At 50.0% G+C, this 47,935-nt stretch carries 38 protein-coding genes and 1 pseudogene (1 of these 39 running past the window's edge); 24 read left to right on the top strand and 15 right to left on the bottom strand.

Annotation, left to right across the window (positions count from 1 at the left end; translation table 11 throughout):
* A pseudogene (locus tag BUB37_RS19260) lies at window positions 1-226 on the bottom strand (IS3 family transposase); the annotation flags it as partial.
* Window positions 227-249: 23 nt separating this feature from the next.
* Complete coding sequence (locus BUB37_RS19255) at window positions 250-525, bottom strand: transposase (protein ID WP_072995465.1); 276 nt, start codon at window positions 523-525, stop codon at window positions 250-252.
* A gap of 409 nt (window positions 526-934) precedes the next feature.
* On the opposite strand from BUB37_RS19255, the gene BUB37_RS19250 reads away from it, so the two are divergent.
* Window positions 935-1,342: a thiol-disulfide oxidoreductase DCC family protein gene (locus tag BUB37_RS19250; protein ID WP_072995464.1), complete on the top strand. Its 408-nt coding sequence runs from the start codon at window positions 935-937 to the stop codon at window positions 1,340-1,342.
* Between the two features lie 35 nt (window positions 1,343-1,377).
* Here BUB37_RS19250 and BUB37_RS19245 read toward each other — a convergent pair whose 3' ends face one another.
* Complete coding sequence (locus BUB37_RS19245; RefSeq protein WP_072995463.1) at window positions 1,378-2,703, bottom strand: dicarboxylate/amino acid:cation symporter; 1,326 nt, start codon at window positions 2,701-2,703, stop codon at window positions 1,378-1,380.
* Window positions 2,704-2,802: 99 nt separating this feature from the next.
* Window positions 2,803-3,873 (bottom strand): chorismate synthase, encoded by a 1,071-nt coding sequence (gene aroC, locus BUB37_RS19240; protein ID WP_072995462.1) that lies wholly within the window; start codon window positions 3,871-3,873, stop codon window positions 2,803-2,805.
* A 242-nt stretch (window positions 3,874-4,115) separates the two neighbouring features.
* Here aroC and BUB37_RS19235 point away from each other — a divergent pair, with 242 nt between their 5' ends.
* Complete coding sequence (locus tag BUB37_RS19235) at window positions 4,116-4,982, top strand: UDP-2,3-diacylglucosamine diphosphatase (protein ID WP_072995461.1); 867 nt, start codon at window positions 4,116-4,118, stop codon at window positions 4,980-4,982.
* Between the two features lie 3 nt (window positions 4,983-4,985).
* On the opposite strand, the gene BUB37_RS19230 is transcribed toward BUB37_RS19235, so the two are convergent.
* Window positions 4,986-7,898, bottom strand: a complete 2,913-nt coding sequence (locus BUB37_RS19230; protein ID WP_072995460.1) for an FAD-binding and (Fe-S)-binding domain-containing protein — start codon at window positions 7,896-7,898, stop codon at window positions 4,986-4,988.
* An 87-nt stretch (window positions 7,899-7,985) separates the two neighbouring features.
* Between BUB37_RS19230 and BUB37_RS19225 the strand changes: the two genes are divergently transcribed.
* Complete coding sequence (locus tag BUB37_RS19225) at window positions 7,986-8,498, top strand: hypothetical protein (protein WP_072995473.1); 513 nt, start codon at window positions 7,986-7,988, stop codon at window positions 8,496-8,498.
* Between the two features lie 101 nt (window positions 8,499-8,599).
* Complete coding sequence (locus BUB37_RS19220) at window positions 8,600-9,730, top strand: TlpA disulfide reductase family protein (protein ID WP_072995459.1); 1,131 nt, start codon at window positions 8,600-8,602, stop codon at window positions 9,728-9,730.
* A 72-nt stretch (window positions 9,731-9,802) separates the two neighbouring features.
* On the opposite strand, the gene BUB37_RS19215 is transcribed toward BUB37_RS19220, so the two are convergent.
* Window positions 9,803-11,440 carry an LVIVD repeat-containing protein gene (locus BUB37_RS19215; RefSeq protein WP_072995458.1) on the bottom strand — a complete coding sequence of 546 codons (1,638 nt, stop codon included), beginning with the start codon at window positions 11,438-11,440 and terminating at the stop codon, window positions 9,803-9,805.
* Window positions 11,441-11,604: 164 nt separating this feature from the next.
* Complete coding sequence (locus tag BUB37_RS19210; protein ID WP_072995457.1) at window positions 11,605-12,255, bottom strand: rhomboid family intramembrane serine protease; 651 nt, start codon at window positions 12,253-12,255, stop codon at window positions 11,605-11,607.
* 57 nt (window positions 12,256-12,312) lie between these two features.
* Between BUB37_RS19210 and BUB37_RS19205 the strand changes: the two genes are divergently transcribed.
* Together BUB37_RS19205 and BUB37_RS19200 are read left to right on the top strand one after the other, a co-directional pair.
* Entirely contained in the window at window positions 12,313-13,212 is a 900-nt protein-coding gene (locus BUB37_RS19205; RefSeq protein ID WP_072995456.1) for a lysophospholipid acyltransferase family protein, read from the top strand.
* A 67-nt stretch (window positions 13,213-13,279) separates the two neighbouring features.
* Complete coding sequence (locus BUB37_RS19200; protein ID WP_072995455.1) at window positions 13,280-14,281, top strand: sterol desaturase family protein; 1,002 nt, start codon at window positions 13,280-13,282, stop codon at window positions 14,279-14,281.
* Here the strand turns inward: BUB37_RS19200 and BUB37_RS19195 are convergent.
* Together BUB37_RS19195 and glmM are read right to left on the bottom strand one after the other, a co-directional pair.
* Window positions 14,271-15,044, bottom strand: a complete 774-nt coding sequence (locus BUB37_RS19195) for an endonuclease/exonuclease/phosphatase family protein (RefSeq protein WP_072995454.1) — start codon at window positions 15,042-15,044, stop codon at window positions 14,271-14,273. The two genes, BUB37_RS19200 and BUB37_RS19195, sit on opposite strands and share 11 nt — an antisense overlap.
* Window positions 15,045-15,061: 17 nt before the next feature.
* Window positions 15,062-16,450: a phosphoglucosamine mutase gene (gene glmM / locus BUB37_RS19190; RefSeq protein ID WP_072995472.1), complete on the bottom strand. Its 1,389-nt coding sequence runs from the start codon at window positions 16,448-16,450 to the stop codon at window positions 15,062-15,064.
* Between the two features lie 73 nt (window positions 16,451-16,523).
* Here glmM and BUB37_RS19185 point away from each other — a divergent pair, with 73 nt between their 5' ends.
* The 3 genes from BUB37_RS19185 to BUB37_RS19175 all read left to right on the top strand — a co-directional run bounded on the left by BUB37_RS19185 (window position 16,524) and on the right by BUB37_RS19175 (window position 19,351).
* Window positions 16,524-17,123: an acyl carrier protein phosphodiesterase gene (locus BUB37_RS19185; RefSeq protein ID WP_072995453.1), complete on the top strand. Its 600-nt coding sequence runs from the start codon at window positions 16,524-16,526 to the stop codon at window positions 17,121-17,123.
* 11 nt (window positions 17,124-17,134) lie between these two features.
* Window positions 17,135-18,835 (top strand): gamma-glutamyltransferase, encoded by a 1,701-nt coding sequence (gene ggt / locus BUB37_RS19180; RefSeq protein WP_072995452.1) that lies wholly within the window; start codon window positions 17,135-17,137, stop codon window positions 18,833-18,835.
* Between the two features lie 84 nt (window positions 18,836-18,919).
* Window positions 18,920-19,351, top strand: coding sequence for a GNAT family N-acetyltransferase (locus BUB37_RS19175; protein WP_094766801.1), 432 nt, complete (start codon window positions 18,920-18,922; stop codon window positions 19,349-19,351).
* Between the two features lie 7 nt (window positions 19,352-19,358).
* Here the strand turns inward: BUB37_RS19175 and BUB37_RS19170 are convergent, their stop codons facing one another.
* Window positions 19,359-20,123, bottom strand: coding sequence for an XRE family transcriptional regulator (locus BUB37_RS19170; RefSeq protein ID WP_072995451.1), 765 nt, complete (start codon window positions 20,121-20,123; stop codon window positions 19,359-19,361).
* 150 nt (window positions 20,124-20,273) lie between these two features.
* On the opposite strand from BUB37_RS19170, the gene BUB37_RS19165 reads away from it, so the two are divergent.
* From BUB37_RS19165 to BUB37_RS19130, 7 genes are all read left to right on the top strand, one after another.
* Window positions 20,274-21,533, top strand: coding sequence for a putative DNA modification/repair radical SAM protein (locus BUB37_RS19165; RefSeq protein ID WP_072995450.1), 1,260 nt, complete (start codon window positions 20,274-20,276; stop codon window positions 21,531-21,533).
* A 32-nt stretch (window positions 21,534-21,565) separates the two neighbouring features.
* Window positions 21,566-22,348 (top strand): TIGR03915 family putative DNA repair protein, encoded by a 783-nt coding sequence (locus tag BUB37_RS19160; protein WP_072995449.1) that lies wholly within the window; start codon window positions 21,566-21,568, stop codon window positions 22,346-22,348.
* A gap of 106 nt (window positions 22,349-22,454) precedes the next feature.
* A complete protein-coding gene (gene uvrA / locus BUB37_RS19155; protein ID WP_072995448.1) occupies window positions 22,455-25,286 on the top strand; it encodes an excinuclease ABC subunit UvrA in 2,832 nt (943 codons plus the stop codon).
* An 87-nt stretch (window positions 25,287-25,373) separates the two neighbouring features.
* Entirely contained in the window at window positions 25,374-26,060 is a 687-nt protein-coding gene (locus BUB37_RS19150) for an LOG family protein (protein WP_072995447.1), read from the top strand.
* A 51-nt stretch (window positions 26,061-26,111) separates the two neighbouring features.
* Window positions 26,112-28,922 (top strand): metalloprotease, encoded by a 2,811-nt coding sequence (locus BUB37_RS19145; RefSeq protein ID WP_072995470.1) that lies wholly within the window; start codon window positions 26,112-26,114, stop codon window positions 28,920-28,922.
* A gap of 163 nt (window positions 28,923-29,085) precedes the next feature.
* Complete coding sequence (locus BUB37_RS19140; RefSeq protein WP_072995446.1) at window positions 29,086-31,497, top strand: alpha-ketoacid dehydrogenase subunit alpha/beta; 2,412 nt, start codon at window positions 29,086-29,088, stop codon at window positions 31,495-31,497.
* Window positions 31,498-31,820: 323 nt separating this feature from the next.
* Window positions 31,821-32,195 carry a DoxX family protein gene (locus BUB37_RS19130; RefSeq protein ID WP_072995444.1) on the top strand — a complete coding sequence of 125 codons (375 nt, stop codon included), beginning with the start codon at window positions 31,821-31,823 and terminating at the stop codon, window positions 32,193-32,195.
* On the opposite strand, the gene holA is transcribed toward BUB37_RS19130, so the two are convergent.
* Window positions 32,196-33,197: a DNA polymerase III subunit delta gene (gene holA, locus BUB37_RS19125; protein WP_072995443.1), complete on the bottom strand. Its 1,002-nt coding sequence runs from the start codon at window positions 33,195-33,197 to the stop codon at window positions 32,196-32,198.
* A 92-nt stretch (window positions 33,198-33,289) separates the two neighbouring features.
* Between holA and BUB37_RS19120 the strand changes: the two genes are divergently transcribed.
* From BUB37_RS19120 to BUB37_RS19110, 3 genes are all read left to right on the top strand, one after another.
* Complete coding sequence (locus tag BUB37_RS19120; protein ID WP_072995442.1) at window positions 33,290-33,736, top strand: type I restriction enzyme HsdR N-terminal domain-containing protein; 447 nt, start codon at window positions 33,290-33,292, stop codon at window positions 33,734-33,736.
* Window positions 33,737-33,748: 12 nt separating this feature from the next.
* The gene (locus tag BUB37_RS19115) at window positions 33,749-34,750 is read left to right on the top strand and encodes a glycosyltransferase family 2 protein (protein WP_072995441.1); all 1,002 of its coding nucleotides are present in this window, start codon (window positions 33,749-33,751) and stop codon (window positions 34,748-34,750) included.
* Window positions 34,751-34,856: 106 nt separating this feature from the next.
* Entirely contained in the window at window positions 34,857-35,708 is an 852-nt protein-coding gene (locus tag BUB37_RS19110; RefSeq protein WP_072995440.1) for an OmpA/MotB family protein, read from the top strand.
* A 165-nt stretch (window positions 35,709-35,873) separates the two neighbouring features.
* On the opposite strand, the gene BUB37_RS19105 is transcribed toward BUB37_RS19110, so the two are convergent.
* Window positions 35,874-36,497, bottom strand: coding sequence for an L-threonylcarbamoyladenylate synthase (locus BUB37_RS19105; RefSeq protein WP_072995439.1), 624 nt, complete (start codon window positions 36,495-36,497; stop codon window positions 35,874-35,876).
* Window positions 36,498-36,603: 106 nt separating this feature from the next.
* Complete coding sequence (locus BUB37_RS19100; protein ID WP_072995438.1) at window positions 36,604-38,934, bottom strand: ATP-dependent helicase; 2,331 nt, start codon at window positions 38,932-38,934, stop codon at window positions 36,604-36,606.
* Between the two features lie 153 nt (window positions 38,935-39,087).
* On the opposite strand from BUB37_RS19100, the gene BUB37_RS19095 reads away from it, so the two are divergent.
* From BUB37_RS19095 to BUB37_RS19080, 3 genes are all read left to right on the top strand, one after another.
* Window positions 39,088-40,362 (top strand): amidohydrolase, encoded by a 1,275-nt coding sequence (locus BUB37_RS19095; protein WP_072995437.1) that lies wholly within the window; start codon window positions 39,088-39,090, stop codon window positions 40,360-40,362.
* Between the two features lie 120 nt (window positions 40,363-40,482).
* Window positions 40,483-41,250, top strand: a complete 768-nt coding sequence (locus tag BUB37_RS19090) for an OmpA family protein (RefSeq protein WP_072995436.1) — start codon at window positions 40,483-40,485, stop codon at window positions 41,248-41,250.
* 401 nt (window positions 41,251-41,651) lie between these two features.
* On the top strand, window positions 41,652-42,170 hold the full coding sequence (locus BUB37_RS19080; RefSeq protein ID WP_072995434.1) for a DUF7935 family protein: 519 nt from the start codon (window positions 41,652-41,654) through the stop codon (window positions 42,168-42,170).
* A 43-nt stretch (window positions 42,171-42,213) separates the two neighbouring features.
* Here the strand turns inward: BUB37_RS19080 and BUB37_RS19075 are convergent, their stop codons facing one another.
* Together BUB37_RS19075 and BUB37_RS19070 are read right to left on the bottom strand one after the other, a co-directional pair.
* A complete protein-coding gene (locus BUB37_RS19075; RefSeq protein ID WP_072995433.1) occupies window positions 42,214-43,134 on the bottom strand; it encodes a patatin-like phospholipase family protein in 921 nt (306 codons plus the stop codon).
* Window positions 43,134-45,197, bottom strand: coding sequence for a M1 family metallopeptidase (locus BUB37_RS19070; RefSeq protein WP_072995432.1), 2,064 nt, complete (start codon window positions 45,195-45,197; stop codon window positions 43,134-43,136). Before BUB37_RS19070 ends, BUB37_RS19075 begins: the two co-directional genes overlap by 1 nt.
* A gap of 78 nt (window positions 45,198-45,275) precedes the next feature.
* On the opposite strand from BUB37_RS19070, the gene recG reads away from it, so the two are divergent.
* On the top strand, window positions 45,276-47,381 hold the full coding sequence (gene recG, locus BUB37_RS19065) for an ATP-dependent DNA helicase RecG (RefSeq protein WP_072995431.1): 2,106 nt from the start codon (window positions 45,276-45,278) through the stop codon (window positions 47,379-47,381).
* 189 nt (window positions 47,382-47,570) lie between these two features.
* Window positions 47,571-47,935, top strand: the 5' end (the start) of a protein-coding gene (gene leuC / locus BUB37_RS19060; protein WP_072995430.1) for a 3-isopropylmalate dehydratase large subunit. 1,054 nt of this gene lie beyond the right edge of the window; only the first 365 of its 1,419 coding nucleotides appear in the window; its start codon is at window positions 47,571-47,573; its stop codon lies off the right edge, out of view.

The raw sequence follows: 47,935 nt of genomic DNA, 5'->3' as shown, positions 1-47,935 counted from the left end.
CGATACGGTTCCTGCTTACCTTGTACCCTTTGTCACGGGTAAGCCAAACGTGCATGCGCTTGGCGCCCTTCTCGGGGTGGTACAGGTAATGCTCGTCCATAAGCCGCATCAGTTCCAGGTTCAGTTCCGTTTCCCCTCTCGGTCTGTAATAAAGTCCTGATCGGTGGATTCCTAGACTACGGCACTGTGCCGATATGCTCAGTTTGGAATGGCCCTTGCGTACCATTTTTCTTCTTTCGGCCAAAGGCCTTAGCGCAAGGCGTCCTTTAAAAAATCGTTCTCGACCTTTAACTCCCCGATGGTCTTGAGCAATTGATCGTTCTTTTTCTCGGCCTCACTACGTTTATCGGTCTTCCCTTTTTCGAAAACCTGTTCGGCTCCCGAAAGAAAATCCCGCTTCCAACTACTGATCTGGGTGGGATGTATCCCGTGTTTCTGGGCCAGTTCGGCAAGGCTATGCCGCTCTTTCAAGGCTTCCAATACTACCTTGGTCTTGAATTTCGATGTGAATTTTCTTCGTGTCATATTCAGTAAATTTAATAATTAAACTTACTGTCCTAAAATTTGGGGTATCTACACACAATTTGACAGAAAGTTTCCGATAACTATCGATTGCAGTAGAAACGTTGGAGAAATTCTAAAATACTTAGGAGAAGACCAAAAACCACAAATAAAATATAGTTTTTATATGTAAAAAACTATTGCCAATAATGGTTCCTATGAAAATATCTAGCCCAGCTCCCTATAGTTAATTAATTAGCACTATCTCATAAAGTGCATAAATAAAAAATAGCGGGGCTAGCTCTCGCAATTTTTTCAACTTTAAATACTAACGTCATATAGAAAATGGAGGAATTGTTCAACGACGATTTTAATAAGAAGCCCCCCTCCCCTAGCCCTAGGCCATCATGCTTAATCGTCCTATCTTTGTACCGTGGAAAATTCAAAACAGATCATCTTGTTCGACGGGGTCTGCAACCTCTGTAACGGGGCCGTGCAGTTTGTTATCAAGCGCGACACCAAGGATAGCTTTCGCTATGCGGCCTTGCAAAGCGAGGTGGGCCAGCGGCTGTGCTCCGAGCGGGGCATCGATACCTCCCAGGTCGATTCCATCATCCTTATCGAACCGGGCGTGGCCTACTACGTCAAGTCCGACGCCGCCCTCGAAATCGGCAAGCAATTGAAGGGCTACAAGACCCTATCCTCCATTTTACAGTGGATTCCCCGGGCTTTGCGCGATATCGTATACGATTTTGTGGCCCGCAACCGTTATAAATGGTACGGCAAAAAGGAGGCCTGTATGGTGCCTACGCCCGAACTGAAGTCCAAATTCCTCGATTAGATTCCTTCTTAATTGAAAGGGTTTCGCCAAGATCCTTATTTCACCTCGTTATAGTGGTCGTCCCAATTCTTTACCTTGGGCTTGCCCAGTTTCCCGACCGACTTGGCCACCATCATGGCCACACAGGCGTCGCCGGTAACGTTTACCACGGTGCGCAGCATGTCCAAGGGCCGGTCTACGGCAAAGATCAGGGCGAGTCCGATCGCCAATTTATCTTCCGGAAAACCGATGGCCTCGAGCACGATTACCAACATGACCATGCCCGCTCCCGGTACGGCGGCCGAACCTATCGATGCGAGCAGGGCGGTCAGTACAATGGTCAACTGGGCGGTAAAGGGCAGGTCAAAGCTTAAGGCCTGGGCGATGAAGACGGCGGCCACTCCTTGATAAAGGCTGGTCCCGTCCATATTGATCGTGGCCCCCACGGGAAGCACAAAGCTCGACACCTCCTTATCTACTCCAATATGCTCCTCTACCCTTTCCATGGTTACCGGCAAGGTAGCGGCACTCGAACTGGTGGAAAAGGCCAAGAGCTGGGCCGGACTTATTTTCTGTAAGAAGGTCCACGGATTGTACCGGGTAAAGGTGCCCACGACGATGCTGTAAAAGACGATCATCAGCAGCAGTCCCAAAACCACGACCCCGGCATACTTCAAGAGGGCGAACAAGAGGTCGGAATCGCCCGAGGATACCACCACATTGGCCAACAGGGCAAAAACGGCCACGGGGGCGGTAAGCATGATCAGGTCGACCATCTTCAGCACCACGTCGTTCATCGAATCGAAGAAGTTCTTAAGGGGCTGGGCCCTTTCCTCGCCGATCAGCAGCATGGAGATGCCCATAAATATGGTAAAGAAAATGACCTGAAGCATCAAGCTGTTGTTGCCGAGGGCCTTAAAGGCATTATCGGGCACCATGTCCTCCAAAAACTGTAGGGGTCCGCTATCCTTTTGTTTCGAGGCCTCCTCGAGCTTGGAGGTAACCCCGCTGTCGTTCGAATAGGCTTCGGTAAGCTGGGTGATCGTATCTTCCGATATGCCCTCCCCGGGCTTGAGGATATTCACCAGCACAAGGCCTATGGTAATGGCAATGACCGTGGTACCGATGTAGATCGCTATGGTACGGAGCCCTATGTTGCGGAATTTGGATATGTCCTTTAGATCGGAAATCCCTTTGATCAGCGAGGCGAGGATCAAGGGAATGGCGATGAGTTTCAACAGTTTTACAAAGATACTCCCGAAGGGTTTGATCCAATCTTGTACAAAATCCGGGCCCCATTCAAAAATCGTCATTAAAAAGCCGAAGAGAATGCCCAAGACCATTCCGATCAGGATCTTCCAGTGTAATTCCAGTTTTCGCATGTAAATTATCGTTTAGGAAAGTAATATACTGTTTTTGCCTCGAAAGTCGAAAAACATCATACCGCTATGTCCCGGAAATGTCAATTTCCCAAAAACACCCTATATTTTTCGCCTTATCGTACGATCCAACAAAGTGTAATCGGCCAAGACCAAGGCGGTCATGGCCTCGACTATGGGCACCGCCCTTGGCACCACACAGGGATCGTGGCGGCCCTTGCCCTTGGTCTGCACCTTGTTGCCCTCCCTGTCTATGGTCTCGTAGGCTTGGATGATGGTCGCCACCGGCTTAAAGGCCACGTTGAAGTAAATGTCCATTCCGTTGCTGATGCCGCCCTGAATGCCCCCGCTGTTATTGGTCTTGGTGCTTCCGTCGGTATTGAAGGCGTCGTTGTGCTCGCTGCCCTTCATGGCCACACCTTCAAAACCGCTACCGTATTCAAAGCCCTTAACGGCATTGATCGACAGCATGGCCTTGCCCAGTTCGGCATGGAGCTTGTCGAACACGGGTTCGCCCAGCCCCACGGGTACGTTTTGTACCACACAGGTAACCACCCCGCCCACGGTATCGCCTTCCTTGCGGATATCCTTGATGTAGGCTTCCATTTGGGCGGCCATTTCGGGATCCGGGCAACGGACGGGATTCGATTCGATCTGTGAAAAATCGAGCTCTTGGTAGGCTTTGTCCAATTTCAGGGTCCCTACCTGCGAAACAAAGGCATTGATCTTCACCCCGGAAAGGAACTGCTTGGCTATGGCCCCGGCCACTACCCTACTGGCCGTTTCGCGGGCCGAGCTACGGCCGCCGCCGCGGTAATCGCGAAAGCCGTATTTTTTGTCGTAGACGTAATCGGCGTGCGAAGGCCGGTACGAATCCTTGATATGGGAATAGTCGTGCGACTTTTGATTGGTATTGCGAATGGCAAAGCCGATGGGCGTACCCGTGGTCTTCCCTTCAAAGATCCCCGAAAAAAACTCAACCGTATCGGGTTCCTTTCTTTGGGTGACGATGGCAGATTGGCCGGGCTTTCTTCGATCGAGCTCGTGTTGAACGGCATCGAGGTCCAAGCTTATTCCCGAAGGACATCCGTCCAAAACGCCCCCGATGGCCGCCCCGTGCGATTCGCCAAAGGTGGTCAGTTTAAAAATGTTTCCAAAAGTATTGCCTGCCATAAAAGTGGGTTAAATCGGTTGTATAAATCAGGTGCAAACATAAAGAAAGACCGCTTTTGGTCGCATCGGCCTTTGGATCGAATCGTATTTCACCTATTTTTGTTTCGCCCAAAGTTAAATCTTAATTAACAGTCTTGCAAAGTTATCGTCGAAGGGCCGGTGCATAATACATAATACTTTTTTCATATATCCTTTACGTTCAGTTTAAACGGGTTTCGTTCTTTCATACAAATTTCCAAGCCTTGAAAAAGCGAAAATTAGAAGTATCCGTCATTTCCGACGTGCACCTGGGCACCCTCGAAAGCCATGCCGACGAGCTTATCACCTACCTGAACAGCATACAGCCCAAAAAATTAATACTGAACGGCGATATTCTCGAGGTGGGCCAATTGCACAAAAAGTACTTTCCCCCGGCCCACATGAAGGTCATTCGAAAAATTTTGGCCATGGCCTCCAAGGGCACCCTGGTCTACTATGTTACCGGCAACCACGACGATGTCTTGCGAAAACTGAGCGGTACCTCCATGGGCAACCTGTTCGTCGTCGACAAGCTGGTACTCGAATTGGACGGCAAAAAGGCGTGGTTCTTTCACGGCGACGTCTTCGATACCTCGCTGCAAAACACGAAGTGGTTGGCCAGGCTCGGTGGATCCGGATATCAACTTTTACTTAAGATAAACAAAACTACCGATTTTGTTTTGAGAAAGTTAAACATCAACAGGTATTCGATATCCGAAAAGGTAAAACTGAACGGAAAGGCGTCGAAGTACGTAAAGAACTTTGAAAAGGCGGGCGTAGACATGGCCATTGACAAGGGGTACGATTACGTGATCTGCGGCCACCTGCATTTGCCCAAAAAGGAAATGCACGTCACCAAAAAGGGAAGCTGCACCTACCTCAATTCGGGCGACTGGGTCGAACACCTCACCGCCTTGGAATACTCCCTAAAGCGATGGAAGATCTACCGCTACGACCACGATAAGCTCTCCCCCTTCTTTATGGACCAGGAACTCAAGGAGATGGACATGCAGGAGCTCGTCGAGACCATAGCCGCACAAAAGGAGGCCAAGGCCAAAAAGGGGCACAAAAGGAACAAGTTCCGAAAATAGCCCCTAATCCACGAGGGCCTTCCTTAAGATCGTTACCGGATGCAGGGCCTTTCTCTTGGTGCCGTCGTAAATCTGGTGCCTACAGCTCGTACCATTGGCCGAAATGATCGTGTCTTCGCTGCTTTTCCGCACCGCGGGAAACAATTTGAGCTCGCCCACCTTCATACTGGTCTCGTAATGTTCCTTTTCATAACCGAAAGACCCCGCCATACCGCAGCACCCCGAACTGATGATCGTCACCGAATAGTTCTCGGGAAGGTTGAGCACATCAAAGGTCACCTTTTGGTTGCTCAAGGCCTTTTGGTGGCAGTGGCTGTGGATCTTTACCGTTTTCGCCTCCTTGGTAAACGGCTCGGAGGTCAAGTCGCCATTCCGGATCTCCTGCGCCAAAAACTCCTCCAAAAGATAGGCGTTCGACGCTATGGCATCGGCAGTGGCCGGGTTGTCGCCAAAGCGCTTGTATTCGTCACGGAAGGTCAGTACGGCCGAAGGCTCGATACCGACCACCGGCAATCCGGCTTCGGCAAACTCCTTGAGCTTGCCCATGTTCTCCAAGGCCAATTTCCTGGCCTGCCTTAAAAAACCCTTTGAAAGGTAGGTACGGCCGCTCTCGGCGTAGAACAATTGCACGTCGTAGCCCAAGCGGGTGAGCAGCTCTATGGCGTCCTTTCCCAGTTCCACATCGAGATACCGACTGAACTCGTCAATATAAAGGACTATCCTTTTCTTTGTTGCTTTGTGCTGTTTTTTAAATAGTTGCAGGTGTTTATCGAAATTAAAGCTATACACCTTGGGCAGGCTTCTTTCCGGGGCCACGTCGACCGTTTTTTTCAGCATCCCGCCCAATAGGCCGGAATCGTATATGGCATTGGTCAAACCGGCCACCTTGCTTCCCAAACGGTTCAATTGGGTGTTGTAGGCAAACAGTTTACTGCGCAGCGAATAGCCGTTGGCCTCTTGGTATTGGTACAGGAATTCGGCCTTTAGGGTAGCCACGTCCACATTGCTGGGGCATTCGCTGGCACAGGCCTTACAGCTCAGGCAAAGGTCGAAGACCTCTTTCAGTTCCTTTTGGTCGAACCGGTTCTTTTTGTCGGAGACCGTCAAATACTCGCGCAGGGCATTGGCCCTGCCCCTAGTGGTATGTTTTTCGTCCCTGGTCGCGTGATAACTGGGGCACATGGCCCCGGCGGCCTGCTCCGTCTTTCGGCAATCGCCGCCCCCATTGCACTTTTCGGCGGCCCTTAAGATGCCCTGGCTGTCGGAAAAGTCGAGCAGGGTCTCGATTTCGGGTTCCTTTCGGTCAATTTCGTACCTCAGGGACTCGTCCATGGGGTAGGCGTCTACGATCTTACCAGGGTTGAAAATACCCTTGGGATCGAAATACGACTTCACCCTTCTTAGCAGTTCGTAATTCTCCTGGCCCACCATTAGGGGGATGAACTCGGCCCGGACGATGCCGTCCCCGTGCTCCCCGCTAAAGGAGCCCCTGTACTTCTTCGTCAGTTTGGCCACATCGGTGGTAATGTTTCGGAACATGACCACATCGTCGCCCTTTTTCAGGTTCAGGATCGGGCGCAGGTGCAATTCGCCGGCACCGGCATGGGCGTAATACACGGCGGACTGCTTATAATTTTCCATGATTTGCGAGAACTCGCCGATAAAGGCCTTTAGGTCGCCCACCGCCACGGCGGTATCCTCGATACAGGCAACGGCCTTACGGTCGCCCACCATATTGCCCAAAAGTCCCAACCCGGCCTTTCTAAGGGTTATGGCCTTGTTCACATCGGCACCCCTCAACACGGGGCTCGCATAACTGAGTCCCGATGCCGCCACCGTCTTTTGCAGCTCGTCTACCTGCTGCATCAGCTGGGCTTCGGTATGGGCCTTCACTTCGAGCATCAACAAGGCCGCGGGATCGCCCTCCACAAAAAAGCGGTTCTTCAGCTGCTCCCTGTTGTTCTTGGTACAGTCCAAGATCACCTTGTCCATCATCTCGCAGAGGTGCAGGTCGTGCTCCATTACGGGAGCCACGTCGCTCAGGCAGTCTTCCAAGGTCTTGTAATGCGTGACCACCATGGCCGATAACTTTGGGGGGAGCTCTTCGAGCGAAAGGGTAATCTCGGTAGTGAAGGCCAAGGTACCCTCGCTACCGCTCAGCAGTTTGCATATATTGATCTTTTCGGCGGTATCGCCAAAAACATTGGTGTTCAAAAGCTCGTCTATGGCATAGCCCGTATTTCTTCTGTGGATCTCGGGCTTGGGAAACTCCGAGAGAATGCGTTCCTGCACGTCTTTGGGCGATAGCTCTTCGTAGAGCTTTCTGTATATGGAGCCTTCCAAGGTGTCCAACTTCTTCTTTTCGTCGAACTCCGAGGCCGTCAAGGCCTTGAACTCCGCTTCGTTGCCATCGGCCAAAACGGTTTTCAGCGATACGATCTTTTCGCGGGTAATACCGTATTGGATGGAGGTCGTACCCGAGGAGTTGTTGCCCACCATTCCCCCGATCATACAACGGTTGGCGGTTGACGTGTTCGGCCCGAAAAAGAGGCCGTACGGCTCTAGAAACTGGTTCAGCTCGTCCCGGATCACGCCGGGCTGTACGGTAACCTGCTTCTTCTTTTGGTCGAAGTCGACGATTCGCGTAAAATGCCTCGACACATCGACCACGATCCCATCGCCGACGACCTGGCCCGCCAAGGAGGTGCCTGCCGTACGCGGTATAAGGCCGATACCGTGGGTATCGGCAAAGGCGATAAGTTTCTTGATATCGTCTACGGTCTTCGGATAGGCGACCGCACTGGGTATTTTCCGGTAGACCGAGGCATCGGTGGCATATAGGGTTTTGGTCAAACTGTCCGACAACAATTGCCCCTCCAACGAATTTCCCAGGTCTTGGTATAAATTTTTATCCAATTGAAAACAATTTTGAGCGCTAAATTAAGTTTTTATGCTTGAAAGCGATAGTAGAAAACTCTTTTTAAAACAAAAATGGACATGATGATGAAAAATTTAAAATTACTTTTTTACATAGCGGTTTTTGGGGGCTTGACCAGTTCGTACGCCCAAGAAATTGCAGATCACGCACTTGGACTCCGATTGGGCGACAGTGATGGCTTCGGGGCCGAGATATCGTACCAAAAATCGATAGGCCGGTACACCCGGGCGGAGTTCGACCTCGGATGGCGGGACAGCAGGGAATTCGACGCCTTTAAGCTGGCCGGGCTCTACCAATGGGTACACCATATCGACAAAGGCCTTCAATGGTACTATGGGGCCGGTGGCGGATTGGGCAATGTCGACTTCGAACCCCGTTTGGACAACAACAACCAAGTCTACCACCCCAACGGCGGACTCTTCGTTTTTGCCGCCGGTGACGTGGGCATCGAATACAATTTCGACATCCCGCTTTTGGTTTCCCTCGACTTTAGGCCCGAACTGGGCTTGATCGGCTATAGCGATTTCGACAACGGTTTCGATTTCGATATCGCCCTCGGGATACGGTACCAATTTTAGCATACCCGACAATTTTTTATCAAAAGCCTTTGACATGTCATGATCAAGGGCTTTTTTAATTTATATGATATGACTACTTTTACGGGATTATAATATATCATATGAAAAGAATAGTAGTATCCCTATGCGTTTTGATCGGTTTAAGCGCTTGCAACCAAAAACCCGAAGGCTTCACTTTCACAGGTAACTTGACCGGTGAAGTGGAAAACGGCACCCCCGTTTATTTAAGGACGGTCGGCGAGAACGGCCAACCCGTCGATGTCGATACCACCACCGTTGAAAACGGCACCTTTGTCTTTACGGGCCAGGCCGACTCCCCCGAAATGCACTATGTTTTTGTCGATAAATTAATGGGGTACACCGCCGTGATTATCGAAAACGGCGAAATCGAACTTTCGGCCCAAAAGGACAGCTTGGGCTTCGCGGAGGTCAAGGGGACCATGCAAAACGAGGTTTTTGCCGACTACGTCGAAAAATCGAAGGAACTGAACCAACGCGCGCAATCGATCCAGCAAGACATGCAACAGGCCAATATGACACGCGATACGGCTACCGCCATTTCCCTGCGTGACGAAATGATGGAATTGCAGGAGACCTACCAGAGCTTTGAGCTCGACTATATCAAAAGCCATCCCGAAGCCCTGATCTCGGCCTTGCTTATCGATAGGGCCTTGAGTACGCGGTCGGTTACCGCCGCGGAAGCCCAGGAATTGTACGACGCCCTGTCCCCTGAAATCAAGAACACCACGGCGGCCAAGACGATCTTGGGAAAACTGGAGACCCAAAAGCAATTGGAAGCCAACGAAAAGAACACCTCGATCGGTGCGAAGGCACCCAATTTTTCGGCTCCGGACCCCAATGGAAAGGAGTTGGCCCTCAACGACGTATTGGGCAAGGTAACGCTTGTGGACTTTTGGGCGGCCTGGTGCAAGCCCTGTAGGGCCGAAAACCCCAATGTCGTGGCGGTCTACAAGAAATACCACGAAAAAGGGCTTAATGTTATCGGGGTTTCGCTCGACAGGACCAAGGAAGCCTGGATCAAGGCAATCGAAGACGACGGCCTGCCCTGGAACCACGTTTCGAACGTGGCCTACTTCAACGACCCCATCGCCAAACTTTACAACGTCAACGCCATCCCCGCGGCCTTCCTATTGGACGAAAACGGGATAATCGTGGCCAAAAACCTGAGGGGACCGGCCTTGGAAGCAAAAGTGGCCGAGCTTTTGAACTAAAAAACAACACGGAAACAAAAATCCCCGGGTGCCAAGGCTCCGGGGATTTTTTGTTGGTATAAGGTCGTCGGGCTAGAATTTGCCCTGCACGTCCTCAAATTGGCCCGTGATCGTCACATTGCCCAGCTTCTTTACGCTTCCGAAGACATTCACCTTCGAATCGCTGCCCAAAAATTCAAGGGTGGCCCCTTCGTTCAAGACCAGGTCGCCATAAATGGTAAGGCTGCCCTCTACCCGAAAGGTGGCGTCTTTGTTAACCGTGATATTTTTGCGTTTGTTGTTTCTGCCGATAACGAAGGTTCCCTTCATTTCGAAAAGACCATTGCTGTTGACATAGGCATTGTTATGGGCCGTCCACGAACCACAGAGCAAGAGGGAACCGTTTACCGAGATCCGGTTGAAACTTTTGGCTCCCCGATAGGCCTTTTCCTCCCCGTCGTTTACGTCGAGGTTGGCACTGCCGAAGTAATACGGTAGGTCTTCGCAACGCGCCTCCAAGCTGTCATCGGGACGGTTGAGCTTAACGATCTGCAGGCCGGCGGTGCCCGAGGCGGCAAATACATAGTCCCCCTTTGACTCCACGTAGTTGATCGAGCCGTTCAGGTCAATAATCCCCACCAGGTCGGTATTGTTTTCCCGGGCCTCCGACAGGCAGAGTCCCGCCCCTCCGTTGGCCATAAGCAGAATAGTCTCGTTCGTGGCCACCGCATTGGTCACGATGTTGCTTTGGTCGACGCCCTCGGGGTTGATAAGGATCGGCACGTATTCCAACAGCGAACCGGAGGAACGACTGTAGATCCCCGCTCCTTTCGACCCTTCGGAAACCACGATCCTGTCTTGCGAAATATCGAGTGTACGCTTGCTGAAATCGCCGAAATCCGATTCGATGGCAATTTTTTGGGTAACGTTAAGGCCTTGGTCCAGCAAGACAACGCCCGTAGCGGCATCAAGCACCGCCACCGTTTCGTCGGAGGTGGCGACCGACCTTAAATCGGAAAAGGAAACATCGTCCTGTAGGCTTAGGTCCGACTTATTGTAGGCGGCCAACAGGCCGTCCTTGCCACTGGTTACGTAAACGGTATTGGAGGCGATTTCGATATCGGTGGCATTAAAGCCTTCCTGAAAGCCATAGATTAGGTCCGAACTGGTATCCATACGGCCGCCGGACACGGGTATTTTGACCACAAAGGAATTTGAGGTGGCGCGAACCGATTTCTCGGAATCAACGCCCCCGACGGCATATACATAGCCATCGCTATATTCCACCGAATTGATATCGGCGTTCGAATAATACAACCTAGAGGTTACCTGCGGACGGTTCGGGTCGCTGACATCGACAATATCGATGCCCCCGGCATAGCCGTCCTCGACCGTATTATAGGCCACGTAGGCATAATCGCCATCGATATGTACGTGTGATGCCGTTAGGTTTTCGGCCCCGCTGTACGAGGGCGGGTCGACACTGGCAACCAAGGTAAGCGGGTAATCACCGGCCATTTCTTCGGACTCCTTGGCCGTCTTACCGGTCAGGGAGGCTTCGTTGGTGATCTCAAGGACACCGGCGTCGTCGAACAGAATACTGTTTTCGAGAACCGTTTCGCTCCTTTCAATGGAAACGTCTTCCGAAGGATCGCTGTACACGGTTGTCTCGTCGCTACATGCGGCGGCAACCGCGAGTACCGCCAAGGCGGTCAAGGATACTCTTTTCATCGTAAATAGGTTTAGTACAATTAGATTTGGGTTCTAATCTAACGGCAAAATTAGGCGAAGTGTATAATCAAGGGGTGTTTTTTCGACCAAGCCCCCCTTAAAGCGGGTCGAATGGCAATTATCTGACGCCCATTGGAATAAAGCGGTGAAAATTACGGTAGGCCTTAAATCTTGCCCAGTTTTTCCATGGCGAAAAGCACGACGATGGGCAAGGCCAGCAAACCTACCATCAAGGGCTCCTCTACCAAGAGTTCCGGCAAAAAAAACAGGGTGGTCACATAACCTCCCACGGCCCCGCCGAAATGGGCGGTATGGCCAATGTTGCCGATACGGCTCTTCATCCCGTAAATGGAATACAACAGGTAGCCGATCCCAAAGACATAGGCCGGCAAGGGTATGGGAATGAACATGATGCCCAATTGCATATTGGGCTGCAAGAGTATGGCCGCATACAAGACCCCCGTTACCGCACCACTGGCACCTACGGCACTGTAATAAGGCTCGTTTTTATGAAAGAACATGGCCAAAAGGCTTCCCGCCAGCAGGCTGATGAAGTAGACCACCAAAAACTTGCCCGACCCCACCCAGGCGATCAACACCGGGGCAAAAAAATACAGGGTGAACATGTTGAAGAACAGATGGGCCCAGTCTACGTGGAGAAAACCCGAGGTGAGCATCCGCTCCTTCTGCCCCGACCTAATGGCCGAAATATTGAATTTATAGCGCTCAAAGAACGACGAATCGTTAAACCCCTTAAGGGAAACCAGAATATTTGCAGCAATTACCACAATTGTGGTAAAATCCATATTGTACATAGCGGCCAAGTTAATTTCGTGCCAAATATAGCTATATTTGCGCACTAAATATTAAGCATGCAACGGCTCGTTTTCGTATTGGTCTTTCCCTTGCTCTGGCTGATCTCCAGACTCCCCCATAAGCTCTTTTACGGTTTCTCCGATGTCGTATATTTTATCGTATACCGCATTGTGGGATATCGAAAGAAGGTGGTCCGTACCAATTTGCGCCTGGCCTTTCCCGATAAACCGGAAAAGGAGTTGAAGGACATCGAAAAGAAGTTTTACCGGCATCTCTGCGATACCTTTTTGGAAATGGTAAAAACCATGAAGCTTTCGAAGGAAGAGGTCGAAAAGCGCTATGCGGTACAGAACATCGAGGTATTGCAGGAGGTGGAACAAAGGAAGATGGTACTCTTGGTCTGTTCGCACTACGCCAATTGGGAGTGGAACGTGAGCATCAACAATTACGTGACCTCCAAGGGCTATGCCGTATACCAAAAGATCAGCAACAAATACTTCGACCGCTGGGTAAAGAAGGTACGCGCCCGATGGAACACGGTACTGCTCACCCAAAAACAGGCGGTCGCAACGGTAGTGAAAAACTATAGGAACGGCGACCTGGGGGTTTTCGGCATGGTAAGCGACCAATCGCCCCAAAAACACAGGGCCCGCTATTGGACGGAATTTATGGGCACCACGGTGCCCGTGATAAACGGGGCGGAAACCATGGCCCGAAAAATGGACCTGGCCGTGCTTTTCCTTAAGGTTTCAAAAGTAAGGCGGGGCTACTACAAGGCCGAGTTTATCCCGATCACCACGTCGGGTTCCGATACAGCGGAAAACGAGATCACGGACAAGTTCCTGCGTTTGGCCGAGCAACAAATCCACGAAAAACCGGAATATTACCTATGGACCCACCGACGGTGGAAACACAGGAACAGCGTTCCGGAAAAATTCAAAAATCCACCAAAATAAGATTCCATTAAAAATAGATTGGTATTTTTATAAATTTCCAAACAAACCTAACACCAATATCGTATTCATGGAAATTTTAGACACCATCTATCAAGAAATTATCGGTTTTCTAGGCATATCACAGGCTTGGGAAATCTTAAAAACAGGTAATTACAGTGCTTTGCGCACCTATGAGGGGTTTACCTCCCTGATCCTACCCATCATCCCCCTTTTGGTCATTTTGGAATTGATCCTGGGCCTCATTTACAAAAAGCCGCAGACCAAGGTCTATAAGGTGAATTTTCTTATTTACATCTTCAACCGCTTTGTCGGTCGCTTCATTGCCATTGCCATGGTAACCTTATGTATCGGTTGGTTTCAGCCCTATGCCCTTTTTCAGACCGAGGCTACCTGGTACTGGTTCATCTATGCCTATATCGTCTGGGAGTTCGGTCATTTCCTGTACCACTATTGGGGGCACAAGGTGCGTTTGTTCTGGTGCCTGCACTCTACCCACCACGCACCTGAAGATATGAACCTATCGGTAACCTATGCCCATTTTTTTCTGGAGGCCCCTTATGCCGATACGATCAGGACGACGGTCTGCATTTTGGCCGGCGTGGAACCGACCATGCTCTTTGTGATCATGTTTATCGACGGCACCTACGGTGCCTTTATCCATGTGGGTGAAAATATTATGAGGAACGGGCGCTTCGGTTTTCTGGAAAAGTGGGTGCTTACGCCCTCGCACCACCGGGTACACCACGCCAAGAACCCCCTTTATATGGATACCAATTTTTGTAACCTGTTGAACATTTGGGACCGGGTCTTCGGCACCTATCAAGAAGAGCAGGACGACGAAAAAATCGAATACGGCATTACCCGCGAAATCGATTCGGGCAATTTTATCGACGTCTACTTTGGTGAGATCATCGCCTTGGCCAAGGATGTCTGGCACGCCCCGGGCATCAAGAACAAACTACTTTACCTCGTTATGCCCCCGGGCTGGCACCATACGGGAGACCATAAGACGGCCAAAGTGGTACGGGCCCATTATTTCAATTCGCAAAAAGCACGGGTCAGGGCCTAAACACCAAGGTAGCCATGACGATGCAATGGTCGCTGGCATAATTTTCGCAGAGCACCTTATATTCAAGTACTTTCCAATGCCCGGGCCGGTCGTAAAGGATGTAGTCGATCTTTTTATGGGGGCCCGAAGAAGGATAGGTGTATTCCCCGGCCCCATCGACATCGGGAGATTTAAATACCTCGGAGATGATCGCCATGGTGCCACTGTTGGGTTCGGCATTCAGATCGCCCAAGAGCAAGGTAGGGTATTCCGATGCGCCGAATTCCCTTACCAAGGCCTTGGCCTGCATGATCCGGTCGGCTTCGTCGGCCTGATGGTCTAAATGGGTAGCGATAAACCGGAAGGTATTTCCCTTTTGGGTCCTTACCTTGACAACGGCCGCCGCCCGGGGTTCGGAATCCGGTAGATGCGGTAGGGCCACGTTCCGGGTTTCGACAAAGCTGTACCTCGAAAGTACGGCCTCGCCGTATTCGCCCCCGTCGTAGTACATGGCACGGGCAAACAAGGGCGCCATACCGGTTCGATATGCCAATTCGGTCGGAAGGTCGTACTTTTTGGCCCTACGGGTCTTGACGTCCACTTCTTGGAGGGCGACCAAATCCGGGTCATACGATTTTATTACGGCCGCGATGGTATCGAGGTTAAAATCGTTCCTTACCGTGGCCCCGTGAAGTATGTTAAAGCTCATTACCCTCAGGGTATCGCTTTGCGCCCGGCCTACCAGGGCCAGCAAGAACAGGGGAACGATAAAGAACCTTCGCATTGGTTTCACCATCTGGTCTAGAGTCCCGCTACCTCTTTTATTTCGCCGATTATACGATCGGCCAAACCATCAGCCTCTTGTTGGCTTTTCGCCTCGGTGTAGATCCTGATAATGGGTTCGGTATTGGACTTGCGCAGGTGTACCCAGTTTTCGGGAAAGTCTATCTTAACCCCGTCTATGGTCGACAGTTCCTCGTCCTTATATTTTTCGGCCATGGCCTTGAGAATGGCGTCGACATCCAATCCCGGGGTCAACTGAATTTTCTTCTTGCTCATAAAATACGAGGGATAGCTGGCCCTCAGATCGGCAACCGTACCTCCTTTTTCGGCCATAAGCATCAAGAACAGGGCCGTTCCGACCAAAGAGTCGCGCCCATAATGGCTTTCGGGGTAGATGATGCCGCCATTGCCCTCCCCACCGATAATGGCCTTATTGGCCTTCATCTTCGTCACGACGTTTACCTCGCCCACGGCCGAGGCCTCGTAGGTACCCCCGTGTTTTTCGGTAATGTCCCTCAGGGCACGGGACGAGGACAGGTTGGAGACCGTGTTCCCTTTGGTCTTGCCCAAAACGTAGTCGGCACAGGCCACCAGGGTATATTCTTCCCCGAACATCTCCCCTTTGTTATCGATAAAGGCCAAGCGATCGACGTCGGGGTCTACCACGATGCCAAAGTCCGCCTTTTCCTCGACCACGAGCTTGCAGATATCGCCCAAGTGTTCCTTCAGGGGCTCGGGATTATGTGGAAAATGGCCGGTTGGGTCGCAGTAGAGCTTTACCACTTCCACCCCCAGCTCTTGCAACAACTTGGGAATGGCAATGCCTCCGGTAGAGTTTACACCGTCTACGACCACCTTGAACTTGGCCTTGCGGATGGTATCGGCGTCGACCAAGGAAAGGTCGAGTACTTCGTCGATATGGATATCGATATAGGAATCGTTTCGGGTAATGCTTCCCAAATCATCCACCTCGGAGAAGGCAAAGTCTTCCTTTTCGGCAATTTCCAAGATCTTGGCCCCTTGTTCCGCATTCAAAAACTCCCCTTTTTCGTTGAGCAACTTTAAGGCGTTCCATTGCTTGGGATTATGGCTTGCCGTCAGTATGATGCCCCCGTCGGCCTTCTCGAGCGGAACGGCTATTTCGACCGTAGGCGTAGTGGACAGGTCAAGGTCGATAACGTCAATGCCCAGGCCCACCAAGGTAGACACCACCAAATTCTGTATCATTTCACCGGACAATCGCGCATCGCGGCCGATGACCACTTTCAACTTCCCTTTTTTGGAATAGTCCTTTAGCCATATCCCGTAAGCCGCCGCAAACTTCACGGCGTCAATAGGCGTTAAATTGTCACCTGGGTTACCTCCAATGGTCCCTCTAATTCCAGAAATAGATTTGATAAGTGTCATAGTAATGAAAAAGTTTTCGCAAATATACAGGTATGGTATAAAATCTAAGTAAGCAATTTGTAAATTCGAGGCAATGAATTTTTTGGCCCACATTTATCTTTCGTTCGAAGACGACGAAATAACGCTTGGCAATTTTATCGCCGACAGTATTCGAGGTAACAGGTTCGACCACCTGCCCCCACGCGTACAACAGGGTATTTACCTGCATCGCGAAATCGATACGTTTACCGACACCCACCCCATTCCCAAAAAAAGCAGTAAGCGGCTCCACGTCAACTACAGCCACTACAGCAGGGTAATCGTCGATATTTTCTACGATCATTTCCTGGCCAAGAACTGGCGCCGGTACAGCGATACCCCCTTGGAGGTCTACGTCGACGGTTTTTACGACCTTCTCGAAGACCATTACGCCATCCTTCCCGATGGTGTAAAGCGGATGATGCCCTATATGATCGCCGACAACTGGATCTATAACTATTCCAAAATGAAGGGCATCGGCAAGGTACTCAACGGCATGAACCGCAGAACAAAGAACAGGTCCAAGATGAATTTTGCCATCCTCGACTTGGAGGAACACTACGATGAGTTTGAAAGGGAATTTACCGAATTCTTCGAGGAACTCAGGGTGTTCGCCAAACAGAAATACATTTCCTTGAAACATAACAGCCCATAAAAAAACAAAGTATGAAAAGACCGATTACCTCCCCACTGATCCCCTTGTTCGCAACACTTCTTCTATTTGTCAACTGCAAGACGCGACCCGCGGCCCCGACGGGCCTGGTCACCGAAAAGGCCATGGTCGTATCGGCCCGTGAAGAAGCTTCGAAGATCGGGGTAGAGATCATGAAAAAGGGCGGTAATGCCTTTGATGCCATGGTAGCCACTGAGATGGCCCTGGTGGTGGCCTATCCCTTTGCGGGCAATTTGGGGGGCGGCGGTTTTATGGTCTATAGAAAGGCCGATGGCGATGTCGGTGCCTTGGACTATCGCGAAAAGGCCCCCTTGGCGGCCCATCGGGACATGTATCTGGACTCCCTGGGCAACGTTATCCCCGAAATGAGCACCAAGGGTGCCACTGCAGTGGGGGTTCCGGGAACGGTAGCCGGGATCATAGAGGTGCACAAAAAATTCGGATCGCTTCCCCTGGAAGAGATCTTCGCCCCGGTCATCGCCCTGGCCGAAAACGGGATCGTGGTTACCGAAAACCAGGCCAGGAGGTTCAAGGGCGTTCGCGACAAGATACTGGAAGTAAACGGGGACAGCACCACCTTTCCGATCGACAGCAAGGTGAACGATGTGGTGAAATACCCGGCCTTGGCCCGAACCATGGGGCAAATTGCACAAAAGGGACGTGACGGTTTTTACAAGGGGGAAGTCGCCAAAAAGTTGGCCGATTTTATCCAGGCGAAGGGAGGCTTTATCACCGAAGAGGACCTGGCGCGGTACGAGGCCAAATGGCGGCAGCCCATCATTTTCAATTACAAGGACCTGCGGATCATATCGATGAGTCCGCCCAGTAGCGGAGGGGTAACCATGAACCAGATCTTCAAGATGATCGAGCCCTACGATATCGGCAGCTTTGGGCACAACTCCGAAAAAGCGATCCAATTGTTTACCGAGGCCGCCCGTAGGGCCTATGCCGACCGCAACTACTACCTGGGCGATCCCGATTTTACCGACATCCCCTTGGATATACTGCTGGGCCAGGAATATATAACACAGCGTATGGCCGACTTTTCATTCGAGGCGGCCACCCGATCGAGCGATGTTAGGGAGGGAAGCATTGCGATGGCCGAAAGCATGGAAACCACCCACTACTCCATCGTCGATGCCGAAGGCAATGCCGTTTCGGTGACCACCACCCTGAACGGGGCCTACGGATCCAAACTCTATTGCGACGAACTGGGCTTCTTCTTGAACAACGAGATGGACGACTTTAGCGCCAAGGCCGGAGTGCCGAATATGTTCGGACTCATCGGTGCCGAGGCCAATAGTATCGCACCCGAAAAACGGATGCTCAGCAGCATGACCCCCACCATCGTCGAAAAAGGCGGCCAACTGTGGATGGTGGTCGGCACCCCGGGCGGCTCAACCATCATCACGGCCGTGGCGCAAACCATCTTGAACGGCTACGAATTTAACATGAGCATGCAAGAAGCCGTAAACGCCCCGCGTTTTCACCACCAATGGCTACCCGATGTCGTTATTTTCGAACCCGAGGGCTTTTCGCAGGAACTCAAGAACAACCTAAAGGCCAAGGGCTATAACATCAACGAGGAGCGTACCCCCATCATAGGCAAGGTCGATGCCATTAGGGTAATGGCCGACGGCCGATTGGAAGGGGGCGCCGATAAGCGGGGCGATGACACCGCCGTGGGATTCTAAAAGTTTACTTAATTTTATACTTCTGATAAACAGAACCATACAAAGCCAAATTACAGTGTTGGTTTACTTAAAAATTCAAAGGCCATGACCATAGAAGTTTTACATAAGTTCGAACTTGACGAAAAGACACAAAGGCGAATAAGCGAATTGTACAAACAACTCAATTCCATTATAGTACAGCGCCCACTTCATCAAATACTTCAAGAAGACAACCACGTGCTCTTCGTGGTTTGCAAGGAAGGCGACGACATTTTGGGCATTGCCCTTATGGCCATGTACAAGGTCATATCCGGCTATCGCGGCATGGTCGAGGACGTGGTGGTAGATGAGGCCCACCGGGGCAAGGGCATCGGCAGAAAACTAATGGAAAAATTGCTCGAGGAGGCCAGGCATAGGGGCTTGGACGAGGTAATGCTCTTCAGTGGCCATCACCGAAAGCCGGCCATCGGTCTTTACAAAAGCCTTGGGTTTCAATTGCGCCCCAGCGGCCTGTACAACCTAAAGCTCTCCGAATAGGGAGGCATTACACCTTTTTGACATGGCGCAATTGCCCCTTGAGCTCTTCCATGGATTCCTGTAATTGCTTGAGCAGGCCTTTTTCGGTATTGGCGTCCTCCCCGAAGGTGATACGACTGCTCACCTGCCATAACTCCTGTATCTGGAAGGGCTTGATCTCGTAAGGTGGATAGGCCTCGTTCAAGGAAACGAGGGTGATATTGTTCGAATTCGGCCGCTTCTCGATCTTCTTTACCAAGACGGCATCCTGCAAGACCACGACGTACATTTTATTGGGGCTCACATGGTCGATGTGCTCAACGGCCTTGGCCAACACCCATTCCCCAGGCTTTAGGTTGGGCAGCATACTGTCGCCCTCTACCTGGAACCCCCTATAGGTGGCGTTCCGAAATTCGGGAATGGGCAGGTCAAAGGCCGGAAGCTGCCGGTACCAACTGGTATCTTGAATGTTCTGCGGATAACCGGCCGCCGCCTTCGCGTTGACCAGCACCATATTCTCGTGCCCATCCGAGTCTACCGTAACCACTTTCGGAATGACACTGGTATTCGAGGTTTCCAAATACTTGTTATCGCTTTCGCCGAACAACCATAAGGGGTTGACCTTAAACTGTTTCAACAGTTCGGCCACGACCCTGCCCGAAAGCTTGGTCCTCCCCCGCTCGATATCGGCCGTGGTGTTCGATACGCCTATAAGCTTGGCAAATTCGGCCTGGGTGAAACCCAATTCCCTTCGCAACTCCACAAAACGCTTTAAAGTGAGCTCATTTTCCATTTTTCAAAAGTTTTTTGGATGCCCAAAGGCCGGGACACCCTCCGAATAAGCTCAAATATAGGTAATTTGGACATATTCCAATACTTTTTTTGGATTATTTCCATAATTAGGAATAATTCCATATTTTTGGAATAATTACAAAAAAGGGATATGTCATTTGAACGAATAAGGGAAAAATTGAACATTTTGGCCGACGCCGCCAAATACGACGTGAGCTGCGCCAGCAGTGGCAGTACGCGAAGCAACAAAAACAAGGGCTTGGGCAACAGCACCGGTATGGGCATTTGCCATAGCTATACGGAGGACGGGCGCTGCGTATCGCTCTTAAAAATATTGATGACCAACCATTGCATCTTCGATTGTGCCTATTGTGTCACCAGAAAAAGCAATGATATCCCGCGGGCGGCCTTCAAGATCCAGGAGGTTGTCGACCTCACCCTTAATTTTTACCGGAGGAATTATATTGAAGGCCTTTTTCTGAGTTCGGGCATTTTCAAAAGTGCCGATTATACCATGGAACGCCTGATCGCCGTCGCCAAAAAACTAAGGGAGGAAGGGAATTTCAACGGATATATCCATTTGAAGTCCATTCCCGGGGCCAGCGACGAGCTTATGCGCCAAGCGGGGCTGTACGCCGACCGGCTTTCGGTCAATATCGAGGTACCGACCGTCTCGGGGCTAAAGCTCCTGGCACCCGACAAAAAACACGAAGACTTCACCAAGCCCATGCTAAAGGTCAAGAACGAAATCATCCAATACCGAGCGGAGCGAAAGATCATCAAGAGCACCCCCAAATACGCACCTGCCGGGCAAAGTACGCAGATGATCATCGGTGCGACCGGGGAATCGGACAAGGACATTATGTACTCCGCCGTCCATTACTACACCCATTACAACATGAAACGGGTGTACTATTCCGGCTACGTACCCGTGGCGGATGATAGCCGATTGCCCGCCCTCGGCTCACAAGTGCCCATGCTTCGCGAAAACCGACTTTATCAGACCGATTGGCTCTTGCGGTTCTATGGTTTTCAGGTAACCGAAATCCTAAACAGCGAACATCCCAACCTCGATATCGACGTAGATCCCAAATTGGGCTGGGCCCTGAGGAACCTTCACCATTTTCCGGTGGACATCAACAAGGCCGACAAGGTCCTCTTGGCACGGGTACCCGGCATTGGCATGCGGTCGGTCGACAAACTGATCCAGGCCCGGAGGTTCAGAAAATTGAACTGGGAGCATTTAAAGCGGATCGGGCTAGCCCTTAACCGCGCCAAGTATTTTATTACCTGCGATTCGAGCCACTGGGAGCACCGCGACCTCGAGGCGGACAAGATCAAGGGTATGATCCTGCAAAACTCCTCGGGAAAATTTAGGAAGGAGTACGGTAAGCAATTACAATTGTTTTGACAATCAACCGATTTATCTAAAAGGACACCGCTATGAACAATTCTAGAATCTTGATCTATGATGGGAGTTTCAATGGTTTTCTAACCGCCATTTTTGTCGCCTTTGAGGAAAAGGTACAGGTGGTCGGCATTCAAAAAAGCTCCGTTTGCCAAAGTGGCCTCTTTTCCGAAACCCAAACGGTACTTACCCAAGTGGATAAGGCCAAACGGGTTTGGGAGGGTATAAAAAAAAGAAGCCGTTCGGCCATAAAGAACATCTATTTCGCCTATTTGAGCGAGCAAGAGGGCATCGAACTGCTGCTCTATAGGTATGTCCTCAAGTTGTTTTCCAAGGATGGGGACGTGGTTCGCAACTATGCCGATGGCACAGTGCTCAAGATAAGCCAACTGGCCAGGTCGGTAGGTCGTGAAAAACATCGCATGGAGGCCTTCGTCCGCTTTCAACTGACCAAGGACGGCATCTATTTCGCCCATATAGAACCCGATTTCGACGTCCTCCCCTTGATAAGCAAGCATTTTAGGTCGAGGTATGCCGACCAATACTGGCTGATCTACGATGTACGGCGCAGGTATGGCCTTTATTACAACCTGGAAAAGACCGAAATCGTTACGCTCGACCTGAAACAGGCCTGTACCAACAGCATCCATAGGAATCCGGCCCTACAGGACGAGGAACATGCCTATCAAGACCTATGGAACAACTACTTCAAAAGCACCAACATAAAATCGCGGATCAACCTTAAGTTGCACACCCAACACGTCCCCAAACGGTACTGGAAGTACTTAAGCGAGAAAAAACCGGCGGTCCAAGCTTAGAACGGTATAATCCCGAAGGAGCCGTCCCGATTTTACCTAACAAATAAAGCAGCCCCACTTCTCCTTTAGTCATCAAAAACGTACCTTTGCAACTTTGCCATTGAAAATGATAGACTACGAGGAAAATATTGAGGTACAGGGCGCCCGCGTCCACAACCTAAAAAACATCGATGTGACCATCCCCCGCGAAAAGTTGGTCGTGATCACGGGACTTTCCGGAAGTGGAAAATCATCCTTGGCCTTTGATACCATCTATGCCGAAGGACAACGGCGGTACATTGAGACCTTTTCGGCCTATGCCCGGCAATTTTTGGGCGGACTCGAACGGCCCGATGTAGACAAGATAGACGGTCTTTCGCCCGTAATAGCCATCGAGCAAAAGACGACGTCAAAATCCCCCAGGTCCACCGTCGGCACCATCACCGAGATCTACGACTTTCTCAGGTTGCTTTTTGCCCGGGCGGGCGATGCCTATAGCTATAATACCGGCGAAAAAATGGTGAGCTATAGCGATGAACAGATCAAGGAACTCATCAGGGAAGATTACAAGGGCAAGAAAATCAATATTTTGGCCCCGGCCATAAAATCGAGAAAGGGCCATTACCGCGAGCTTTTCGAGCAAATAGCCAAGCAGGGCTTCGTAAAGGTAAGGGTCGACGGGGAAATAAGGGACATTGTCAAGGGCATGAAGGTCGACCGCTACAAGACCCACGATATCGAGATCGTTATCGATCGCTTAAAGGTAGGCGACTCCGAGGAGCTGGACAAGCGCTTGGCCGAGACCATAAATACGGCCATGTACAGTGGCGACAATGTACTTATGGTACTCGAAGAAGGCCAAAGCGAGGCGCGCTATTTCAGTCGCGACCTCATGTGCCCGACCACCGGAATATCGTATCCCGTACCGGAACCCAATACCTTTTCCTTCAACTCGCCCAAGGGCATGTGCCCCCACTGCAACGGGCTGGGCCATGTTTTCGAGGTCAACGAGAAAAAGATCTTTCCCAATAATAAGCTGTCCATCAAATCGGGAGGCATCGCCCCATTGGGCGACTATAAAAATTCGTGGGCCTTTAAACAAATCGAGACCATAGGGCAGCGCTACGGTTTCGAACTTACCGATCCCATTGAAAAGATTCCGGCAGAAGCCCTAAAGGTACTTCTTTACGGGGGCAACGAAAGCTTTGAAGTAGATTCTAAGACCTTGGGCGTAAAACGCACGTACAAAATCGATTACGAAGGCATTTCGAACTTTATAAAAAGCCAGTACGAAGAGGCGGGCACCACTTCACTGAAAAGGTGGGCCAAGGATTTTATGGACAAGATTACCTGCCCCCAATGTGAGGGTTCGCGCCTGCGCAAGGAATCATTGAACTTTAAAATCGACCATAGGAACATTGCGGAACTGGCCCAGCTCGACATTGCCGAACTCGCCGCCTTTTTTGACGGCCTCGAAAAGAAACTCGAGGGCAACCAGCTTAAGATTGCCGAAGAGATCATCAAGGAAATACGCAGCCGTATCCGTTTTTTGTTGGACGTCGGCCTCGATTACCTATCCCTGAACCGAAGCTCGAAATCGCTCTCGGGGGGCGAGGCACAGCGCATCCGCCTGGCGACACAGATCGGCTCGCAATTGGTCGGGGTACTGTATATTCTCGACGAACCCAGCATTGGCCTTCACCAACGGGACAACAGCCGCTTGATCCAATCGCTCGAGGCGCTTCGCGATATCGGTAACTCGGTGATCGTGGTAGAGCACGACCGCGATATGATCGAACGCGCCGACCACGTGATCGATATCGGGCCCAAGGCCGGAAAACACGGGGGCGAGATCATTTCCGAGGGGAGTCCCGAAGACCTCAAAAAACACGATACCTTGACGGCGGGCTACATTACCGGAAAAAAGGAAATACCCGTTCCCAAGGAACGCAGAAAGGGAAACGGAAAGAAGATTGTCTTATCGGGCTGTACGGGAAACAACCTAAAGAACGTCACCATAGAACTGCCCTTGGGAAAAATGATCGGTGTTACCGGGGTTTCGGGCAGTGGAAAATCCACCTTGATCAACGAGACCCTCTACCCCATTATGAACGCCCATTACTTTAACGGTGTCAAAAAGCCCATGCCCTATAAGGATATCAAGGGACTGGAACACATCGACAAGGTAATCGACATCAACCAATCGCCCATCGGACGCACACCTCGGTCGAACCCCGCCACCTATACGGGGGTCTTCAGTGAAATACGCTCGCTTTTCGCCAAGACCCCAGAGGCGGCCATTAGGGGCTATAAGCCCGGCCGTTTCAGTTTCAACGTAAAGGGAGGGCGTTGCGAAACCTGTCAGGGCGGTGGCTTAAGGGTCATCGAAATGAACTTTTTGCCCGACGTCTATGTCGATTGCGAAACCTGCAACGGCAAAAGGTTCAACAGGGAAACCTTGGAAATACGGTACAAGGGCAAATCGATCGCCGACGTTTTGGAAATGACCATAAACGAAGCCGTCGAGTTTTTTGAAGCTATTCCAAAAATATACCGTAAATTAAAAACCATTCAGGATGTAGGCCTGGGCTATATTTCCCTGGGCCAGCAATCGACCACCCTGTCCGGTGGGGAAGCTCAACGAATAAAACTGGCCACTGAACTATCAAAACGCGATACGGGCAATACGTTCTATATCTTGGACGAACCGACGACGGGACTCCATTTTGAGGACATACGGGTGCTGATGGACGTTTTGAACCGTTTGGTGGACAAAGGAAATACGATACTGGTCATCGAACACAATATGGACGTCATCAAAATGGTCGACCATATTATCGATATCGGTTACGAAGGGGGGCGCGGAGGTGGCATGGTAGTTGCAAAGGGAACCCCGGAGGAAGTGGCCAAGGACAAAAAGAGTTATACTGCAAAATTCTTGAAAAAGGAGTTGAACTGAACGGCCTTTTCAAAGACAGTCGATCCATCTCGATAAATGTAAAATAAAGTTTATTTTCGGCTTCGCTGATGAATAAAAAAAACAAATATGCGTAAAGAACAACATCACAAAGGTTGGAACGAGATCAAGACCAACGATTCATGGGCTATTTTTAAGATTATGGGCGAATTTGTCAATGGTTTTGAAAAAATGGGAACCATTGGCCCGTGCGTATCGATTTTCGGATCGGCCCGTACCCGGGAAGGCGACACCTATTACGAACTGGCCGTCAGTATTGCCAAAAAAATCGCCGAGGCCGGCTATGGGGTGATCACGGGCGGGGGTCCGGGCATTATGGAAGCGGGAAACAAAGGTGCCAATTTGGCCGGCGGCACTTCGGTAGGGCTCAACATCGACCTGCCCTTTGAACAACACGATAATCCCTATATCGATTCGGACAAAAGCCTCGACTTCGATTATTTCTTTGTACGAAAGGTTATGTTCGTCAAATATTCGCAAGGTTTTGTGGTCATGCCGGGCGGCTTCGGAACACTGGACGAACTCTTTGAGGCCATTACCCTGATCCAAACCAACAAAATCGAAAAATTTCCGATTATATTGGTCGGTTCCCAATTTTGGAACGGACTCATCGACTGGATAAAAAACACCATGTTGGCCAACAAAAATATCAGTCCACACGACCTCGACCTGATCAAAGTGGTCGATACCGAGGACGAGGTAGTGGAAATAATTGACGGATTTTACAAAGGGCATACCTTGAGCCCCAATTTTTAACGAGCGTCCTTGAAAAGAAAGTTTCCCATAGCGCGCTTGTACGGCCAGGTCATGTTTCTTTTGGCCTCGGGCATGTCGTTTGCCCAGCACACCAATACGATCACCGCTTCGCTCGATGCCGAAACCAAGGAGATAAGTGTACAACAGGAGTTTATCTACGAGAACAACTCGGATAAGATCTTGACCGTACTTTATTTCAACGACTGGGCCCACGCCTATTCGAACAAGAATACGGGCCTGGCCAAACGCTTTGCCGAAGAATTCAAGCGGAGCCTGCACCTGGCCAAGGACAGCGAGCGGGGCTATACGACCATCTTAAGTGCGGTGGACGACAACTACAGGGGTCTCCGTTGGAAACGGACCACGGGAGACGACATTATCAGGATCGAGCTGAACGCCCCCATCCTACCCGGGGAATCGGCCCAACTTTTCCTGACCTACACCGTAAAGTTGCCCGAGAACAAGTTCACGCCCTATGGCTACAACAAGAAGAACGATTACTACCTAAAAGACTGGTACCTCACACCGGCCTTCTTCGACGGGGCCTGGCACCTGTACTCCAACAAAAACCTCGAAGACCTCTATACCGCCGTCACCGCCACCACGGTGAACTTTACGTTTCCCAAGGGCCTGTACCTGGTTTCCAATTTCGAGGTTTTGGGCAACAGCCAGTTTTCAAACGGTCAACTGGCCCAACTCGCGGCCAATCGGCAAAAAAGTTGTGAAATCATCCTTACCCCCCAAAAGCGGTTCGTTACGCATGTAACACCCGACATGACGGTCATTACCGATATAGAGACTTCGAAATACGGCGAAATAGAGAAAGGCCTATCGATAAACCGGATCACCCGCTTTATAACCGACAATTTGGGGGAGTTTCCACATTCCCATCTCTTGGTCAGCGAAATCGACTACAACAAGAACCCCCTATACGGAATCAATCAGCTGCCCTCCTTTATACGGCCCTACGAAGAACAGTTTCAGTACGAAATGAAGTTCCTAAAAACCGCCTTGATCAACATTCTCGAGGAAACCTTGTTTCTCGATCCCCGCAAGGAACAATGGCTAAGCGATGCGATTGCGAACTATTTGATGATCGGCTACGTCGAAGAATACTATCCCGACCAAAAGCTGCTCGGAAAACTATCGAAAATATGGGGCTTGCGCAGCTTTAACCTGGCCAAGATGGATTTTAACGAGCAGTACCCCTTTTTGTACATGCTCACGGCACGGCAAAATCTCGACCAACCCCTGCTTACCTCCAACGACTCATTGATCAAGTTCAACCAAAAGATAGCCAACAAATACAAAGCGGGCCTCGGACTGGCCTATTTGGCGAGCTACGTCGGTAAGGACAAGGTAGACAAAGGCATCAAGACCTTCTACAAACACTACAAACTGAGCCAGGTAAAGACCTTGGATTTTGAATCCATTCTCAAGCGGATGACCGACGTCGACATCGATTGGTTTTTTAAGGACTACGTCTCGACCGACCGGAAAATAGATTTTAAGATCAAGAAGGTAGAGAAGACCGAAGACTCGCTCTACGTTACCCTGAAGAACAAAAAAGGTACCAATGTGCCCATTTCCCTGTTCGGGCTCAGGAACGATTCGGTGGTATCGAAATACTGGTTTTCCGACATAGAGACCGAAAAAAAGGTGGTCATCCCCAGGAACGGGGAAAAAAGGCTGGTATTGAACTACGACCAGAAGATCCCCGAGTTCAACCAAAGGGACAATTGGAAATCACTGGGCGGTTTTTTATCGGGAAACAAAAAGCTGAAGTTCACCTTCTTTCGCGATTCGGAAAACCCGTACTACAATCAGGTCTTTTATGTTCCTGTGCTCAATTTTAACATCTACGACGGATGGACCCCGGGCATGCGCCTGTACAACAAAACCCTCTTGGAGCGGCCCTTTGTCTATGATTTTGCCCCGTCCTACTCCTTCAGGGAAAAATCCCTCGTAGGTTCAGGACGGTTGAATTACCGCAAATACCTGAGCAAAAGCGGACTCTATGTGGCAAACTACGGCCTGAGCGGGTCGACCTATCACTTTCAAAAAAATTCGAGGTACTCGAAGATAACGCCATCCCTCACCTTCGGTTGGCGCCCCGATAACCTGATATCGAACAAGAGGGAATTTTTGAGCCTTAGGTATGTCAATGTCTTAAGGGACAAGGACGAGAATCTCGCCGATTTTCAGACCCCACCCGATTACGGGGTGCTCAATGTCAGGTATACCAACCACGACCCGGGCATTATCAACTACCTATCTTGGTTCGTCGATGCCCAACATGCCGACGATTTTAGCAAACTGGCCCTCGAACTCGAATACCGAAAACTGTTCGAGAACAACAGACAGTTCAACTTTCGCTTTTTTGCGGGCAAGTTCTTGAGAAACAAGACGACCGATTACGCCGACCCCGATTACTTTAGCTTTGCCCTTGACCGCCCCACCGACTACCTGTTCGACTACGGCTACCTGGGCCGATCCGAAAACTCAGGTATCTACAGCCAACAGATCATTATCGCCGAGGGTGGGTTCAAATCCTTTTTGCCCCAACGCTACCGCTATGCCAACGACTGGATGGCAACGGTGAACACCAGTGTCAACCTATGGCGTTGGATCGAGGTATACGGCGATTTGGGCTATGTAAAGAACAAAGGGGTCAGCGGTAAACTTGTCTATGACTCCGGGGTTAGGCTCAACTTGCTTACCGATTATTTTGAGCTCTATTTTCCCTTCCACTCCAACAACGGGTGGGAAATTTCACAGCCCAATTACGGTGAAAAAATCCGTTTTATCGTAACCGTTAGCCCACGGACCCTCATCGGGCTTTTTACCAGAAAATGGTTTTGATAAGTTTAAAAAATCCTCAACAAAACCGATGTTTTGTAAATTTTATTGCTTTTTTTTCACCCCAAAATAGGTTTGATTTAATTTTCGTTAAAATTTATCCCTATTCTTGAAATTGTAAAAATGCGATTGATTTGTTATTTTTGTTGAAAATCAAAAAGCGCCAATGGATATCTCACCGAAAACCAGTAACGATATTTCCTTCGATGATTTTAAGACTCAAATCTTAAGTGATTACAAAATAGCGGTCCTTAGCCGTGCATGCAGTTTGATGGGACGAAAGGAAGTATTGACAGGCAAGGGAAAGTTCGGCATATTCGGCGATGGAAAGGAACTGCCACAGCTGGCCATGGCCCGGGCGTTCAAAAACGGGGACTTCCGAAGCGGTTACTACCGCGACCAAACCTTTATGATGGCCTTGGGACTGTTGACCCCCAAGGACCTGTTCCATTCGCTTTACGCCACCACCGATATAGAAAAGGAACCCATGAGTGCCGGAAGGCAGATGAGCGGCCACTACGTAACCTATAGCTTAAACGAGGACGGAAGTTGGAAAGACCTGACCCAACAAAAGAACAGCAGTGCCGATATTTCGTGCACGGCCGGGCAGATGCCGAGGCTGCTGGGTCTGGCCCAGGCCTCAAAAGTGTACCGCCACCTGAAAAATGTCGATGCCTCGAAATTTTCGAACAACGGGCAGGAAGTGGCCTGGGGCACCATCGGCAATGCCAGTACGAGCGAAGGCATGTTCCTCGAAACGATAAACGCCGCGGGAGTCTTACAGGTACCCATGGTCATCAGTATCTGGGACGACGATTACGGCATTTCGGTACCTGCCGAATACCATGCCACCAAGGAGGATATTTCGGAAATGTTATCGGGCTTCAGGCGCACCGAGGAAAAGCCCGGATTCGAAATGCTCAAGGTAAAGGGCTGGGACTATACCGCCCTGATGCATGCCTATGAGAACGCCTCCGATATCGCACGCCAAGAACACGTACCGGTAATCGTTCACGTTACCGAACTTACCCAACCGCAAGGACATTCGTCCTCAGGATCCCATGAAAGGTATAAGAGCGAGGAACGCCTGCAGTGGGAACGGGAAAACGATTGCAACAAACGCTTTAGGGAATGGATCCTCGAAACCGGCATTACCACGGAAGAGGAGCTGAACGCCCTTGAAAAGGACATCTCCAAACAGGTAAGACAGGCCAAGAAGGAGGCGTGGGCCGAATATTTGGCCACGCACCTACCCTACAAAAAGAAACTGGTAAGCCTTCTGGACGCTGCAGCCGGCAAAAGCCAAAACAAGAATTTCATCAACAAAATCAAGAACGACCTCATTGCCACGGAAGAACCCCTGAAAAAAGACCTGGCCATCGGTGCCCGAAAGGCCCTGCGCTATTTGATCGGGGAAGACTCCGCGGAAAAAAAGGCCCTTCTCAAATGGACCAAGGAATTCTTGGCCGATACACAACCCAAGTACAGCGCCAAACTGTACAATGAAGGCGAACAACGGGCCACCAACATAACCGAAATAAAGCCCGAATACGGCGATAAGCCCGAAATGGTCGACGGCCGGATTATTTTAAGGGACAATTTCGACAAGCTTTTCGAAAACTATCCCCATGCCCTGGTCTTTGGTGAGGATACCGGGGCCATCGGCGACGTAAACCAAGGCTTGGAAGGCCTTCAGGCCAAATATGGAAAATTGAGGATCGCCGATACCGGCATCCGGGAAACGACCATTATCGGCCAGGGAACGGGAATGGCCCTTCGCGGTCTGCGCCCCATTGCCGAAATACAATATCTGGATTATATCTTTTACGCCTTGGCCACCCTCACCGACGATGTAGCCTGCCTTAGGTACCGAACCTTTGGAAAGCAGAAGGTACCCTTGATCGTTCGCACCCGGGGCCATAGGCTCGAGGGGATCTGGCATTCGGGTTCGCCCATGGGGACCCTTATACATTGCCTAAGGGGCATGTACATCCTATCGCCCAGAAACATGACCCAGGCCGCCGGCTTTTACAACACCCTGATGAAAAGCGACGAACCGGCCCTGGTCATCGAAAGCCTCAACGGTTACCGCTTAAAGGAAAAAAGACCGGACAACCTCGGGGAGTTCTGCACCCCGATCGGTGTGGTCGAAACGGTCAAGACCGGTTCCGATATCACCTTGGTCTCCTATGGCTCTACCCTTCGGATCGTCGAACAGGCGGCCCGGGAGTTAAAGGAAGTCGGGATCGACGCCGAAGTTATCGATGCCCAGACCCTTCTCCCCTTCGACATTAACCACGATACGGTCAAAAGCGTCAAAAAGACCAATAGATTGCTCGTAGTCGACGAAGATGTTCCCGGGGGATGTTCGGCCTATATCTTAAACGAAATCGTTGAAAAACAGGGAGGGTACAGGTATTTGGACAGCGCCCCGCAAACCTTGACCGCCCAGGCCCACCGGCCCGCCTACGGAAGCGATGGCGATTATTTTTCCAAGCCCAACGCCGAGGATGTTTTTGAAAAGGTTTATTCGATGATCCACGAGAGCGACCCCGATAATTACCCTTCGTTGAGGTGATTTTTTAAACATATTAAAAAACCGGTCGGTCTGGCCCGTCTTTAGGTTTCCGTTGCCTTGACCGAAAAAGGCTACCCACTGGTACATTTTCGACCTTGTCAGCCACCATGGCCAAATCGGCCGACGTCCTTGTATCCCACTTATTCCCAACCAGATAGGGAAAAGGGCCCAAGGCGACGGGCTTGTATGGGGCATGGGGATTCACCTGGCGGCAGGAATCGAAAATATACCGTCTGTGTTATTTTCAAGTAAAGGATGCTCCCGCCCCATGTAAATTCATCAAAAAAATTGAATACATTTATACCGATTTAAACAACGACAACATGCAAAAATCATTTTTAAAAGATTTGGGTCTAGCCATTTTAAGAATTGGCGCTTCCGCTATGATGATGACCCATGGGTATGGAAAATTGCAAATGTTAATCAACGGGGCCGAATTTGGCAACCCACTCGGTATCGGATCGACCCCCTCCTTATTTTTGGCCATGTTGGGCGAATTTGTTTGCCCCATCCTTATAATATTCGGTTTTAAGACCCGATTGGCCGCCATTCCCACGGCAATCACCATGGCCGTGGCCGCTTTTATCGCCCACGGTTCCGATCCCTTTCAGAAAAAGGAGATGGCCTTGTTGTATCTTTTGGTATTTGTGGTCATCGCCCTGGTCGGTCCCGGTAAATTTAGTGCCGATAGAAGTTGATCAGATAATCTTGACCAACAACTCCTTTAAAAGATCGGCCTGGGAGGCATTGTTGGCTCCCACTCCCTTTCCCTTGAGATCGATTTCACGCAAATGCGATACGATGGCGCTTACCTTTTTCATGGGGTAATTTCGCGCCGCGGTTTGAAACTCGTTGACAAAAAAGGTATTGATCCGCAAGGCACTGGCCACGTTTTTGGGCGAATGGTCCTTAAGGCCGTGGTATTGCAACAATTGGGTGAAAAAGGTATTGAGCAGCGATACCGTAAGTACCAAGGGATTGTCTTTGGGGTTTTGCGCGAAATAGTTGATTATTCGCGTGGCCTTGAGCACATCGCGCTCCCCTATGGCCTTTTTCAGCTCGAAGTTGTTGTAATCCTTACTGATCCCGATATGGGTCTCGATATCGGCCGGGGTTATCTCGGAGTTCTTCGGAAGCACGAACTGGAGTTTTTCCAACTCCTTGTTGATGCGGCTTAAATCGGTACCCAGATACTCGGTCAGCAAAACTGCGGCCTTATGTGAAATACCGTAGCCCTTGCCCTGTAGGTTCTTTCGGATCCAATCGGGTACCTTGTTCTCATAGAGCTTTTCGCTCTCGAACAGCACCCCGTTCTCCTTGATCGCCTTGTATAGCTTTTTTCGCTTGTCGAGCTTTTTGTATTTGTAACAGATGACCAAGACCGTGGTAGGTTGGGGCCTGTTGGCATAATCCAACAACTGGTCGATGGTACGCGTGAGGTGTTGCGCCTCCTTGACGATCACCACCTGCCTTTCGGCCATCATGGGATACCGCTTGGCATTGGCGACAATATCATCGATAGTGACGTCCTTGCCATAAAGGACCATCTGGTTAAAGCCTTTCTCCTCTTCCGACAGCACATTTTTCTCAATATAGGAGGAGATGGCATCTATGTAATAGGGCTCTTCCCCAAAAAGAAAATACAGGGGCTTAAGGGCTCCGTTCTTTATGTCTTTGACTATCCGCCTTGCTTCATCCATTGGGACCTGGAAATTTTTAAACAAAATTAAATGGGGGCATTTCAATCTTTAAAGTTCTATTTTTACAAAAAAATAAAACCTGACAGCCGTCCATGCGACCCTTGAATTTTGCCGAGTATAGTTTTCGGTTCAAAAATAGCGAAAATAACCTCCTTATATTTGATGTCATACGCAAAAAATTTGTGGTATTGCAGCCCGAGGAATGGGTAAGGCAGCACGCCGTACATTATTTGCTCGTAGAGAAGAATTACCCCAAAAGCCTCATTAACGTCGAAAAGCAATTGACCGTTAACGGACTGACCAAACGGTACGATATCGTGGTCTTCCACCCCAACGGCGATATCAACGTATTGATCGAGTGCAAGGCCCCCGAGGTGACCATCGACCAAAGGACATTTGATCAAATTGCAAGGTACAACAGCCGCCTAAGGGCAGACTATCTTATGGTGACCAACGGGTTGGCGCATTTTTATTGCCAAATGGATTTTGAATCGGAAAAATATACGTTTTTAAGGGATATTCCTGATTTTAGCCGTTAATTTGTCCTCGTTTTGCGAATAGCCGTTGTCATACTTAATTGGAATGGAGAGGTACTTTTGGAAAGGTACCTGCCCTCAGTGGTCGAATATTCTTCCGGAGCCGAGGTCTATCTGGTCGATAATGCCTCGACCGATGGGTCTGTCGCCTTTGTCAAGGCCAACTATCCCACGGTACAGGTCATTCGAAATTCGGAAAACGGGGGGTTTACCAAGGGATATAACGACGGATTGAAACATATCGATGCCGATATCTATTGCCTTTTGAACTCCGACGTTGAAGTGACCGAGGGATGGCTAGATCCCATTGTCTCGCTTTATGCCCATAATCCGGATGTGGCCATTGTACAGCCCAAGATCTTGGATTTGATGCGACGGGACCACTTTGAGTACGCCGGTGCCGGCGGGGGCTTTCTCGACCAATTGGGCTACCCCTTCTGCAGGGGCCGGATATTCCAGTCCCTCGAAAAGGATATCGGCCAGTATGACGATACCTGCGAGATCTTCTGGGCGACCGGGGCCTGTATGTTCATCAAAAGCAAGGTTTTTTGGGAAATAGGTGCCTTCGACGAAAACTATTTTGCCCACCAAGAGGAAATAGACCTGTGCTGGAGAGCCAAGAATGCGGGGTACAAGGTTTTCTACGAGGGCCGCTCCAAGGTCTATCACCTGGGCGGGTCGACCCTCAGCAATATGAACCCCAAAAAGACCTTTTTGAATTTTCGCAATTCGCTTTACTCCATAACCAAAAACCTCCCCCGAAAAAAGGCGGTCCGTATCGTCTTCTTACGTCTTTTGCTCGACGCGGTAGCCGCCGCCCACTTTGCCCTTCAACTAAAGTTCAGGCATAGCTTCGCCATTTTACGTGCCCATTTTAGCTATTACAGGAACTTTCGGAAAATGTATAAAAAAAGGGAAAAGACCACTTTTGTTCCGAAATATTACCACACAAAATCCATCGTTTTATCATATTTTGTGCGCCATATAAAGAATTTTAACTATTTAGTAAAAGATTAACTATTTTAATAAATGCTAAATTTGGCGTTTATATAATTTTGTTGCTTATTGTGCCTTAATCGAAATCAAATAACAACAATTAATACTTAGTAACCCACATCACATTATGAAAAGAATAATTTTAGGCTGTTTAGGAGTAACCTTACTTTTAGGTTCATGTGTATCTCAGAAAAAATATGCCGATTTAGAGGCTAAACACAAGGAAACACAGGATTTATTAAATTCAGCAACGGTTAAGTTGAACGATTGTTTGGAAGAGAAGGCAACGGCCGATTCGAGAAACAAAACCTTGCAAGACCAAAATGCTTTCTTAAAGGCCAACAACCAAGAGTTGATCAACAACATGGGCAACTTGACCACCTTGACTACCAAAGGTGCTGAAAACCTGGAAAAATCACTGGAAAGTTTAAAGGAAAAGGATTTGACCATCCGCAAACTGCAAGACGCCATTACAAGAAGGGATTCCGTAAACTTGGCGTTGGTACAGAGCTTGAAAGGCGTTTTGGGCAATTTGGATGACGAGGACATCGAAATCAGCGTTGAAAAAGGTGTTGTTTTCGTTTCCATCTCAGACAAATTATTGTTCAGCAGCGGAAGCTACAACGTCACCCGAAGGGCCAGGGAGGTTCTCGGCAAGGTAGCACAGGTAGTGAACAACAAGCCTGACTTCGAATTTATGGTCGAAGGCCACACCGACGACGTACCCTACAGAAAAGGTGTCCTTTTGGACAACTGGGACTTGAGTGTCAAGCGTGCCACTGCCGTTGTTCGTATCCTACAGAACGATTACGGTGTCGATCCCAAGCGTATGACCGCAGCGGGTAGGGCCGAGTACGTTCCCGTTTCCCAAACCGAAAAATCGAAAAACAGAAGGACCCGTATCGTTGTTCTTCCAAAAATCGATCAGTTCTACAGCATGATCGAGGAAGGTATGAGCGATCCTGCCATCAACAACTAGGTCCATCCTAACAATCTTAATAAAGCCGCTACTTCCCGTAGCGGTTTTTTTATGCCTTGTGGCGAACGGATAGGGATGGGACGGATAGGGTTTTCAAGAGGAAATGCCTTCCACAAACGAAGAAGGCGCCCTTGGCCTAGGCCGCGGGCCACGGACCGAGAACCTTCAATTGATGACGCCCAGGTCTCCCTTGCCTTCCCTGATTACCTCCGGAAGTCCGTTGGAAAGGTCGATTACCGTAGAGGCCACATTGTCTCCATATCCCCCATCGACGACAACATCGATAAGGTTATGCCATTTCTCAAAAATAAGCTCGGGGTCGGTGGTATATTCAAGTACTTCATCCTCGTCTCGAATGGAGGTCGACACAATGGGGTTGCCCAAACCTTCGACAAGGGCACGGGCAATGGTGTTGTCGGGCACTCGGATACCCACCGTCTTTTTCTTCTTAAAATCCTTGGGGAGGTTGTTGTTGCCCGGAAGAATAAACGTATACGGCCCGGGCAGGGCTCGTTTCAAGATCTTGAAAGTGGCCGTATCGATTTGACGTACGTAATCGGACAGGTTGCTTAAATCGGCGCATATAAAGGACCAATTGGCCTTGGCCAATTTCACCCCTTTGATCCGGGCTATTTTTTCCAAGGCCCGGGAGTTCGTAATATCGCACCCCAAACCGTACACCGTATCGGTCGGATAGATGACCAACCCACCTTTTCGAAGCACCTCTACGACCCTGTTGATTTCCTTCGGGTTCGGATTTTCCTCGTATATCCTTATTAGCTCGGCCATAATTGTAAAGTGATAAAAGAACCATAAAATTACAAGATTTTTCCTTTACAAAGCGTCGCCCCCGACTTTTTCACATAAATACCCGGCCCGTTACGGGCGGGGCGACCTAGGACGGGATGACCTCTAACTTGGCAAAGCGCAGCAAAAGCTTTTTGACGTCGCCCTTTTCAAACTGTATCTCGGCCTTCTTATCGTTGCCTACCCCTTCGATTTTAAGGATTTTTCCCCTTCCGAAGCGCGTATGGTTGACCAGGCACCCTTCGACCAGGTTGGGGTCGATGGTTTTGCTATTGCCGACTGGCGTGGCCAGTTGCGGCTTGAGTTTCCGCAATTTGCGAAGCTGGGTCTCGTTGGGCCGCTTGGTGGGCGGAGGTGTGCCGTTCGTCGGTTTCTTCTGTCGCAGGCGGCTTTTATCGACCTCCCCAAAAATATCGGCATCGACCAAGGGCCTGTACCGATACCCCCTATCGATCGGGGTGAGGTTCTCGATATATTTCTCATCGATCTCCTCCAAGAACCTGCTCGGTTCGGCATCGATGAGCTTTCCCCAACGGTAACGGTTTTGGGTATAGGTCAGGTAGGCCTGTTTTTCGGCACGGGTAAGGGCCACGTAAAAGAGCCTTCGCTCCTCTTCCAGCTCGCTACGAGTATTCATGCTCATGGCCGAGGGAAAGAGGTCTTCTTCCATTCCCACGATGAAGACGTAGGGAAATTCGAGGCCCTTCGCCAAGTGGATGGTCATCAGGGCTACCCGGTCATCGTCGCCCGTATCCTTGTCGAGGTCGGTGGCCAAGGCCACATCTTCCAAAAATTCCCCGATATCGCCCTTGGCGTCGGCCACTTCCTTCTGTCCCTCCACAAAATCCTTGATCCCGTTCAAAAGCTCCTCGATATTTTCCATTCGGGCAATGCCCTCGGGAGTACCGTCTTTTTTGAACTCCAAAAGTACCCCGGTCTTTTTGGACACGTGCTCGGCCAAGGTAAAGGCATCGGAACCTTGGGCCATAATTTGAAAGCTTTTGATCATGGCCACAAAATCTTCCAATTTTCTTCGTGTGCCCGCATTTATCTTCAGGTCTATTTTTCCCAAGTTCTCCATGACCTCGAATATGGAACGGTTGTAGTGGTTGGCCGCTACGGTCAACCGGTCCAGGGTCGTATTTCCGATGCCCCGCGCCGGAAAATTGATTACCCGTTTAAGGGCCTCCTCGTCCTTGGGGTTGATCACCAATCGAAGGTAGCTCAACACGTCCTTAATCTCCTTCCGCTGGTAAAATGAAAGTCCGCCATAAATACGGTAGGGAATATCCCTTTTTCGAAGGGCGTCCTCGATGGCCCGCGATTGCGAGTTCGTCCGGTACAGTACGGCAAAGTGCCCGTTGGGCAGGTGCTCGTTCATCTGGGTCTCCCAAATCGTACTGGCCACATAGCGTCCCTCTTCGGCATCGGTAGGGCTACGGTGCACTTTAATGGGCGGTCCGTCGTCATTGTCCGTCCAAACCACTTTTTCAAGCTGGTTCTTGTTCTTGGCGATAATCGAGTTGGCCGCGTTTACAATATTCTTGGTAGAACGGTAGTTCTGCTCCAGCCGGTACATCGCCACATTATCGTAATCGCGTTGAAAATTGAGGATGTTGCTGATGTTGGCCCCCCTGAACGAGTAGATACTCTGGGCGTCGTCGCCCACCACGCAAATATTCTGGTAACGGTCGGCCAAGGCCTTTACGATGAGGTACTGGGAGTGGTTGGTATCCTGGTACTCGTCGACCAGTATGTATTTGAACCGTTCCTGGTATTTCATCAAAACCTCGGGAAAGCGGTTGAGCAGTTCATTGGTACGCAATAAGAGGTCGTCAAAGTCCATGGCACCGGCCTTGAAGCACCGGTCGACATAGTTTTGGTAGATTTCGCCCATACGCGGACGCTTGGCCATGGCATCGGCCTCGACGAGTTCCGGGTTTTGAAAATAGGCCTTTACCGTAATCAGACTGTTTTTGTAGGATGAAATGCGGTTTTGAACCTGTTTGTACTTGTAAATATCCTTGTCGAGCCCCATTTCCTTGATGATGGAGGCGATAAGGCGTTGCGAATCCTGCGTGTCGTAAATGGTAAAATTGCTCGGAAACCCCAACTTGTCGCCATCGAAACGCAGTAATTTTGCGAAGACCGAATGAAAGGTTCCCATCCACAGGTTTTTGGCCTCCGAATTTCCCACTATACCGGCGATACGGGCCTTCATTTCCCTTGCGGCCTTATTGGTAAAGGTCAAGGCCAGGATATTGAACGAGTCTACCCCTTGTGCCATCAAATGGGCAATACGGTAGGTAAGTACACGCGTTTTTCCGGATCCCGCCCCGGCAATTACCATCAAGGGCCCGTCCTTATGCAATACCGGTGCCTTTTGGGCGTCGTTCAGCTCATCGATAAAATTCTTCAAACCTTCTTTTTTAGCGCCGTGAATTTAACCATAATTAACCTTATGCTAAAATCTCGTATCGGTAATATAAAAATAATCTTTTGTTGCCAAAAGTATTCCCTTGGCCTAGGTCGTTTTGCCTCCTATGATTATATTTAACAAACTTCAGGAACCATGAACCGAATATATGTTACCGGCCTGCTGCTCGTCAGCTTCGGCCTTTCGGCCCAAGACCTTCGTTTTGAAGGGGAATACCGGGCCATTGAGGGCAAGGTGATCGAATGGCGTAGGCAAATACACCAAAACCCCGAACTCTCGAACCGCGAGTTCAAAACGGCCGCAAAGGTCGCCCAACATTTGAAATCCCTTGGTATGGAGGTCCAAACAGGGGTGGCGCACACGGGCGTGGTGGGTATTTTAAGGGGGAAGAAAAAGGGAAAGGTGGTCGCCCTACGTGCGGATATGGACGCCCTGCCCGTTCCCGAACGCAACGACCTGCCCTTTAAATCGGTCGCCACAATGGAGTTCAAGGGGGAAAGCGTTCCCGTAATGCACGCCTGCGGCCACGATACCCACGTGGCCATCCTTATGGGAGTGGCCGAAATACTTTCCAAACATACCGATAAGATAAAAGGCACCATTAAGTTCGTTTTTCAACCTGCGGAGGAAGGTCCCCCACCAGGGGAAGAAGGCGGGGCCTTGCTTATGATCAAGGAAGGGGTACTGAAAAACCCCGATGTGGATGCCATATTCGGGCTCCATATCAATTCCGAAACCCCGGTCGGTGTCATCCGATATAAATCGGGGGGAACCATGGCGGCGGTACAAAGCTTTACCATTAACGTAAAAGGCAAGCAAAGTCACGGCTCACAGCCTTGGTCGGGCATCGACCCCATACTGATCAGCGCCAAGATCATCGACGGCCTACAGACCATTATAAGCCGTGAGGTTGAGCTTACCAACGAGGCCGCCGTTATTACCGTGGGCAAGATTACCAGCGGGGTACGTTTTAACATCATTCCCGAAAGCGCCGAAATGATCGGTACCGTGCGCAGCCTCGATTACGATATGAAAGAACAGATTACGCGACGTATGAAAGAAATGGTTCCCACCATTGCCCGGGCCTATGGGGGCGAGGCAAGTATAGAGATCAGGGACCAGACCGATATCACCTATAACGACCCCGACCTCACCGCCCAAATGCTGCCCTCCCTAAAAAAAGTGGCCGGGGCCGATAAGGTCCAACAACAGAAGGCGGTCACCGGAGGCGAGGATTTTTCCTATTTTCAGAACGAGGTGCCAGGTTTCTTTTTCTTTTTGGGGGGAATGGCCCCGGGCACGACCGAATCCTTTCCGCATCACACCCCCGATTTTATGATCGATGAAAGCGGAATGATATTGGGCGTAAAGGCATTGACGGAAATGGCCTTGGACTATTTGGACGAGTAAATTCCTCAAAATCACCAGCCCGTATATTTAACTTACTAGTATTTTCGCAAGAACCAAGAATAATATATTTTTACGGGCAATAATACGTTATCTAGCATAGAAATAAATAACACCCTATAAATGAAAGATAAATTACTTGCCCTTTGTTTACTTGTATTTACCGTATTGACCGTTCAGGCACAGCGTAAAAGCGACTTGATCGCCGAAATCGACGACTTAAAGGCCCAGCTCGATTCCGTTAGTTCCGAATTGTTCGAAGCCAAAAAAAGTGAGCGAATTGCCGTTGCCAAGGCCGAATCTTTCGAAACCCAGGTGACCGAACTTCAGGATGCCAACAACACCCTTATGAAGAACCTGAACAGTTTTGCCGAGGTTTCGAACAAAAACTCGAGCATCGTCAACAGTGCCATGGCCAGCCTCGAGGCGAAGGAAAAGCAGTTAAAGGCCATTAAGGATGCCATTGCCACCAACGATTCTACCACCATTGTGGTACTTACCAATGCCAAGCAGACCATGGGCGAGAATGCCAAAATAGGCGTAAGCGAAGGTACCGTGGTCATTTCTTCGGACCTAAGCAGCCTTTTTGGAAGCGATACCGGCGACAAACTGACCCCGACCGCCGAAGCCTGGGTAGAAAAAGTGGCCAACATCCTTAAGGCCAATCCGAAAACGAGCGTGACCGTAGAGGGACTGAGCATGACGGGCGATTTGAATATTCCCGCCCAACAGGCCCTCGCCGTTGCCAATAAGCTGAAGGAATTCGGGATCGAGGCGGAGCGCATCGTTAGCCTAGGGAGAGACGGCAACCTGAAGGAAGGCGTACAGATAGGCATCCACCCCTCATTTTCCGACTTCTACCTTATGGTCAGGGAGGAAATGAAGAAATAGTCCCCTCCCCCTGCCCTATTTGTACAGGGGGACTTACCGATTGAGGCTGGCCGTTTTCGGCCCCTTCTTCTGCGAAAACGTTGGGCCCCGGGAATCAAGACCTGGTTTGCCCGCAAACGGTTTGATGGTGAAGCCCCATTTTTTTGGTTCATAAGGATTGCCCGACCGAAATCGATGATGGGTCGATTTGCCCGAACCGTGCGCCGGCTGTGTACGCCGATGACCTGGCCTACCGAGCTACGGGTTGAAACAAGGCCCCGCCCCAAGGCAATATCGGGGCCCTTAAACCATTCGGGAAGTATCTTGCCCCGGGCCATACTTTTTTAAAAAAAACTTCGTTTTCTTTCCATAACACAACACCGGGAAAGCTATATGTACTCGGTTACAAACCACCAAAAACAATGTCAGGAGAAACTATTTTACAATTTTTCGGTTTTCTATTACCAGCCGTGGTCACCGGGATCGTGGCCTTTTACTTTTTTAAGTTGCACACCCGTAACGAAGAGGGGCGCAGAAGGTTCTTATTGCACAAGGAGTCGCGAAAAAGTACCATCCCCGTACGGTTACAGGCCTATGAACGCATGGCCTTGTTCTTGGAGCGCATAGCCATACCCAGCCTAGTGGTCAGGGTCGCCCCAAAATCGACGGATAAGAACGATTACGAGTCGCTCTTGATCCGAACCATTGAAAACGAGTTCGACCACAACCTTTCGCAACAGATCTATATGAGCGACGAGTGTTGGAATGTTATAAAGGCCGCCAAGAGTGCCACGGTACAAATGATCCGCAAAGCCGCGATGAGCGAGACCGAATCGGCCGACAAACTGCGGGAGGACATCTTGACGGAAACCATGGACAAGGAATCGCCGTCGGCGACCGCACTGTCTTTTGTAAAAAGGGAAATAAGCGAGCTTTGGTAAACCAACCAAGGCCTGAAAAAATGGACCAAAGGCGGGGCCGCTCTTAGAGCACCTCGCCTTTTTCGGGGTCTATCTGATTGATTTCGTTGTTCTTGTACTTGGCAAAATTATAACCGCTCTCCCACCACGCCGACATTTTCTCCTTATCGAAGACCAGTGAATTGGTAGTGAGTACCGTCGGGGTATAGTAGAAATTGATGATGGCGTCGTTGTTGTTGGCCGCAAACTTCCCGATTTTAATGTTCTGCATTTCGATGCGGTCGAGCATAAACTCGAACATTGTGGTCATGAGCGAGAAGGCATTTCTCGAAGGAAGGCGGTTCAAGTGGTTCACCTCGGTCTGTAAAACGATAACATCAACCTCCTTGGCCCCGCGTCGTACCGCTTCCTCAATGGGTACCATATTGCCCAAACCGCCATCGGCGTACTCGCAGCCGTTCTTGCGCACCAAGCTCATAAAAGGTGTATAGTTGCAAGAGATCCACACCCATTCGCAGAACTCATCATAGGAATAATCGTTGATCGATTTATATTCGACCTGGTTCAGCGACAGGTTCGATACGGTGACCACAATTTCCTTTGGCCCGTTCTTAAGGGTTTCGAATTCCTCACGCGTCAAGGTGTTCCGGATCAACTTCAATAGGTTATGGCTCTCCCCAAAGGTCTTTCTCCCCCTATAGAAATTGCGCAAAACGTTCCAGTGATTGATGCCAATGGTGTGCACCCCGTATTTCTTTTGAATGGTAAAGGGGCAATTGCTAAAAATACTTTCTTGGTTGACCGAGGTATATGTCTTTTTGATCTTCTCTATTTTTTGCAGTGCCAAATGCGAGATCAACAAGCTACCGGTAGATGTTCCGATAAAAAGGTCGTAAGAACATTGAAGCTCCTGCATCAGGTATTGGGCGACGCCACCGGCGAACGCCCCCTTGCTACCACCTCCCGAAATGACCAATGCTCTCATCAGTTGTATGTTTTGGTTTTCATATAACGCAGTTCTTCTTGATTTAGTTCCTTGAAAAGGCCCTCCATTCGCTTTTTATACGCCGGGTCCGACCACAATTGGTCCACTAAATTTCGTGCGTATTTTTTGAATTGCCAACTGTGATGCACCGTGGCGGCCATTAAGTTGAGCAGACCGGTATCATCAAGGCCCATTTCGCCCAGGTACTGAAAGGCGGTCAAACGGACTTCCCAGGAATGGAGGGGCGAGGTATAGCCCGTAAGTTCGTTGAAATAGGCTTGCGTACGCCCTGGTTGGTACTCCTGGGTAAAAATGGCCAACGTCAACCATAAAAGGCGTACGTTTTTGTTGGGAAGCCCCTGTATGTCCTTCGTACGTTCGAGGTATGCCGTCCGATGTTCGGGAAAAGCGGACCACAGTTTGTACAAAGCCGTTTCCTGGGTCACGTAACTCTTATCGGCCAACAGGGCCTCTGCCTGCGGTCTATGGGCTTCGGGCAGGCTATCGACCAACTGAATGGCCCTCTGCCGTATTTCCCAATTCGGGTCTCCGAGCATCTCGAGGGCCTGGCCTTCCCGTACTATCTGATCTTCAAAGGCCCCGATCAAGGCTTTTTTATAGGCCGGGGGCCCAGCTTCCCTTAACCAAGGGAGCAAAAATCGGTCCGATCCGGCCTTTGTAAAGAACAAGCGCACAGAAGGGCTGTTTTTTAAGAGAAAGGCCTTGGCTTCCTCCCACGGAAAACTGGTAGAAGACAACCATTTGTCCGTATACCCCGAAAGGTCGGTCTGCGCGGAACGCTCAATTTCCCGTATAAAGTTTTGAACGGTTACATTTTTGAACCGGTACTTGTTCAAATACGCCTCCACCCCTTTTCTATAGGCCGCGTCGCCCACCCTGTCCCTCAATATGGCCAAGGCCCAGGCCCCTTTTTCATAAAAGGTAAGGCTACTGGCCTTGGGATCGGTCAAGGCTTGGCCCCTGCCCGCTTCCGACATTTGCCTAAGTTCCTGGGCCGTTTCGAACAGCTTCCAATAAAAATGGTCGTCGCCGAACAAATGCCGTTCGGCCAAATAGGCATAGTACGTGGCAAACCCTTCGTGCAGCCAGTGGTGCTTGCCATCCTTTTCGGTAACCAAATCGCCAAACCATTGATGGGCGAGCTCGTGGGCGTTTACGTTTACATAATTCTTATCGACAAAGGCCGTGGAATCAATGACATAGGTATCGGAAAAAATGGTGGTCCCCGTATTTTCCATACCGGCATATAGAAAATCGCGTACCGGTACCTGTTTGTAATTCTGCCAAGGATAGGCTACACCGATCTCCTCCTCAAGAAAATCGAATATCCGTTGCGTATGGCGGTAGGTCGGTTCTACCTTTAGGCTATCGTGGGGGTAGTAATAGTTTATAATGGGGACACCGCTTCTTGACCGTAATTCTTGCCGGTCGTACCTGCCGATGACAAAGGCGAGCAGATAGCTGCTCATGGGATCCTTCATGTCGAACGACCATAGGCTTCTGCTCTCCGACAAGGCCTTCCTATACCTGAAAGCACCGTTGGCAACGACTTCGTAGGGTCGGCGGGCAATAATGTTCAGGTCAAACTCCACTTTCTCTTCCATGGCATCGAAACTCGGTAACCAATGGCTGGTATACTTGCCTTGGCCCTGGGTCCATATCTGTTCATTGTCCGGCACATCGTCTTGCCAGCCCAAAAAGTAAAGGGTTTGCTTGGGCCTGGCGGTATAATCCATCGATAGCCGGTAGGTTTTTCCTCCCTTAAACCGGTCAAACAGAACGATACGATCCCGGGTTTGTGAGAAAGAAGCCCTCCGTTTACCGATACGAAGCTTTTCGAACACCATGTCATGGGCATCCAAAAAGACGGAATCGACATCTTTGAGCACCTTAAACGTATAGGTTACCGAACCTTTCACTTCGCCGGTATCGGGCAAGGGCTCTACGGTTACCTCGGCATGAAGAAAGTCGACCTTGTCTTGGTGTTGCCCGTACGATACGCCAAAAAAGCCCAGTAAAATGATTGCAAAAACGGTTCTCATGAAGCTATATAAAAAAAGGGAAGTCCAAATTTAAGGTTTTAGTTTGTGCCTAATGGAGCTAACCGCTAATTTAGTCGCATGAAGGCAAATTTGTTGCAGACCCCTATCGTATACCTAAAAGGTGTAGGACCGAACCGCGCGGAAACCTTGCGAACGGAGCTTGGCATCGATACGTTTCAAGATTTGCTCAATCTTTTCCCGAACCGGTATTTGGACAAGACCCAATATTACAAGATCGCCCAATTGCAGCGCAGCAATGCCGATGTGCAGGTTATCGGAAAGATAATAAACATCAAAACCGTGGAACAGAAAAAGGGAAAGCGTTTGGTGGCCACCTTTATAGATGATACGGGAGAGATGGAACTGGTTTGGTTCCGCGGGCAAAAATGGATCAGGGAAAACCTGAAACTGAACATTCCCTATGTCATTTTTGGCAAGTGCAACTGGTTCAATGGTAAATTTTCGATGGCCCACCCCGATATGGAACTGCTTACCGAACACCAGAAAGGGCTTAAGGTGGCCATGCAGCCCATTTACCCCTCAACGGAAAAACTTTCGAACAAGGGCATTACCAACCGGGTAATCAACAAATTGATGCAGCAATTGTTCATCGAGACCAAGGGCCGGTTTACCGAAACCCTTTCCGATCACCTGCTCCGCGAACTGAATTTACTGCCCAAGGCCGAGGCCCTTTTTAATATCCACTTTCCGAAAAACCAGGAATTGCTGGCCAAAGCTCGCTTTCGCTTAAAATTCGAAGAGCTTTTTTACATCCAATTGCAGCTACTCACCAAAAAGGCGCTGCGCAAACAGAAGATCAAGGGCTTCGACTTCGACCGGGTGGGCGAACACTTCAAGGAATTTTATGAAGAACACCTTCCTTTTGAACTTACCGGTGCCCAGAAACGTGTAATCAAGGAAATCAGGGCCGACCTGGGAAGCAAGGCCCAAATGAACCGATTGCTCCAGGGCGATGTAGGGTCGGGCAAGACCATTGTGGCGGTAATGACCATGCTGTTGGCATTGGACAACGGTTTTCAGGCCTGTTTGATGGCCCCGACCGAAATATTGGCGAACCAACATTATATGGGGATCAAAGAACTGCTGTCTCCCATGGGCATACACTGCGCCCTTTTGACCGGGTCGGTAAAAAAATCGGAGCGGAACAGCATCCATACCGCCTTGGAAAGCGGGGAACTGCATATCTTGATCGGCACCCATGCCCTCTTGGAAGACAAGGTAAGGTTCAACAACCTCGGGCTCGCCATTATCGACGAGCAGCACCGTTTCGGAGTGGCCCAACGGGCGAAGCTGTGGCATAAGAACGACATTCCACCACATATCCTTGTGATGACGGCGACCCCTATACCGCGTACCTTGGCCATGAGCCTTTACGGGGACCTCGATATCTCGGTGATCGACGAGCTCCCCCCTGGACGAAAGCCCATCAAGACCGTCCATCGCTACGACTCGAACCGCTTAAAGGTCTTTCAGTTTATTAGGGACGAGATAAAGAAAGGACGCCAGGTGTACATCGTCTACCCCTTGATACAGGAGTCCGAAGCCCTGGATTACAAAGACCTGATGGACGGTTACGAAAGTATTGCCAGGGACTTCCCCCTGCCCGATTACCAGATTTCGATCGTACACGGCAAAATGAAACCTGCCGACAAGGATTATGAAATGGACCGTTTTGTACGTGGCGAGACCCAGATCATGGTAGCCACCACGGTCATCGAAGTAGGCGTCAACGTGCCGAACGCCTCGGTCATGATCATTGAAAGCGCCGAACGCTTCGGCCTTTCCCAGTTGCACCAGCTCCGCGGCCGGGTGGGCCGGGGTGCCGACCAAAGTTTCTGTATTTTGATGACGGGCCATAAGCTGTCTTCCGAAGCGAAGACACGACTGCAGACCATGGTGGCGACCAACGACGGCTTCGAGATTGCAGAGGTAGACCTTAAACTGCGTGGACCGGGCGACCTTATGGGCACCCAACAAAGTGGCGTGCTCAACCTTAGGATAGCGGACATCGTAAAGGACAACGATATCCTAAAGGCCGCAAGGCACCATGCCCTTCGTTTGTTGAAGGAAGACCCCGGACTCGAAAAACGGGAGAACCTACCCATTCGCCATACCTACATCCAGTTGGGCAAACACAAAAACATCTGGAACTACATCAGTTGACCCTTCTTCCCATATAGGTGATCATAAGGGCCGAAACCCGCCTTCGCCATGTTCGGCCCCAATAAAATGAGCGAACCGACCCATTTCGCAATAGGGATCCGGGCCGTTTGAACATCGTAATTTTAAGAGGCAATAATTTCTTAAAAACTTCGTGTTTCACTAGCTTTGTTAGCTTAGAATTGAAAGATTATGAGTGCACAAAAGACATTGTTTGACAAAGTGTGGGATTCCCATGTGGTCCACCAAATAGAAAATGGCCCGGAAGTACTGTTCATCGACCGCCATATGGTCCATGAGGTAACCAGTCCCGTAGCCTTTTTAGGGTTGAAGAACCGAAATATTCCGGTAATGCATCCCGAGAAAACCTTTGCTACCGCAGACCATAACACCCCGACCATCAACCAACATTTGCCCGTGGCCGACCCATTATCGGCCAATCAGCTGAAAATGTTGGAGGAAAATGCCAAGGAACACGGCATTACCTATTGGGGCCTGGGGCACGAAAAAAACGGTATCGTACACGTGGTAGGGCCCGAATACGGCATTACCCTGCC

Origin of the sequence: Pseudozobellia thermophila (genome assembly GCF_900141855.1) — a bacterium.
GTDB classification, from domain to species: Bacteria; Bacteroidota; Bacteroidia; order Flavobacteriales; family Flavobacteriaceae; genus Pseudozobellia; species Pseudozobellia thermophila.
This window is presented reverse-complemented; position numbering and strand designations above follow the sequence as displayed.

Coding starts and splice junctions, on each gene's coding strand:
- BUB37_RS19255 (WP_072995465.1), bottom strand. CDS start 525: ATGACACGAAGAAAATTCACATCGAAATTCAAGACCAAGGTAGTATTG.
- BUB37_RS19245 (WP_072995463.1), bottom strand. CDS start 2,703: ATGCGAAAACTGGAATTACACTGGAAGATCCTGATCGGAATGGTCTTG.
- aroC (WP_072995462.1), bottom strand. CDS start 3,873: ATGGCAGGCAATACTTTTGGAAACATTTTTAAACTGACCACCTTTGGC.
- BUB37_RS19225 (WP_072995473.1), top strand. CDS start 7,986: ATGAAAAATTTAAAATTACTTTTTTACATAGCGGTTTTTGGGGGCTTG.
- BUB37_RS19220 (WP_072995459.1), top strand. CDS start 8,600: ATGAAAAGAATAGTAGTATCCCTATGCGTTTTGATCGGTTTAAGCGCT.
- BUB37_RS19215 (WP_072995458.1), bottom strand. CDS start 11,440: ATGAAAAGAGTATCCTTGACCGCCTTGGCGGTACTCGCGGTTGCCGCC.
- BUB37_RS19210 (WP_072995457.1), bottom strand. CDS start 12,255: ATGTACAATATGGATTTTACCACAATTGTGGTAATTGCTGCAAATATT.
- BUB37_RS19205 (WP_072995456.1), top strand. CDS start 12,313: ATGCAACGGCTCGTTTTCGTATTGGTCTTTCCCTTGCTCTGGCTGATC.
- BUB37_RS19200 (WP_072995455.1), top strand. CDS start 13,280: ATGGAAATTTTAGACACCATCTATCAAGAAATTATCGGTTTTCTAGGC.
- BUB37_RS19195 (WP_072995454.1), bottom strand. CDS start 15,044: ATGCGAAGGTTCTTTATCGTTCCCCTGTTCTTGCTGGCCCTGGTAGGC.
- glmM (WP_072995472.1), bottom strand. CDS start 16,450: ATGACACTTATCAAATCTATTTCTGGAATTAGAGGGACCATTGGAGGT.
- BUB37_RS19185 (WP_072995453.1), top strand. CDS start 16,524: ATGAATTTTTTGGCCCACATTTATCTTTCGTTCGAAGACGACGAAATA.
- ggt (WP_072995452.1), top strand. CDS start 17,135: ATGAAAAGACCGATTACCTCCCCACTGATCCCCTTGTTCGCAACACTT.
- BUB37_RS19175 (WP_094766801.1), top strand. CDS start 18,920: ATGACCATAGAAGTTTTACATAAGTTCGAACTTGACGAAAAGACACAA.
- BUB37_RS19170 (WP_072995451.1), bottom strand. CDS start 20,123: ATGGAAAATGAGCTCACTTTAAAGCGTTTTGTGGAGTTGCGAAGGGAA.
- BUB37_RS19165 (WP_072995450.1), top strand. CDS start 20,274: ATGTCATTTGAACGAATAAGGGAAAAATTGAACATTTTGGCCGACGCC.
- BUB37_RS19160 (WP_072995449.1), top strand. CDS start 21,566: ATGAACAATTCTAGAATCTTGATCTATGATGGGAGTTTCAATGGTTTT.
- uvrA (WP_072995448.1), top strand. CDS start 22,455: ATGATAGACTACGAGGAAAATATTGAGGTACAGGGCGCCCGCGTCCAC.
- BUB37_RS19150 (WP_072995447.1), top strand. CDS start 25,374: ATGCGTAAAGAACAACATCACAAAGGTTGGAACGAGATCAAGACCAAC.
- BUB37_RS19145 (WP_072995470.1), top strand. CDS start 26,112: ATGTTTCTTTTGGCCTCGGGCATGTCGTTTGCCCAGCACACCAATACG.
- BUB37_RS19140 (WP_072995446.1), top strand. CDS start 29,086: ATGGATATCTCACCGAAAACCAGTAACGATATTTCCTTCGATGATTTT.
- BUB37_RS19130 (WP_072995444.1), top strand. CDS start 31,821: ATGCAAAAATCATTTTTAAAAGATTTGGGTCTAGCCATTTTAAGAATT.
- holA (WP_072995443.1), bottom strand. CDS start 33,197: ATGGATGAAGCAAGGCGGATAGTCAAAGACATAAAGAACGGAGCCCTT.
- BUB37_RS19120 (WP_072995442.1), top strand. CDS start 33,290: ATGCGACCCTTGAATTTTGCCGAGTATAGTTTTCGGTTCAAAAATAGC.
- BUB37_RS19110 (WP_072995440.1), top strand. CDS start 34,857: ATGAAAAGAATAATTTTAGGCTGTTTAGGAGTAACCTTACTTTTAGGT.
- BUB37_RS19105 (WP_072995439.1), bottom strand. CDS start 36,497: ATGGCCGAGCTAATAAGGATATACGAGGAAAATCCGAACCCGAAGGAA.
- BUB37_RS19095 (WP_072995437.1), top strand. CDS start 39,088: ATGAACCGAATATATGTTACCGGCCTGCTGCTCGTCAGCTTCGGCCTT.
- BUB37_RS19090 (WP_072995436.1), top strand. CDS start 40,483: ATGAAAGATAAATTACTTGCCCTTTGTTTACTTGTATTTACCGTATTG.
- BUB37_RS19080 (WP_072995434.1), top strand. CDS start 41,652: ATGTCAGGAGAAACTATTTTACAATTTTTCGGTTTTCTATTACCAGCC.
- BUB37_RS19075 (WP_072995433.1), bottom strand. CDS start 43,134: ATGAGAGCATTGGTCATTTCGGGAGGTGGTAGCAAGGGGGCGTTCGCC.
- BUB37_RS19070 (WP_072995432.1), bottom strand. CDS start 45,197: ATGAGAACCGTTTTTGCAATCATTTTACTGGGCTTTTTTGGCGTATCG.
- recG (WP_072995431.1), top strand. CDS start 45,276: ATGAAGGCAAATTTGTTGCAGACCCCTATCGTATACCTAAAAGGTGTA.